A 57,100-nucleotide genomic window follows, 5' to 3' on the forward strand; every position below is an offset into this window, starting at 1 on the left:
ATAGCGTCCTGCAGCCGAGCAAAGCTGCGGTTAAAAGCGTAGAAATAATCCTGAAAGCGGATGGCCTCCCAAAACCCTTCCTTTGTCACCGCCACATGGTCGTGGTCGGCGGAGGCGTAGTCGAGGATCACCATACGTGTAAAGACTGATTAGTGATGAATCAAATCAGGATGGTTTTTTACCGTATTTCCACTTAAGCACGACATTGCACAGCCCGTCATCCGCGAAATGGCTTGCTTGCAACAAAAGGAGTTTTCTCGCCCTTGCTGCTCATGGGATCCCGCCCAATTCCTGTTGCAGCTTGGCCATGGCTGCTTCTCCGATGTGAGGGGAAGCACAGACCAGGTTGGGCGTGCGGATCAGGTCGGATCGGGCTTGGCGCACCAGAGCGCGCAGGGTAGAGTAGCTGGCCTCGTCGCAGATGAGGGTGTGGGCGCGGCGAATCAGGGATCCCACCCGTTCCGTATCGGAAATCACCGCTGTCAGCACCAGCAGGTCTGCTCGCAAGCTTTGGACGATCACCTCGGCAACTTCTAGTAGGGCAGTGCTGATGCTCACCAGCCCCAGACAAGCGTGGGAAGGCAATTGGCGGATCAGGGCAATTTCGCGGGCGTAATCCGACACCTCCACCGGGAGCACACGGGCCCCCCGCGGCTGGGCAATGGCCTCGACAGCGCTGAGAAAATAGTGCAGCGTCACCACAGTGCCGGAATGGATCTGATCCAGCACGGCGGCCAGGTCTTCCAACAGCACCAACTGGACCCGGATGCCCAAAGTCTGTTGGATTTGTTGAGCCATGAGTTGTCCTGTGCCCAAGTCTCGGCGGGGCACGCACACCAGCACCTGAGCACTGCAGCGCAGCCGCCAGTCGATCTCGGCCAGCAGCAGATCCCGCACCTGCTCCAGAGAAAAGCCTTGCTGCTGAAGCTGATCGATGCCCTGACGCACCTGCTCCAGCGCCTGTTTGGATCGATCCAGGTTCTTGCTGAGACCGCGAGAACGGTTAACCGCCTGGCGAGCAGTGCCGCTCACGTAAATGCCGGAGGCGGCGCGAGTTTCCACCAGGCCCATGGCCTCCAGTTGGTGGTAAACCTTGTGGATGGTGTTGCGATGCAGGCCCGTCTGCATGGCCAACTGACGGGTGCTGGGCAGGCGACAGCCGGGAGGAAATTGCCCGCAGGCAATGCCAAAACAGAGCAAGTTGAAGAGCTGGACTGAGCCAGGGATCCCGCTCTCCGGCTGAATAGAAATGCGCATCATGGCCTGCTTTTCTCCGTGACGTACTCCCGCACCCATGCTGACGCATAGAGTGCAGGCTTCCCAGTGACTCCTGCCCGATAGCAGGACATTTCCTGAGCTTGAAGAACGGGACGCCCCACCGCTCTGGATTTGATGACCCTCGCCGAGTTGTGATCCCTGCCAATACTCAGCCCACAGTGCGGACAATCGTGCCACCGCTCATGCAGCTTTTTGGGCACATCTCGACCACACCCCGAGCGCTCTTGACTCGTGCCATTTGGATCCCCTGCAATCGTCAACAGCCCAGCTCTTTCAGCCTTGGCTGCCAAGATTTGCAGGAACTCACCCCAACCGGCGTCATGGATAGATTTGGCCAACCTTGTCCTTGCCAGACCTTTGATGTTCAGCGCCTCATGGGCTATATGTCTTGCAAAAGCTGATGAGCAACTTTGTGGTGAAAATCCCGGCGCTGGTTGGCTACTTTCTGATGCGCCTTGCTCAACCTCTTGACCGCTTTCTGGTAGCGGTTTGACCCCTTCTGCTTGCGCGATACAGACCGTTGCAGCCGCTTGAGGGGCTTTTGCGCTTTACGGTAATACTGAGGAACCTCGATAACCTCACCCTCATCGGTGACCAAGAAAGAGCTTAGCCCCAGGTTATCCCCATCGTGTTTTCCCACGTTGGCGGGTCAGGGCTCCATTCCGGGACAGACGGATCCTGCAGGCTCAAGGTGACGTACCACCCATCCACCTTGCGGGTGATGGTGGCCGTTTTAATCACGAAGCCGTCCGGCAAAGGACGGTGTTGGATGAGCTTGACCGGCCCAATCTTGGGCAGATGGATAAACTTTCCCCGGATACAGTCCTGCTTCATCTGAGGGAAAGCGATTTTGCTCCCACCCGTTGAACCGTTCTGCCAAGCGATAGTTGTACTGCTTACGCAGCAGCTCCAGCCACTCACCCATCAGGGCGACTTGGCTAGCAGTAGGCCGCAAGCGGTACTGGTAAGCGGTTCTCATGATGAATGCATTGTACCTGTTGAACGCTCCCGCCTCTCATCCCGACTCTGACCGGCCCGCCCCCTATATCCCCCCGCCCCCCTATATCCCCCCGTATACGGGGGGACTGGGGGGCTGGGATATAGGGGGGTACAGAGCGGGGCTTCCAGGACTACGTCCCGCTAGCGCGAACGGCGGATTAGCTAAAGACAGGGATCGTCTGCCAGAAGAATTGCGCCAACACTTCACAAGGATAGGCACTCGAGAACGGCTCGGGCGCATCTTGTCCAAGCGACGCTGCGGGGGCAGGGATCCCCTCTGTTGCTGCGCCCACCCCCAACCCAATGGCCGACGATCCGGCCTCCGAAGGACAGGGGATCCCGCCCTGGTCTTGTTACAGAAATTTAGAATCGTTACAATAGTTAGCATCTTTGCATTGCAGGTTGCATCTCATGGCACTCACTCAGCAGTTTCCCGTGCTGCTCGTCTCGGTTTTGCGTCACGACAGCGTTCCTCCGCGGTGGTCCCAGTTGGGGTGGACCGTCTTGCGGGTGGTGGCGGGGCTATTCATGATTCACAACGGCCTCGACAAGCTGGCCGATATCGAAGGGTTTGCGGCGGCCTATGTGGAAGTGATCGGCTTGCCGTTCCCCATCTTTTTCTCCTATGTAGCCGCCTACACTGAACTGATCGCAGCTCCCCTGGTGGCCCTGGGCCTGTTCACGCGGCCCGCCGCATTGAGCCTGGTGGCCACGATGGCGGTGGCCATGTTTCACCACATCAAGGTGGCCGGCTTCAGCATTCCTTACCTGGAGCTATCGGCCATCTACGCGGCCATCTTCTTGGCCTTTGCCGTCAATGGCGGCGGTTGGTTCTCTCTGGATCAGCTCTTGGTGAACGGCATTGAGGCGGGGCTGAACCGCTCCAGCCGACAAAAGTTGGAGAGCTTGCAGTCTTCGCTGCAGGCCACCGAGCAGGTGATCGCCCTGGGCGAGCAAGAGGCCGAAGCTGCCCAAACCCCTCGCTCCTAAGCCAACTTCCCAGAGGGAGAGGGGACCGGGGGTGAGGGCTAAAGGCGGCTGGCGGCCCGCTCCATCAGGCGTTGGTGGGTGGAGCGTACCGGCTCTCCCGGCTTGGGCTGTCGCTGTACGTAGGTGCCATCGGGACGCAATTCCCAAGCTTGCCGGTTATCCGTCAGACAGATCTCCAAGATCGCCTTCAGCTCTTGCTGCAACAGGGGATCCTCTACAGGGGTTACCACCTCGACGCGGCGATCCAGGTTGCGGGTCATGTAGTCGGCGCTGCCGATGAAGTACTCTTCCTGGCCGCCGTTGTAGAAGTAGAAGATGCGGGAGTGCTCCAAGAAGCGCCCGATGATGCTGATGACACGGATGCGCTCGCTCAGGCCCGGGATCCCTGGCTTCAGGCAGCACATGCCACGCACAATGAGGTCGATCTCCACCCCTGCCTGGCTGGCCTCGTAGAGCACTTGGATCATGCGCGGGTCGGTGAGGGAGTTGACCTTGACGATGATGCGTCCCCGCTGGCCGGCTTGGGCATGGCGCATCTCTCTCCGGATCAAGGCTTCCATCCCCTGGCGCAGGGTGCGAGGGGCCACCAGCAGCTTGCGGAAGTGCCGTTGCCGCGAATAGCCCGTCAGCAGGTTAAACAATTCTGTTACATCGTTACAGAGAGTCTCATCGCAGGTAAACAGGCCCAAGTCAGTGTAGATGCGGGCGGTCTTGGGGTTGTAGTTGCCGGTGCCGATGTGGACATAGCGGCGCAGGGATCCCCCCTCTTCCCGCACCACCAGCGCCAGTTTGCAGTGGATCTTCAGCCCCGGCAGGCCGTAGGCCACGTGCACCCCAGCTTTTTCCAGCTTCTTGGCCCAGAGGATGTTGTTTTCTTCGTCGAAACGGGCTTTGAGTTCCACCAGGGCGGCCACCTGCTTGCCGTTCTCGGCAGCCTGGATGAGGGATCCCACCACCGAGGAGTCGCCGGAGGTGCGGTAGAGGGTTTGCTTGATGGTGAGCACCTGGGGATCGTTGGCCGCCTCCTCCAAAAACCGTTCCACACTGGCAGCAAAGGAATCGTAGGGGTGGTGCACCAGCAGATCCCCTTCCCGGATGACGGAGAAGATATCCACCGGCTCATCGCTGACCGAGGCAGTACGCAAGCGGGGAGGGGTGACGGGCCCCCAAGGGGGATCTTTTAAATCAGGGCGGTTGAGGTTGAGAAACGCCATCAGCCCCCCCATGTTGAGGAGCCCATCCACCTCGTAAACGGAGTCGGCATCCAGATGCAGCTCTTCGCACAGCCGTTGGCGAATGGCAGAGGGCATCGACTTGGCGATCTCCATGCGCACCACCGAGCCAAAGCGCCGTTTGCGCAGCTCTTCTTGAATGGCTGCCAGCAGATCGTCGGCCTCGTCCTCTTGGATCTCCAGATCGGCGTCGCGAGTGATGCGGAAGGGGTAGTACTCCAGCACTTCCATGCCCACGAACAGGGCCTCCAGGTGATGGGCGATCACCTGATCCAGCGGCACGAAGCTCACCCCGTCCCGCAGCGGCACAAAGCGGGGCAGGGTGTTGGGCACCTTGACGCGGGCAAAGTGTTCCTTGCCGGTCTCCGGATCCCGCACCACCACCGCCAAGCTGAGGCTGAGGTTGGAGATATAGGGAAAAGGATGGCCCGGATCCACCGCCAAGGGGGTGAGCACGGGAAACAGGCGGCGGTCGAAATACTCCCGCAGCTCCTGCCGCTCCGGTTCGGCCAGCTCGGAAAAATCGCGGATGTGAATGCCCTGTTCCGCCAGCTTAGGCACCAGTTCCTGCCGAAAACACTCGTGTAACTTTTGAATCAGGGGGCGCAGGCGATTGGAGATCTGCCGCAACTGCTGCTGCGGTGTGAGGCCATCTGGAGTCAGCACCAACACACCCGTCTCCAACTGACGGCGAATCACCGCCACTCGCACCATGAAGAATTCGTCCAGGTTGCTCTCGAAGATGGCCAGAAACTTCAGCCGCTCCAACAGGGGAGTGCGCTCGTCCAGAGCCTCGTGCAACACTCGGGCGTTGAACTCGATCCAGCTCAGCTCGCGGTTGAAATACTGCTCCGGCAAGGCATAGCCCTCCTGGATGGGCGCAGTCGGGATCCCGGGCTGTCCGGCATCGGGATGGCAGCCTGTCGCGTCGGGGTTGTGGGGCGACAAGGGAGAGTCCGTTTCCTGGGGGCGCGGAGTCATGGTGGCAGAGGTCTGGGTTGTCTCAAACACGTCAACAACGGCTGCAGCCGACCCCATCCTATCCTGCTGGGTTCTGCTTAGACGAAACGGAAGTAGCCACAACAGGCTTGGGCGGACGTTCTGGCAACAGCCCTTGGGAGCGCGTGAGAAGAATCACCTGCAGCAAGATCCCGATCAACAAAATGCGCAAGGGGCCGGCCCGGGTGGCCCATTGGGGCGGCAGACGGTTGGTCAACCATTCGCTGCCCGACCACACGCCCCAAATCACCAGCGCCCCCAGCAGGGCGCCGCGGTTGTTGCCGCTGCCCCCGGCAATCAACATCACCCAGACGATGAAGGTGGCAAACTCCGGCTGGAAGGCTTCCGGGCTGATGAAGTTGACAAAATGGGCATAGAGCGCCCCCGCCAGCCCCATGAGCATGGATCCCAGGACAAATGCCTGCAAACGAAACTGGAGCACATCTTTGCCAGCGGCTAGGGCTGCCGGCTCGTCCTCGCGGATAGCCCGCAGCACCCGTCCCCAAGGAGAGCGATAGGCCCGCTCGCTCAGCCAGTAAACCACCGCCAAGACCAGCAGCACCAAGCCCAAGTACAGCAGCGTATCCTGTCCTGGGATCCAGCCGCGAAAGGGCCGCGGAATGCGGGTGATGCCACGCACGCCGTTGGTCAGCCAGCCCTCGTTTTTCAGGATTTGGCTGATGATCTCGGCAATGCCGATGGTGGCGATGGCCAAGTAGTCGGAGCGCAGCTTGAGGGTGATCAAGCCGATCAAGAAGGCGATCGCCCCGGCGGCGACCACCGCCATGGCAAAGCCCACCCAGAACGGCAGATCGAACCCGCCCAGGTGCTCAGGGGTGGGCGGCGTCGTGGCAATGGCGCTGGCGTAGGCCCCCACAGCAAAAAAGGCCCCCACCCCAATGTTGAACATGCCGGCGTAGCCCCACTGGATATTGAGGCCCAGCACCAGCACGCCGTAGATCCCCACCAAAACCAAAAAGAAAATGGCGTAGCTCAACATCAGGCCCGTCCTCCCAACAGCCCTGTGGGCCGCAAGATCAGCAACAGCACCAGAATGGCAAAGGCCACCCCCGTCTTGTAGGCTGGGCTGAGCACCAAAGTAGAAAACTCCTCCGCCAGGCCAATCACCAGCCCCCCGGCGATGGCCCCGTAAGGGCGACCAATGCCGCCGAGGATGGCTGCAGCGAAAACGGGCAACAGCAGCCGCCAGCCCATGGTGGGGTGCAGCCGCGTATCCAGGCCCAGGAAGATGCCCGCCACACAGGCCAAGGCGGCGCCAATGGCCCAAGTCCAGAGAATGATCCGCTCCGTATCGATGCCGGTCACCTTGGCCAAGTCAAAATTGTCGGCCATGGCCCGCATGGCTTTCCCCACCCGCGTGTGCTGCAAAAACAGGTGCAGCGCCACCACCAACAGCGCCGTTCCCACCAGAATCGCTACCCAATCCGGTTTGACGCGCAGCCCCCAAAACTGCCAGGGCAACTGGATGCCGCTGCGGTACACCTGGTTGTTGGGCCCCCAGAGAATCTGCACCAAGCTGCGCAAGATCAGGGCCGTGCCAAAAGAAGAGATCAGCAAAATCACCGGCGCTTCCCGGCGCAGGCGGCGATAGACCAGTTGGTCGATCCCCACCGCACACAGTGCTGTCGCCAAGGCCGCCGGGATCCAGCTCACCTCTAGCGGCCAACCCCAGCCGACAAACGTCAGGGCAAAGTAGGCCCCCAAGGTCATCAGATCCCCGTGGGCAAAGTTGGCAAAGCGCAAAATGCCAAACGTGAGAGACACCCCAATCGCCCCCAAAGCATAGATGCTGCCCAGGACGAGGCCGTAGATGAACAGTTGCAACAGTTGGGTCACACCTGCCCCCGCAATACCCTGCCCTGATGATGCCACAGCGGGATCCCATCCGGCCCAGCGGCAGGGTAAAGCTAGGGTAGGAGAAAGCGCGCAAGAGAGAGAGCCATGCAGCCCAGTTCTTCTCGGATCCTAGGTTGGCTAGTGGTTTTGGCCCTGCTGAGCGCTGCCTGTGGTGGGCCGGAGCCACCCCCGGCCAGGGATCCCGAGGCTCCTTCCGCACCCATCTCCACCCCCCAGTTGATCTACGAAGACATCACCCTCACCCAGGCCAAACCCGATGGTGGCCTGCTCTGGCGCCTCCAGGCTCGCCTGGCCGAATACGAGTCCCCCCCAGAAAATGGCACCACTCCCGTGCAGTTGGGATCCGCCCATTTGCAGTCTATCGAGGGAGAGTTTTTCGACGCAGAGGATCGCGCCATTCGCGTCCGGGCCGAGCGGGGATCCGCCTACCCCGGCGAGCGGCGGCTGGAACTGACGGGCCAGGTGGAGGTGGAATCGGAGCGGGACAACCTGCGCCTGCAGGCAGAGCGGCTGCAGTGGTTGCCGGAACAGCGCCTCCTCGAAGCCGAGGGCCAGGTGCAGGTGGAGCTGTTGGACGGCCGGGGATCTCTGGAGGGGGATCGCTTGCGCATCGACTTTGGCCAAGCCCAGATGCAACTGGAGAATCGGGATCCGAGCCAACCGGTGCGGGCCAAGTATCGGGATCCGGAGCTGGAGCTGGCCGCCCGCCGTTTCTTGTGGGAATTTGGCGCCGGCGAGGTGCAGGCGCTGGGAGCAGTCGAGGTGGATGCCCCCCAGCAAAGGGTGCGCCTCAGCGGCGAGCAGTTGCGGGCTCCGCTGCCCCTAACCGAGCTGCGCCTGCTGGGCAACGTGAAAGCCAAAGCCGTTCGCGTTGGCGGGACGGAGTCCCTGCAAACCGGCCAAGAGTTGCAGGCCCAAGAGATCCGCTGGCGCATCGGCTCCACCCAACTGCAGGCCCTGGGCAATGTGCGCTACCGCCAGCCCGGACAAGCCCTGACCGTGAGCGGCGACAGCGGCATCCTAGACTGGCAGGCCAACACCGCCCGGATCCAGGGCAACAGCCAAACCCAGCTCACTTTGCCCTAGGAGCCGGCGACAAAGGGCCGACAGGAGCATGTCAAGATAGTTTAAGAACCGTGTTGGGTGGGTTGTGGTGAGGAGTTCAGCAATGGCAGAGGCCGCCTTGGGGGAACGCCCCAACATTCTGTTGATCGTGCTCGATACCCAACGGGCGGATCGCCTTTCCTGCTACTGGTCAGAGGAAGAGCGGGCCCGCCAGGTGCCCACCAGCCCCAACCTGGATCGGCTGGCGGCAGAATCCACCCTCTTCGAGCGGGCCATCGCCCCCGCCCAGTGGACGATCCCCTCCCACGCCTCCCTGTTTACGGGGGAATATCCCAGCACCCACCAGACTGTCCAGGCAGACCTGGAGCTGAGCCCCGCCCTGCCCACCCTGGCGGAGCTGTTGAAACTGGGCGGCTACACCACCGTGGGCTTTTGCAACAACCCCCTGGTCGGGATCCTGAAAAACGGACTGCGGCGCGGCTTTGACACCTTCTACAACTACGGCGGGGCCCTGCCCACCCGCCCCCCCGAAGGCAATCCCTTGCCCACCCCCCTCAACCGCTGGCTGGCCGCCTACACCCAGTTTTGGCGCCGCCTCTCCTACCCGGTGCAAAACGCCTTTGCCCGCTCTGATACTCTCTTCCAACTGGCGCTGCACCCCTGGTTTGCCTCCCTCTGGACCCGGCTGATGAACTTCAAGGGCAACACGGCTGCCTCCATTGCTGACCTCAACGGTTACTTGCAGCAGATAGCCCGCCGCCAGTTGGATGGGCAAGCGCCGCCCTTCTTTTGCTTTGTCAACCTGATGGAGCCCCACCTGCCCTACTGGCCGCCGGAGCCCTTTGTGCAGAAATATGCTCCCTACTTCAAGACCAACCGCGAGGCGCGCGACTTTTTGCGGGAGTATAACGCCCAGCCCTACCGCTGGATGGCGCCCCTGCCCCAGCCGCTTTCCCCGCTGCAGGCCCAGGTGCTCAGGGACATCTACGATGCCGAGGTGGCCTACCAGGATCACCTGCTGGGATCCGTCTTCGAGACCCTGCGCCACACCGGCCTAGAGCAGAACACCCTGGTGGCCATCGTCGCCGATCACGGCGAAGGCTTAGGGGAACACGACTTTGTCGGCCACGCCTTTGTGGTTTACGAAGAGCTGATCCGCGTCCCCCTGATCCTGCACTACCCCGGCTACTTTCCAGCAGGAAAGCGCGTGGCCACCCCCGTTTCCACCCGCCGCCTCTTCCATACTCTCTTGGAAGCAGCCGGCTTCCGCCCCAGCCTTTCTCTAGCCAACGGCGCCCCCCGCGTCAGCCTCCAGCTTCGCCGCGAGATCGCCCGCCTCAGCCTGAGCCGCACCCTGGCCGGCGAGGATCCGGAGCAGGGAGTGGTGCTCAGCGAAGCCTTCCCGCCCCAGATTCTCCTGCGCGCCATGGAAAACCGCAACGACAACCTGCTGCAGGCGCGCGCCTGTTACGACACCCGCCGCGCTCTCTACGAAGGGGTGACCAAGCTGATCCAAACCGGAGATCGCCCCAGCCTCTACAACCTGGAGCAGGATCCGGCGGAACTGCAGGACTTGCTGGCGGCCGGGATCCCTTCTGAGCCGGGATCCCTTTCCCCCCAGGCTTGGCTAGACCGCCTGCGGCAAGGGCTGAGGCAGTGGTTGGAGTGGGCAGAATCGCGCCGGCCCAGCACCGCTCCTCGCCGAGTTGACATGGAAAGCAACACAGACTTGGTGCGGCGGATGCAAGAGCTGGGCTACCTGGAGTAGGAGCTATTCCAGCTCTCCCTCTTCCCCCCAATGATCCCGCAGGTAGCCGTTGAGATCATCATAGACATCGGTCTCCTCGGGATCCGGTGTTGGCCAGTCCTCGTTCTGCCCGCCGATGATGACGCGGCTGAGGTTAATGTACTCGAGGCTGAGGGTGCGCAGGGCGTTGATCAGCACATCCAGCGCCAAGGCATCGGCCGTGCCCAGGTCAAACCAGCAGCGGGCCCAGTTGCCCTTTTCTTCCAAGGATCCCATGTTGTGCATCAGGGAGGTCAAGGGAGCTGAGTCGCTGGGGTACTCCAAATAGCTCAGATCCACCTCCGCCTCTTGGGCCACCAGGCGCTCGGCGTTGAATCCCCCCAGCTTGCCCAGCACATACCAGGATTCCAGCACCTCCTTGAGGTACTCCAGCTCCGCTGGAACCGGCGGCTCCGCAAACTCAAACCAGATCCAGAGATTTCCCGGATCGCACTCGCGAAACTCCACTTGCATGGACGGTTCCTCGGCTAGGCCTAGCCATCGATCTTAATCTGGCCCAGCTTACTGGTTTCTCCCCAGAGGGCAAGGATCCTCCTGGCGTCAGCGCTTAGGGAACACCGTTCCGCTTGCGCGAGCAGCGACAGCACCTACCGTTGGGGCCTGCGGCCCGCTGACGCGAGGGGGTCTCCCCAGCCAGTTGCTCAAACGCTCCGCGCTGCTGATGCGACCAGCCGCGGCCCCTCTCCCAAGAGGAGCTAGCCCTCACCCCCAGCCCCTCTCCCAAGAGGAGAGGGGAGTTTGGGATCGAGGCGACAGGCGGTCTCATCGCTGTTGGAACGGCCATAGGGGGGAGTCTCCCCGCCCCAGACAAGGCCAAAGCATCCTATACTGTTGCGGCGGTAGAAATAAGCGGGAAGCTGCTGCCTATGTCTGAACTTCTCCCCTTGCCCTCGCTCCATAACCAGGTGGCGGTGGTCACCGGAGCCAGCCGGGGCATTGGCCGGGCCATTGCCCTTCACTTGGGGGCGATTGGCGCCAAGGTGGTCGTCAACTACGCTCGCTCCGCCGCCGAGGCCGAGTCGCTGCTGCAGGAGATCGCCGCCCTGGGGGGCGAAGGGATGGCTGTGGCCGCCGATGTCTCCCAGCCGCAGGCGGTGGAACAACTCTTCGAGCAGGTGATGGGGCGCTGGGGCCGGGTGGACGTGCTGGTGAACAATGCCGGCATGGCCCGCGACACCTTGCTGCTGCGCATGAAGCCGGAAGACTGGCAGGCGGTGCTGGATCTCAATCTCACCGGCGTCTTTCTGTGTCTGAAGGCGGCCGCCAAGATCATGGTCAAGCAGCGGCAGGGGCGCATCATCAACATCACCTCGGTGGTGGGCCTGGTGGGCAATCCCGGCCAGGCCAACTACAGCGCCGCCAAAGCAGGGGTGGTGGGCCTGACCAAGACGGCAGCCCGCGAGCTGGCCAGCCGCAACATCACCGTCAACGCCGTGGCACCGGGGTTCATCACCACCCAAATGACCGAAAAACTGGATCCTGGCCCGATTTTGGCGCAGATCCCCCTGGGGCGACTGGGATCCCCGGCAGAAGTGGCGGGGCTGGTGCGTTTTTTGGCGGCAGATCCGGCGGCGGCCTACATCACGGGACAGGTTTTTGCCATCGATGGTGGCATGGTGATGAGCTAGGCACTCTACCACGCCAGGGCTAGGCCATCGGCACGGGGTTCGGAAGCCGCAATGAAGTGATCCCCATCCCGCAAGAGGATCTGTCCCCGGCCAAAAAGACCGCAATCCTCTTCTGCGTCCACCACCTGCACTGCATGGCCGCGGGCGGAGAGTTCGCGCACCACCTGGGGCGGCACCGTGCTCTCCAGCGCCACCTGCGGGATCCCCTGATCCCACAGCACTCGCCAGCGGGGCGCATCCAGAGCCGCCTGGGGGTTCAGGCCGTAATCCACCAAATTCACCACCACCTGCACATGGCCTTGGGGCTGCATTGCCCCCCCCATGACACCAAAAGGGCCGAGGGGGATCCCTTCTCTGGATAGAAAAGCGGGGATGATCGTGTGGTAGGGGCGCTTGCGGGGGCCCACCTGGTTGGGATGGCCGGGCTCCAGGGTGAAACCCGTGCCGCGGTTGTGGAGAGCAATGCCCGTGCCCGGAACCAGCAGACCACTGCCGAAGCCATCGAAATTCGACTGAATCAAAGACACCATCAACTCACCATCAGCTGCAGCCAGGTAAACCGTTCCCCCCTCCGGCAGCCCTGGCTGGGCCAGGGGGATCGCCTCCCTCCCGATCAACTGCCGCCGCCGCTGTGCATAAGCCTTATCCAGCATCTGGGCAGGACTGACCCGCACATACTCCGGATCCGCCACCTGTCGTCTCACATCGGCAAAGGCCAGCTTCATTGCCTCAATCTGCAGGTGATAGCGCTCGCCGGCATCGTAGGAGATCCGACCCAGCTCAAAACCCTCCAAAAGGTTGAGCGCCATCAAAGCGGCAATGCCCTGCCCGTTGGGGGGGATCTCCCAGACGGTGTAGCCGCGGTAATCTGTATGGATGGGTTCCACCCAATCGGCCTGGTGCTGGGCCAAGTCAGCGGGGGACAGGAAGCCGCCCGTGGCCTCCGAGAAAGCCAGCAACTTCTCCGCCAGCTCCCCCCGGTAAAAACTCTCCCCACCGCTACGGGCAATCTCTTCTAGGGTTTGAGCATGTAGGGGGCTGCTCCAGCGCTCCCCAGCCCGTGGGGCACGCCCTTGGGGAAAGAAAACGGCCTTGAAGGCGTCGTGGCGGGGATCTGGCAGGGGCAAATAGATGGACTCCGCCGCCTGCCACAGTTGGGCCACCCGGGGAGAGACCGGAAATCCCTCTTGCGCCAGACGAAGGGCAGGCACAAACAGACGCTCGAACGGCAGCTTTCCCCAGCGCCGGTGCAGGGCCTGCCAAGCGGAAACTGCCCCCGGCACCGTCACCGCTAACCAATCGTAGGGGGGGATCCGCCCATGGTCCCGGTACCGCTCCGGCGTCAGGGCGGCTGGGCTGCGACCGGAAGCATTCAACCCGTACAGCTGACCCTCCTCCCACACCAGAGCAAAGGCATCGCCGCCAATGCCATTGGAGGTTGGCTCCACCACCGTCAAAGCCACCGCCATTGCCACGGCTGCATCCACAGCATTGCCGCCCGCCCAGAACATCTCCATGCCCGCCATTGCCGCCAAAGGTTGGCTGGTGGCCACGGATCCCTGTCTGCCCATCACCACCCGTCGCCGCGAAGCAAACGGATAGCGATCCAGGGCCTGCCGCAAAAAAGTGGGTGCTGGAGTGGGTGCTGGCATATCGCTACGCGACGCTCTCGCGAATGGGCTGGGCTCCCTACACAGGCAGGTTATCGCTACGCGACGCTCTCGCGAACAGGAGTGCGGCCAACTCCGCAAAGCTGTCCACCACCACATCTGCCCCGGCGTGGCGCAGTTCCTCGGCGGTGAAAGCCGTGGTGAGGCCCACCGCAAAACAGCCAGCCCCCTTAGCGGCGCGGATCCCATGGGTAGAATCTTCAATCACCCAACACAACGCCGGATCCAACCCCACAGCGGCAGCCGTTTTCAGGTAAGGCTCTGGGTCGGGCTTGGCCCGCTGAATGTCTTCGGCGGTAATCACCGCGTCAAACCAGCGGTGCAGGTCGAAGCGCTGGAAAATCTGCGCTTGATCCCGGCGGATGGCCGAAGTGGTGACGGCCAGGGCAGAAAAGCGCTGGCGGCTGGCCGCCAAAAACTCCAGCACCCCCGGCACCAGGGGTACCTCTGCCAGCAGCTCGCCAAAAGCCTTGGCCTTTTCCTCGATCAAGCGCTGCACCAGCAGGGGCTGTTCCGCAGGCGGGGTGTCTGTCTGGTGTTGGACGAGGTACTCGAACATATCGCGGTCGGTGCGCCCTTTGAACTGCAGGGAGATGGGGGCCAAATCCAGGGATAGGTGGCAGCGTTGCAGGGCAATGGCTCCGGCGCGGGCATGGATTGGTTCCGAATCCACAATCACCCCGTCCATATCGAAGAGCAAGCCGGCAGTCACGTCAGCCTTCCCCTGTTGTAGGCACAGCACTTTGGATTGCATAGACATTATCGCTACGCGACGCTTTCGCGAATGGGCAAGCACGGGACAGGGATCCTCTTAACAACCATACTGCCCCGTCTCCATCCCCCACCCGCAGAAGCGGCTGGTGATCTGCCAGATGGGATCCAACACATCCGTCAGGGCGTGGTCACTCTCCACCGCCACCAGTTGGGCCCAGGGGCGACGGGCCACATAGTCTCGGCTGGCTTGAATGGGGATGGTGTCGTCTTGGATCCCATGCACAATCAGGGTGGGCACAGGCCGGCGCAACGCCCCATCCGGGTAGCGTTGGGCATCGGCAACAAAGCCGTACTCCAAAGGGAGAGGGCGGCCTTCTCCGTAGTGAAACACCATGAGTTGTCCGGTTCGCTGCCAAGTCTCCACCGCCTCTGCCCCCAGCCGCGGCAGCCAATGGCCCAGAAAGCCAAAGGCCGGTGCCAAGAGCACCAGACGCTGCACGCAGGGTTGCTGCTCGGCCACCCAGGCGGCCACCAGTCCCCCCAAGCTCGAACCAATAAGGGTAACGGGAGGATGGCCCATTTGCGCCAACTGCTCAGAAACCTGCCGGATCTGGCGGGTCAAGGTAAGCTGGGCAAAGTTGCCCTGGTTGAGATCGGGCACCTGCAGAGGGATCCCAAGCTGCTGCAGCCGCTGCCGGAAAAAAGTAGCCTTAGCCGATTGAGGCCCAGAGCCGAATCCGTGCAAGTAGATGACCGCCACGATGACAGGGATCCCTAGGGGCCTGTGGCTGCCGAGAGCCAGCCTGCCCCCAACACCACGCTGATGGAGAGGAAGAGGGTGGCCACCGTCCAGGTGATGCGGTTGAGGTTCTGCTCGGCACTTTTGGAGCTGGAGAACAATTGGGCCTGGCCGCCAATGCCCGCCAGCCCATCCCCTTTGGGGCTATGCAACAACACCAGTATCACCAGCAAAACGGCCGAGGCAGACCAAAGGAACTCGAAGAAGGCTTCCATCGCAGAGGATCCCACTAGGGCACGTTGCTGAAGCTATTATCGCCTGTATCTCCACCCTGGCACACCCTGCGCTCCCCTTCCAAAATCCATTAGATTGGAGTTTCAGCGTGGGATCTCTCACTGCCAACTTTTCCCTCTCTGGGGGACGTTATACAGCCGAGCCTGACCCCGTCTTGACACTTCCCCGACTAAGGGGGGGGATTCTTACGCAGTTCAAAAACGAACTTGTAAAGGCGTTGCCAAACCGCCTCTAGACAGTTCTTTCAGTCAAAGCCCCAAGGTTCTGCTTACTTGTCTGATCGCGTCAGCGGGACGGAGTCCTTGCAGGTTGGCCGAGAGGTTGGCATCTCGCAGACGCTTGCCACCGGTCGGGTTTTTCACCGTGATTAGAGGCTCGCCTGGGAACGGTACGCCTCGTCTACACTATTGGCAAGCAACTAAAGCTGCTTACGGGCTTTTCCGCTCCGCACTAAAGTACGGGGCTAGCAAGCTATCCTTCTGTATTGCTGGTGTCCTGTATGAGCTCTCTTCCGCCTCCTCTGAGCGGGGCCATCGCGTGGCTATTGCTACTCTTGCCGTTGTGGACGGTGGCCAGAGCAGTCGCGGACTTCTTGCATCAAGCTCAACAGATGCACCGCATCCCCTGCCACAAGTGCAGGTTTTACAGCGGCGATCCCCACCTCAAGTGCGCTGTCCATCCTCAGCAAGCTCTGACAGAGGCGGCAATCGGCTGCCCCGACTGGCTTCCAATTTCTGGAGATCCTCGCCAGGGGAGCGCAGTAACCAACAACTGAGCTGCCAGAAGGTGATACTTGCGAGTTTCCCAGGGGATCCCCTAAGTGGGGGGAAACAGTCTCTGATGAACATCGCCGACAAAGGCTTCCACCGCTTCTCGGATCACCTCTCGCAGGTTGGCGTAGGCTTTGGCGAAGGGCGGGATCCGCTCGCTGAGGCCGAGCAGGTCGTGGGTGACGAGAATTTGGCCGTCGCAGGCCGGGCCAGCCCCAATCCCCAGAGTCGGGATCCCGACTTGCTGGGTGATCTGGGCAGCCAATTCCGCCGGCATGTGTTCCAAAACCAGGGCAAAGGCTCCTGCTCGCTCTAGGCTCAGGGCTTCCTGGCGCAGCCGCTCCGCCTCCGAGGGGGTTTTCCCCTGCTGGCGATACCCCCCCAGTTGATGTTTGGCCTGTGGGGTGAGGCCGATGTGGCCCAAGACCGGGATCCCTCGCTGGACCAGAAAGGCCACTGTTTCCACCATGTCTGGGTAGCCCCCCTCCAGCTTCACCCCATTCACCCCTGCCTCCTTCATCAGACGTCCTGCCGAGAGGAGGGCCTGCTCTTTGCAGACTTGGTAGCTCAAGAAAGGCAAGTCGGCCACCAAAAAGGCTCGTTCTACGCCGCGGCGCACTGCCTGGGCGTGGTGGATCATCTGTTCCAGAGTCAGGGGCAAGGTGCTGCTGTGCCCCAAGCTGGTCATGGCCAGGCTGTCGCCTACTAAGATCAAGTCGATCCCGGCCCGATCCAAGATCTGCGCTGTGGCGTAGTCAGCAGCCGTGAGGGCCACCAACGGTTGACCCGCCTGTTTGGCCTGGCGAAAGTGGTGAATGGAAAGGGCAGCCATACCTCTATGATCTCATTTGCCCCGCCATTTCCGGCTGGTCGGGCCGTACCCCCCAAGGGCTTTGGCCCTGGGGTGCTTGGCCAGCTTGCATCTGCCCCATTCCACGAGAGGGGATCCGGGCAGGATAGCCCGTTTGCCGCTAAGATGGTAAAGCCCTATGCAGACTGGAAGGGTGACAGAGTGGTTGATTGTGACGCTCTCGAAAAGCGTTGTGGCCGCAAGGTCACCGTGGGTTCGAATCCCACCCCTTCCGTCCTCGATCAATCCAATGGCGCTCAACGCTGCCAACGCCCGCTAGGGTCAGCATCCGGCCCTCTCCACCTCCGCCAAAGCCCCCGGCAGCCCTGGACTGGCTGGGATCCCTCGCTTTATTAAGTCCCACCTCAGCTTCCTGAAACCTGGATCTCAGGAGGGCACCTTTGCGGATTGGCCCGGCAGGGCTTTCGAGGACTTGTCGCTTAACCGGTCTTCTTGGCTCCCATGTTCACCGCCCCTGCTCTGCAAGCGCAACTGCATCCCCTCATCCAGCGCCTTTCGGAGGCGATTCTGAGCATTTGGGGATCCCACCTCAGCCTGGCTCCCTATGCCCTGCCGGCGGAGCTGGGCTATGTGGAGGGCCGCCTGGAAGGCGAGAAACTGCAGATCGAAAACCGCTGCTACCAAGGGGATCCCTTTCGCAAGCTGCACCTGGAGCTGGCCCAGGCCGGGCAAAGCCTGGATATCCTCCACTGCGTCATGTTTCCGCAGCCGCAGTACCCGCTGCCGCTGTTTGGCTGTGACATTGTGGCCGGCCGCGGCCAGGTGAGCGCCGCCATCGTCGATCTCTCGCCGGTCACCCCCACTTTGCCGGATCCCTACATTCAAGAGCTGGAAGCCTTGGGAGCTCATCTCGCCCCTTTCCAAAACCGGCGCCAGTTGCCGCCGTGGGGGACGATTTTTTCTCCCTACTGCCTGTTCATCCGGCCCGGCGATGAGGCGGAAGCCGACCGCTTTTTGTATTTTGCCTGCCGTTACCTGGAAATCCACTGCCGGCTGGCGCAACAGATCCCCCCGCAGACAGATCCTGTCCAGATCCTGGCCCACTACCAAGGGCAGCAGCGCTACTGCAGCCAACAACAGCAAAACGACCGCACCCGCCGCGTTTTGGAAAAAGCTTTTGGCCCCGCCTGGGCCGAGCGCTACCTGAGCACCGTCCTTTTCGATTTGCCCCCCAGTCCTTAGACGGGATCCCCTTGCAGCCGCTGCTGGATGCTCAACGCCAATTTTTGCCCTAGGAACTCCGGCAGGGTTGGAGTTGCATCCGGCCCCAGCAAGTAGAAAATGAAGCGCGTCTGCTTGCGGCGGAGCATCAGATTGAGGTGAACAACGGTCAACTCCTCCTGCGCCAGAGCGGTCATCACCCGGTAAAACACGCCCGGCTGGTTGTCCACATCCACCAACAGCGTGGGCAGATGAAACACCGGGTCAAAATAAAAAGAAACCTGGGTGTCTTTCAAGCCGGCCTTGAGATCAAACTCCAGCGCCAAGGTTTCGTGAACGGGAAACACCCCCGCCAAGCACTCGTGAATAGCCCGTTCTAGGTTGAGCTTGGTCTGGGCAGAAAGGCTGTGGCCATCGCGCGAGACGGTGACGCGGATAAACACCAAGTGCGGTGAGTAGATCTGCCCGTAAAGGTGGATGCCGTGCACCGAGAGATTGAAAGCGGTGAGCACCCCAAACAGGTCGCTGAGCAGAGAAGGGCGGTTGCGATAGGCCAGACAAACCACCGTCTTGCTGCGCTCGTCCCGCATCTGTACCACGGCCTTGCGGGTTTGGTAGAGGGCATAGGCCAAGCGCAGATTTTGAGCCTGCACCTCGCTGCTGACGAACTGGCTATAAAAAGGCGGAAAGCTGCGGTTAAAGCGCTGCATGAGAGCCGTTCGCGCCAGCGGGACGGAGTGCTTGCGAGTGCTGACTGCGAGCGGCTGGGGATCCTCGTGGCCAGCCCTTTCCCCTCTGGCAAGAGGAGCCACCTTCGGCTGCTGCGCTGACTGCTCGGTTGACATCGACTTTGCCGCCTGCATTGCTTCCTCTCCATCGTTACTCAGCATGCCCCGGCCAAACCTCATCTATCAGTAAAATCACTGAGGCTGGAAAGCACGTCAACGCTGTACCCAATTCTTGTTCAATGCTTTTGGATTTAATCTATCTCACAAGGCCGAGCTGGGCATCCAAGGAACCGCTGAGGGCCATCCCCCAATTGGGGGGAAGTCCATCCCTGCGTCGCTGCCAAGCCGACGGGTGTGCGCCTTCAAATCCCAGACCAACCAGGAACAGTGGGGCAGGCTCTTAAAGCCTAAACTATGAATTGAGGGGAGAACTGCAATTTTTGATATAGAGTGCTGGATTAAGTGCTAGCCTGCTGGCAACTTGGAGCGCTATTCTGTTAGCCAAAACTTCGGTTTTCCTTAGGTTTGTTGAAGGGATCCCCGTGAGCACAACCGTTGCCGACCCCAGCCTGCTCTCGCCTGCCCAAGCGCCGGATCCCGGTGGGGCCTGGTGGGCTCTCAACATCATCGCTTCCCCTGCCCAGGAGGATCAGATCTTTTGGCGGCTGGAGAGCTTTGGCTGTCAGGGCATGGCCAGCCAGGCTCATGGCGAAGATCGAATCAGCATTCACGCCTATTTGCCCTGGTTCCGCGCCACCCTTTTGGATTTGGCCGCTCTGGCGCTGCGCCTGCGGCAAGACGCCCTTGTGGCTGGCCAGCCCATCCCCAAACTGCGCTGGGAACGCATAGAAGCGGAGGATTGGAGCAACAGTTGGAAGCAGCACTGGCAGCCCGAGCCAGTTGGGGACAAGCTGCTCATCTGTCCGGCCTGGCTGGATCCCCCCCCCCATCCCGGTCGTCTCCTGTTGCGGCTGGATCCGGGCATGGCCTTTGGCACGGGCACGCACCCCACCACCCAGCTCTGCCTGGAGGCTTTGGAGATGCGCCTGGGGGCGGGCACAGAGGGGGTAACAGTGGCCGATGTGGGCTGTGGATCGGGCATTTTGTCGGTGGCGGCGGCTCTTTTGGGGGCAAAGCGGGTGTTTGCGGTGGACATCGACCCGCTGGCGGTGCAGGCCACGCTCCACAACCGCGACCTCAACGGCCTCACCGATCGCATTGTGGTGGCCCAGGGGAGCCTCGAGCACATTCCCGAGATGGTGGACGGGCTGGTGTGCAACATTCTGACGGACGTGATCCTGGATATGATCCCAGAGTTTGGCCTGGTGGTGAAAAAGGGGGGGTGGCTGATCCTCAGCGGTATCCTCCTCGAGCAGGCCAAGTTGGTGGCGGAGATGTTGGAGGCCAACGAATGGGCGGTGGCAGCCCTCTGGCGACGGGGAGAATGGTGCTGTCTGAACGCACGCATGACCTGAGTTCTCTGCCCCGCCTGGCCATCGACCCGGCTCAACGGGATGCCGGCGGTGTTCTCCGTTTAACCGGCCCGCAAGAGCACTACTTGCAGCGGGTGCGCCGCCTCAAGCCGGGGGATCCGTTCTTGGTTTTGGATGGCTCCGGCAAGCTGTGGCTGGCCCATTGGCAGCCGCAGGGATCCCAGGTTATGGGCGAGGTGGAGGCGCTGCCGCGGGAGCTGCCCGTTTATTTGCATCTGGGCTTGGCAGTGGTCAAGGGGCCGGGGTTTGACGAGGTGTTTCGCCAGGTCACCGAGCTGGGAGCGGCGCGCATTACCCCTCTGCTGACGGAGCGCACCGTGGTGGAGCCGGGATGGGGCCGGCGGGAACGCTGGCAGAAAATTGTGCAGGAGGCCGCCGAACAATGTGAGCGGCTGCGCTGGCCCCAGGTTGATCCCCCTACCCCTTGGACAAGTTGGCTGGCCGAGCTCAAAGCCGATTGGTGGGGCATTGCTGTGGCGCGGGAGAACGCTCCCCTCCTGCTGCAAGCCCTGCCGAAGCTGAGGCTCTCGGAGAGGGATCCCGTCTTGGCGGTGGCCATCGGCCCAGAAGGCGGCTGGACGGAGGCCGAGCGCCGTCAGGCGGAAGCCCATGGCGGAGTGCCGGTTTCCCTGGGCACCACCATTTTGCGCTCCACCACCGCCGCTGTGGCTGCCAGCAGCCAAGTGGCCGCCACCTACTCCTGTTGGGGTTTAGCTCAGGCTCAGCTTGCCCCGTCGGCAATGGGGAACGCGGCTGCCGATAGCCGATAATCGATAATTGAGTTGATAGGAAAAAACTGACGCCGACCATTGGCGCAGCAAGCCGTGGTTCTGGGCGGGGGAGAACAGGCATGGAGATGATCCAGGCGGTGCGCGGCACCCGAGATATCCTGCCGCAGGAGGTACGGCTTTGGCAGCAGGTGGAGGCCAGCGCCCGCGAGATCTTGGGGCGAGCCAACTACCAGGAGATCCGCACCCCGATTCTGGAGCTGACAGAACTCTTTGCCCGCAGCATTGGCAGCGCCACCGACGTGGTGGGCAAGGAGATGTACTCCTTTAGCACCCGCGGCGAGCAGGAGGTGAGCCTGCGCCCCGAGAACACCGCCGGCGTGGTGCGGGCCTACATCCAGCATGGGTTGCAGGTGGCCGGCGATGTGCAGCGCCTCTGGTACTGTGGGCCGATGTTTCGCTATGAGCGTCCCCAAGCGGGGCGGCAACGCCAATTCCACCAGTTGGGGGTGGAGCTGCTGGGCAGCCGCGATCCCCGCGCCGATGCCGAGGTCATCGCCTTGGCCTGGGATCTGCTGCGGGCAGTGGGGGCGGAAAACCTCACCTTGCGGCTCAACTCCCTCGGGGATCCGCAGGATCGGCGGGCCTATCGCCAAGCCCTGGTGGACTACCTTACCCCTTTGAAGGAAGAGCTGGATCTGGACTCCCAGGAGCGCCTTGTCCGCAACCCGTTGCGCATCCTCGACAGCAAGGATCCCCATACCCGCACCATTGCTGAACAAGGGCCCAAGCTGCCCGATTACCTCAGTGCTGACTCGCGGGCCTTCTTCGAGCAAGTGCAGGCCCATCTCCAAGCCCTAGACATTCCCTATGAGCTGGATCCCTACCTGGTGCGCGGCCTGGACTACTACACCCACACCGCCTTTGAGATCGTCTCGCCGGAGCTGGGATCCCAGAGCACCGTCTGTGGGGGTGGCCGCTACGACGGTCTGGTGGAGGAGCTGGGCGGGCCTCCCACCCCGGCGGTGGGCTGGGCCATCGGCCTGGAGCGGCTGGTTTTGCTGCTGCAGAAGAAACAACAGGAGATTCCGCCAACATCGGTCGAGGTTTACGTGATCTCCCGCGGCGCCAAAGCGGAGGCCCAATCCCTTCAGATTGCCCAAGCTCTGCGCCAAGCCGGCTTCTGCACCGAGCTGGATCTCAGCGGCAGCGCTTTCAGCAAGCAGTTCAAGCGGGCCAGCCGCAGCGGTGCGACCTGGGCTGTCGCGCTGGGGGATGCGGAAGCTGCGGCCGGGGAGGTGCAGCTCAAGCACTTGCCCACGGGGCAGCAGCAAACCCTCTTGCAAGCTGACCTGGTGAAGTATTTGGTGTCCCAGAGGTGAGGGAGCGATGTTGAGTTTTTGGGTGCGGCGCAACGGCCGAGAAGACTGGCAGCCGGTACCAGCCGAGGGAGCCATTCTGGAAGAGGACACCTACACCATCGTTGCCCGTTCTCCCCAGCCCCACTTCACCATCACAGTGGAAGTCCGCCAGCGCCCTCTGCCGACCGAAAATAGCGGATCCCCAGCGGTAGCCAACCCCAAGACAGCCGCCTCGCTCATGCAAACCCGTTCTGTTCGCACCAACGAGGAGGGGATCGGCGTCATCCTGCCGGCCACCCACCTCGCCCCTGGTTTTTGGGAGTTGCACTGCCGAGATGCCGATTTGATCGCCGAGTTATTTGGCGAGGCGGAGCTGAACAATTGCCTGCGCTTCCAGGTTGTGCCCGCCCCGGTGCAGCGGAAACAGGCACTATCCCCGGCGGCCCAAGAAGTCGCGTCTGAACCTCCTGAGCTGGCTCAGAAAAAAGAGGTTGCCATCCCGCCAGAGCTGTTTTCCCTGATGCACAGCGAATTGGAGGGATCTCCGGGGGAAGTGCTGGTGGTGACGGGGCGGATTGGCTGTAGTGGCGAGCTGCGGGTACGAGTTTGGCAAGAAGATGAAGGGGAGCAGAGCCCGGTTTTCGAGGGGCAACGGCTGATTCAATTTCCGACTGAAGCCCGGACGGCAGTGTTCAGCATTCCCATCACCCTGCCGAGCCATACCTGGAGCCGTCCGCTGCGGGGGGAACTGCGCCTCACTCCCTCTTCCTGGTCGGATCCAGAGCCGCTGCGGATCTCCTTTTCCGTTCGCTGTCGCGGCCAGGGGGAAGTCCTCCCACCCTCCCCAGGGATCCCTGCCGGTCAGCAGCGGCAAGAAGAAACGCCAGCCGCAGCCGGCAGTTCTTCCCCGCCCTCACCCTTGCTGTCCCCCGAACGCACCCTGCAGAAGTTGTTGCGCATCTCGCAGCGCAGCGCCCCTGCGGAAAAAGAGGAGGCTGGAGAAGTTTTGGGCCCGCTTCAGCCAGAAGAGCTCCCAGCCTCCCTAGCAGACACCGCGCCCGAACCTGCCGCCCAACCTGAGGTTGGGCCAGTGCCCATCTCATCCTCTTCTCCACCACCCCAACCTGAGCCACCTCGCGAGGAGGCGGTTCCGCCGCCACCGCTCGCCGCCGCCAGTCCGGGAACCTCGCCTCTTTCCCCGCAGGTGCCGGGAGCTTGCCCGGCGCCGCAACTGGTGGTGCCTGAGCAACTGCGGGCAGGTGACAACTTCGATGTAGTGCTGCGTTTGCCGGCTTCCGTCAATTCTGCCAGTAGCTCCACCGCTCAGCCTCCTTTGTGGATTAAGTTTTGGGTCAAGCACGGTCACACCCGCTCTTTGGTGGATGGCCCCCGGTGGTTGTTGGACTTCTCCCGCGACGAGCAGGGGCGGTGGCAAGCCCTCACCCGCATGACCATCCCCCCTGGCGTCCCTGAGCTCATCTTCGAGGCTTGGGCCGTCAGCCCGGATCGCCAGCAGCAAAGCGACCGCGTGACGGAGCGCCGTTCTATCCTGCCTTAGGGAGTGACCAGTCTCTAGTCTTGAGCAGAGCGCACCATCAGCACGGGGCAGCCGATGTGCACCCGCACATAGTCGGAGATGGAGCGCCCCAGCAGGCGATCCAAATCGGGGATGCTGCGGGCAATGCTGGGCCGGCGATCTGGGGATCCCATCACCAGCAGGTCGGCTTTGCTTTCTTCTGCCAATCGGACAATCTCGGTGCCCGGATCCCCGACCGCCGTGAACACCCGATGGCTGATTTGGCGGCTTTTGAGAGTGGCAATGGCTTTATCCAGAACCTCGTCCCGCGCTTGGGCATCGGCATCCAGTTGCACAGAGGCTAGGAAAATCTGGGCTCCCGGGATGCCGGCCACTAGATCCAGGGCCGTGGCAAAGGCGGCCTGGGCGGCGGGGGAGTTGTTGAGGGCCACCATGACGTGGCTGGGGTATTTGACGTAGGCGTCGTCTTTGACCAGCAGCATGGGGCAGGAGGCAAGCTGGAACACGTATTGGCTTACCGAGTTCTGCAAAATGGCCATGATGCGGTTGCGCCCCCGCGATCCCATGACAATCAGTGGATTGGGTAGAGATTCAGCCACCTGCAGCACCACCACCTTGGGATCCCCTTCCACCAGTTGGGTGCTGATCTTCAGCCCAGGTCGCGGGGGAAAGGTCTGCAGCGTCTGGGCCAATAGCTCCTGCCCCTTTTGCCAGGCAGCCCGCATCTCCTCGGCAGAGGTCTGGGAAGGCACCGCATGCAGCAGCGTCACATGGCACTGGGCAAAGGCCGGCAAGGACAGGAGAGTATGCACCATCTGCTCGGTGGGGCCAGTGCCGTCGATGGCGGCAATGATGTTTTCAAAGCGAGGCATGGGATCCGTTCTCCTGGCCAACAGCTGCCAAGACTCATCCTAGATCTGGCGCTGCGGATCCCTGTTACCGAGGCGGATATCCCGCAACATTTTGTTGGGTTTTAGTAACTCAGCCACACATAGCCGGTGAAGCCGCCGCCGGCATTGGTGTTGCGACCAGTCAAGAATTGAAACCCTCCTAGGCCCAGCGTTAACCCTCCCTCTAGTCGCCAGTTGAGCTGGCCGGAGAGCTTGAGGCTGTCGTAGTTGGGATCCTGAACGGCCAAATCCCCGAACAACAAAGGCGCACCGTTGCCCAGGGTGAAATCTCCATCCAAAGCCAGGATGGCCTGCAGCTCAGGAGTCAAATCAGCCCCAAGGGTTAAGTTGGCCTTGAGGCGATCGCCGGGATAGCCCAGGTAGTCCCGGAACGTGAGGCAGGAGTCGAAAAAGGCAGGCAGGGATCCCAGCTCGACATTGGCTGCCGCTCCTAAGCTGAAGTCGTAGCCAAAGACTCCGTACCCCAAGGGCAGGGGGGTATTTTCGGTGGCGTATCCAGGCGGGATGAGGGCCGTCAACTGAGCTGAGAAAAAGGGATCCCCGTTCCCCCAAGTATGGCGCAGGCCCAGTTCCAGATCCCGCAGGCCCTGGTTGCGCTGGGTAACGGTGTCAGCCCCGCTGGCAAAGCGATTTTCGATGAAAACGTAGCTGGTGTTGAGGTTGAGAGTGAGCTGATCGCTAAGGCCAGTCTCGGCGAAAAGGTTGAGGCGGGTTTCTCCGTACTCGGAAAGGGCCTGCTGCAGGCGTCCCTTCTGGTCAAAGCGGGTGCGGGGTTGGTAGACCTCGGGCTGCAGCGAGAAAAACGTCTTCCCTTCTCCGCGAGGAAAGCCACAGCCTGCCCAGGCTGGCAGCTCTAGACCCAAGACAAGGCTTAGGCCCAGCAGCCAGCTTCTTGCTATGGCAAAAGGCTTCATCTGGGGATCCTCAACAACAGCGCCGCCAAGGGGGATTGTATCTGCCAAAGGCCGTTTTGGGTCCTCGTCTCCACGGCTACACCCTCCTGGCAACAGCCGGTAGGCCCACCCGGGCCCGGAATTGCCGCGCTGCCGTCAGCGCCCCATAGGGATCCCCCTTGTAGAGGCCGTAGTGCATGAGAGACATGCGCCGCAGCCCCAGTTGCGACACCTCCTGCAGCCACTCCCGCCAGCTCATGATGGCAAAGTCCACCTGGACCGTGTCGGCCCGACCGCCGTTGGGGTGCTTGTCCTTAATCGAGGGCTCGTAGTGGGCCAACATCAAGTTGCGGTGGATGGGGGCAAAGAGATGGCAACAGAGGCGGATCTGCTCCGGGTTACCGGGATCCGGCCCGTTCAGCTCTGGGTTAAACTCCCCTGGCCGCCGCTGGCGCATGGACTGGAAGGCGATCCCGTCCATCTGGCTCATCGTCTCGGCAAAGGGCTCCACCATGCTGCGCCCCGACCCGCGCTGGGGATCGTCGAAGGTGGCAATCCACCCGCCCCAACAGAGGGCCACTTCGGCCTCTGGCAAACGCTCCTTGATGGCCTGGCGAGCTCCTAGGACGCTGCGCATGAGAGCCTGGTAGTAGGGGGCAGTGTCGGCGTTGTAGGTATCGGCAGGGATGCGCCAGTAGGAGAACTCGGTGGCCAGGCTCCAATAGGTGGGGCGGCCTTGGGGGTTGGCTTGGGCAATATACCCCGCCAGCTCGGCTACGTCTTGGATAAACTGCTGGGAGATGTGGTAGTCGCCGCAGGGGCGGTGGGTGTCGTCTTCCCAGGTGATGATGTGGAGGGTATAGCCCCGCTCAAACCACTGCCGCAAAAGCCCGGCCTGGTGCCAGTTGCGCCAAAAGGAGAGATCCCCCTGGCGGTGGTCAAAGCTGTTCAGCCAGCCGCTCAGGAAATGGGGATCCCACCCCTGCGCCACCGCCGCCACCTGAGGATCCGACTCAATCTCCCAGAGAAAGCGACCGGGATCTGCCCCGATGCCCACTTCCCAGCGGGCCAGCAGCTCTGACAAGTTCATGCTTCCCGTCTCGGCATTTTCCGGGCTGCGACTCCCCTGCTGACTCAAAAACTCCTGGCCACAGCCGGCAACCCCATAGGCAGCCAGCAGCGCTCCGCCCGCTTGCAGCACCTGTCGCCTCGGCCATCGTCGTCTCCAGCTCATTCCGTCTCCTCCTCAAGCTTTACCTGGCGGGCCCACAGCCGCACTTGGGGGGAGCTATAAACCTCCCTGAAGCCCGGCAGCCCCTCAAAATTGAGCTCAGGCCAAAATTGCAGGATGCGATCGGCGCTCCGCAAGGGATCCGCTGGCCCCGCCACCAGCAAGTAGTCCACCCGCTCCTGGGGGTGCTGCAAAGCCAGGGCAAACTCGTACTGGTGAGGGGTGAGAAACAGGCGCGGGTCTCTTGCCCAAAAGATAGCCTCAAAGTGGATGTCGTCGTCCACCAGCACTTTTTGTCCGGGCAATAGGTGGCGACGGAGATATTGCCCCACCTGGCGCTTTTCCTGGCGCTGTCTTCGCCATGTTTCTAGAGCTTGCCCGCTAGGAGTTACTTCGTACAGGTCTTGGGCAGCTTCCAACTGGGGGCTTATGGGTGCTACCTCTGCCACCAGTCGCTCCCAGAGATCCCGCTCTTCGGCTACCAAGGGCGCCCAAAAACCCGACTCTTGGCTTAGCCCATAGCCGGCGGTCAAGCAGTTCAGCCCCAAGAGAGCGGTGATCAACAGGCACTTAGCCCAACGGGAACCAGCTCCACGAGCGAGGTAGGCGCTCATCCCAAGAGGCAAGGGTACCCAGAAAACAGCAAAACGGCATAGCTCTGGCAGAAACAGCCCTTGCCCTAGGGAAGCCAAGAGGAGCCCTAGCGGCATCCCCCAGATCAAGGCCCAGACGCGACGGCCCAAACCGTGACCCAACAGGGATCCCATCCCCAACAGCAAATAGGCAGGAGCCAGCAGCGCCAGCCACTTCCCCGCTTCAAGCAGCCCCCGCCAGCCACCCGCCTGCTGCAAGTCTTCCCGCAACTGGGGTAGCCGCAGGCCACTCCCTGCCTGGTAGGTAAAGGCCCAGGGATCCCCTACCCCCAGCCAGTTGACATACAACCAGCTCAGGATCAAGGCCAGACTGACAAAGCCTGCCACCAAAAGCGAAGCCCAGCGAAACCCCCAGGATTCGCGGCGAAAAGCCAATAGCAGCGCTATCGCCAGCCAGGGCAGCAGCCATCCGCTTTCCCAGCGCAGCACCATCAGGGGCCCCAAGGTCAGGCCAATGAGCAGCAGCCGCAGCGTAACAGTCAGCTCGTCCTTCTCCGCCGCTCGTCTCTCCTCGGCCAGAGGGAACAACAAAGCCATGTTTACCCCCAGCAAAAGCGAGGTGGCCGTCCAGGCGGGGCTACGCAGCAGCATCAGGATCAAAGCTGGCTGCAGCAGCAGCAACAAGCCCCACAGCCAGCGCCACCCCAGGCCGGCGGGCAGACGGCGCAACTGCTGCCCCACCCAGCCCAACAACAGGGCTCCCAAAATGGCCTGCAGCAACAGCGGCGATCGCCCCAAAATGGCCGTGGCCAGCACCAGGGAGGGGGGGAAAGTGGTGCCGACAATGGGCAGGCGGGGATCCGGCCCCAGGGCGGCTACGGATCCCTTGTAGACAAGAAACTGCATCTCCAGGCTCACCCAGCCCCAGCCTTCCTTCAGCCCCCACAAGAGACCAGCCAGGAGCAGCAAGGGGATCCCTACCGGCGCAACGAGCCTCCAGAAGGCTTTAAGCTGAGTTGCAAACATAGATGCTTCACGAACAAACTTAGCTAAACTTCACAATTAGTTCTAGGAGACTTGAACACCTCATCGAATCCCAAGGAGTGACTTAATGCCAACAAGTTTCAGAAAAACTATTTGGGATCGATGGACGTGTTTTGGGATCCCTACAAAGCTAGACTAGTTTTCCCTTTTTTGAGGCGTTTCTTCTACGCATTTTGGCGTATTGGGTTCAGCAAGATGGTCGATGAACAGTGGCCGGGCTGCAGGTGAAGATAGGAAGGTCTTTGGACGGGAACAGGGTGTGACCTCAATGCCACAGTCTGCGCGGGACAGGGACAACGCGGCAATTCCAACGCTGGAGCTTTTGCCCTCCCAGGCAGAAATCCGACCCTGGGGAGCCTTCTGGGTTTTGGATGAAGGGCCGATGTATAAGATCAAGCGCATCGAAGTCAAGCCCGGCCATCGGCTCAGCCTGCAGATGCACTACCACCGCAGCGAGCACTGGATTGTGGTGCGGGGTACGGCGCGGGTCACGCGGGGCGAAGAGGTGATGCTACTCAACTCCAACGAATCCACCTACATTCCCCCCTGCACCAAGCACCGCCTGGAAAACCCTGGCACTACCCCTTTGGTCGTCATCGAGGTGCAAAACGGGGAATATTTGGGAGAGGACGATATTGTACGCTTCGAGGACGACTACGCTCGCTCATAGGGTAGGCCCAAGACAAGAAAGCTCTCTTGTGACCGGCTAATAACTTCTGAAGCCTGGACGGCTGCTCCCACCTTAGCGCTAGGCTTTGTCTGTGCATGTCTAGGGATCCAAAACAAAAAGGTGAGCCAGAAGAGAAAACAATGGGCGCTGCTCGTTGCCAGTTTGCTGTGCTGCGTGCCGGTAGAGGCAGGACAAGCAGAGCCTCTTTCGTTCCAAAGGCTAGGCTACGAGCGGTCGGTGCTGCTGCAAGGAGCTAACCCGCGCCTGGATGTTACCGTCCCTGCCCCCCTCAACGGCCTTGACCCCGAGGCCAGCTTTGTGCAGTTGCGGCTGGAGCCCTCACCGGTGCTGAAGCCGACTTCCACCGTGCGGGTGCTCATTAACGACGAGCTGGCCGGGATCTTTCTGGTGCGAGATTTGCGGCAAGAGCCAGTGGTGCGGGTGCCGATCCCAGCTCTGCCCCCTGGTGAGCGCTTTATTACTGTCTCCGTCCAGCCTTTTTTGAGCATCAGCGATGACATCTGCGCCGATCTCAACACCGGCAATCTGTTGCTGACGGTGGGGCGGGACAGTTTCTTTGAGTTGGTGCCCCGCGTTCCGGATACCACGGTGGCTGGCTTTCTGCGCCTGGTATACCCTCAGCTTACTCTGGTGGTGCCAGCCAACCTCACTCCTGAAGCCGCAGAAGCGGCCCTTTGGCTCTATAGCTTGCTTTCCCACCTCTTTCCCCAGACCCCTATTCTCTGGAGCAACCGCCCGGTTGCAGGAGCTCAGGTTACCCTAGAACCGGCCAACTTCACCCCCCACCTGCAGCATGAAATTACCCCCGAGGGATCCCGCCTACGGGTAGCCGCCCGCCGCGAGTCCATTCTTGCCCTCTACGAGGAGTGGAAGCGGGCAGGTCTGGTGAGCCGAGGGATCCAGGTGGCAGCAGTAGCCGATTTGGAGAGGGCTCTCAGGGCCAACCGCCTCAGCTTCCGTGAGCTGGGGATTGTGGATCCCCTGCTGCGGGGGTTTGGCAGCCAGTCGCTGGTGTTCAACTTCAACCTATCTCAACTGGGGGGGCGCCCACGGGATCTGGCAGCGCAACTGGATGTGATCATGAACCCGGTGGATGGCCGAGCCGGGGATCGCCTGACGGGCTACGTGTTCTTGAATGGCGTTCTGCTGCGCACCTACAACCTAACCGGGCGCACCCAGCTCAACGAAACTGTGACCCTGCCCACCCGCCTGTTGCGCCGCTTCAACCAACTGGAGCTCCGCTTTGACTATGGCGCCAGCCTCGGTAATTGCCAGGGATCCCTGACCCCGCTGACCTTGCAAGTGCGTTCCGATAGCTCTGGCCTTCTCTGGAGTGGCTACCAAGCCCCCAACGGCGAGCTGCAGGAGATCCCGGCGGTGCTGCAGGGATCTGGACGGGTTGGGCTGGGGGATCCCCAACTGCTGCCGGCTGCCGCCTACCTGGTCGGTGCCCTCAGCCGGCTGGCCGCCCGACCCCTGCTGCCCACCCTTGAGGTTTTGCCCAAAGAGGAAGCCAACCTGGAGACGGGGAACTTTGCCTGGCAGGTGATCGTGGCTGGGCCAGATCAGGTGGAGCTGAATAGCCCCATCCGGTTGGGATCCCAGTTTGAAATCATCAATCCCCTGAACCAGCAGGTTGCCCTGGCAGCTCAGCCCCAGGAGAATCTCGGCCTTTTGCAATACTTTCTCCTCCAAGGCAAGCCCACCCTTTGGCTTTCCTGGTGGGGATCTGACCCGGCTTTGGCAGAACGCCTCAGCCGCGGCCTTGCCGATCCGCGCACCCGCCTGGCCAACCAGCTACAGGGAAACGTGCTCACCGCCTATGCCGCTGCCCCCAATCTCACCCAAGTACAGAGTTGGGATCTCACACCCCAAGGCTATCGGGTGCGCTACCCAGGCCGCTTCAGTTGGCAGCTCCTGTTGTGGCAGTACCGCTACTGGCTGGTGCTAGTGCTGGCTCTCCTGCTGGCAGTAGGGGCCTGGAATGTCTACCAACGCTTGGCCGGCCGCCCCGAATCCCCAATCCCCTCGTAGGGGGCTAGTCACGGACTTGCGCTTAAGCCAGACTGAAGCCGAACCCCAACCTAGAGGCCATGCTGCAGTCGATCAAGTCCTGGCTGGTGCAGACAGGCTACCTCACCCGGCAGCAACTGGCGGAAGCCGAGGAGTACCGCGAAGCAGTGGGCTGCTCTTTGGCCAGGGCTCTTTGGAGCTTGCGGGCCATGCACCCCTCCAAGTTTGCTCATCTCTGCTGCCAGATTCTGGATCGGCCCAAGCTAAGAGACTGGCTGCTCAAGCACTCCCTGGATCCAGAGCTGCCTTGGCTGATCGAGCCTATCGATCTGGTGCCGGTGCGCTTTTTGCCCTGTGGCTGGCTCAACCCGCAAACCGTTGTCGTGGCCACTGAAGAGCCGGGCTACCCCGGCGTTTGGCAGGCTGTGAAACGCCTGTGCCCAGGAGTGGAAAAAATCTGGGAGATCCCGGCCACAGAAAAGCAGATCCTGACAGTTATCCTCGAACGCAAGCTTTCTGCCGAACTGCTGGGCAGTCGTCTCACTCTGGAGCAGTGGCAGCAGGCTTTGGACATCCGCCGCCGCACTGGATCCAACCTGGGGCAAGTGCTGACCCGTCTGAGCTATCTCTCGACTCCCGAGTATCTCAGCATCCTGGCCCATCTGCTGGGCTATCCTTCCGTCTCGGAGCTGATGGGGACAGGGCTGCTTTACCGCGACGAGAGCTTGAGCCGCCAGTTCGAGCCCGAGCTGATGATGCGCCACCTCTTCTACCCCTTGAACTGGACGGATGAGAACACCCTCACCGTGATGGTCAATGACCCCCTGGACTGGGCGGTGGATGAGCTGCTCTACAGTTGGCGGCCAGGGTTGCGAATTGAAAAGGTGCTGGGCAGCGAGCAGGATATCACGCAACTGCTCAGCCAAGACCAAGGATCCCGCTTTAGCCAAGAGGCAGTCTACAAGCTGCTGACCCGTCTGCCGGAGGAATCGGCCTCGCGGGTGTTTACCCCCTCCCAAATTGCGGTAGGCTACGGCCTGCTGGTGCTGCTGCTGTGGGGGTTGGCCAGTGCTCCTTGGACAACCCTGACGATTTTGGTGTTGTTGGTCAATCTCTTCTATGTAGCCTCGATCTTCTTTAAGTTCGTGCTCAGCCTGGTGGGATCCGCCGATCGCTTCCACCAGATTACCGATGAGGAAGTGGCTGCCCTCGATGACCACACCTTGCCCATCTACACCATCCTGGTGCCGGTTTACAAAGAGCCAGAAGTGATGCCAATTCTCATCAACTCCCTCTCCAAGCTGGACTACCCCCACGAGCGCTTGGATGTGATTATCTTACTGGAGGAAAACGACCAGGCCACCATCGAAGCCGCTCGGGCCGCCAAGCCTCCCCGCTACGTGCGCCTACTCATCGTGCCAGATAGCAAGCCCAAGACCAAGCCCAAAGCCTGCAACTACGGCCTGGCCTTTGCCCGCGGCGAATACCTCACCATCTACGACGCTGAGGATATCCCCGACCCCGACCAACTCAAAAAAGCAGTCATCGCCTTCAAAAAAGGGGATCCCAGCTTGGTCTGCGTCCAGGCGGCCCTCAACTATTTCAACCGCAACGAGAACTTCCTCACCCGCATGTTTACCCTGGAGTATTCCTATTGGTTTGATTACCTGCTGCCCGGCCTGGAAACCCTGAAAATGCCCATTCCTCTGGGGGGCACTAGCAACCACTTTCGCACCGACCGCTTGCGGGAATTGCAGGGATGGGATCCCTTTAACGTCACCGAAGATGCCGATCTAGGCATCCGCGCCAGCCAGCACGGCTACACAGTGGGGGTGATCAACTCCACCACCTACGAAGAGGCCAATTGCGCCCTCAAAAACTGGATCCGGCAGCGCTCTCGCTGGATTAAGGGCTACATGCAGACTTGGCTAGTCCACAACCGCCACCCCCTGCGCTCGTTGCGCAAACTGGGCCTCAAAAACTGGCTGGCCTACCAATTTTTCATCGGGGGCAGCTTCTTCACCTTCCTCACCAGCCCCATTATGTGGCTGCTCTTTTTCTACTGGCTGCTCACCCGTGCTCATTGGCTGCAAAACATTTTCCCGAGTTGGCTGGTTTATCTGGGCTTGTTTAACCTCCTGGTGGGCAATGCCATTGGGATTTACCTCAACTTGGTGGCTGTCTTCCGACGCGGCTACTACGATCTGGCCTTCTATGCCCTGCTCAACCCCATCTACTGGCAGCTCCACTCCATCGCAGCCTATATGGCCCTGTGGCAGCTTTTTACCAAGCCCTTCTACTGGGAAAAAACCATCCACGGCATAAGCAAGTTTACCCACGCCAAAGTCCAGGAAGCCACCCAAAAAGCAGGCTAGGCTGCTGACTTGGCTTTCCAAGCCGTGGGGGCGAAGTTAAGGACAGCCGGCGCCCCTTTAGAAGCTGTAGTCCGAATCTACAATCACAGCGCAACCACGCGGGTTGAGACAGCTAGCCATAATCACCTTGACGGAAAAGTTGCCCTCGTAGGGCGCCTGCACGATGGGGAAATCGTCCAAGAGTTCGTCTGCAGCCACCACCCGACCACTGGCATCGTAAAGCACCAGATCCACATCGAAGCAATCCCGATCGCACTGCGCCCAGATGTTTTCACCTTGGTAGAAGTAGCCTGTAACTACGGTCGATTGTCCATTAAGAAGCCATAAACTACGGCTCTGAGCCCAGGCGGCAGCACCCCCGACAACCGCGGCTGCCCCTATCAGGCTTGCCATCAACCAGCCCCGCACCGAAGCCATAGGAATGCCCTCCCTACTGAAGAACGGAGAAAGAATGGATTTGGCTACAGGGATCCACCTCAACACCCACACTCTAGCAGCCAACTCTGTTTCTTCCAAATGATCCAGATCACGTTAAGGATCCCATGTTGAAAATCGCAAAAAAGAGTTACAAAAAAGGGATCCCGACCAGAGCGGGGATCCCTTGATCAGAGTAGGGTGGATAAAATCTGCCTAAAGCCCTCTATTTTTCTAGGCCGGAGCTGTCTAGCTCCTCACTGGGGCAGAATCAGTTCTCCGCGGCGTCCCAGGGGATCGGTCAGAACACTGCCGGTGGGGCCTTTGATTTGAATGGTGCAGCGGCTGCCGGACACTTCGATGACGTTGTAGTTAGGCACTGCCAGCTCCAAGAAGCGCAGGTTGCCCGTTGTTACGCCAGGGATCCCGCTCACCTCTGGATTGGCAGGGTTCACAGGGGCCAGAAAGCCATTCACAATCCGGTAGTAGAGGCGGCTGGCGTTGGGGATCCCTAGGCGATTCCCTTCTTCATCGATGCTTAAAGCGGTAACACTCCGTCCCGTGGGGCCAGTCCATACTTCCCAAATGGGGTTGCTGCTGCCGGGGTTGACCTGGCCGATAAAGCCGGCGTGGTTGTTGCCCGTCAAGAACACCACGTTGCGGATGTTGTTGCTCTCGATAAAGTCAATGACTTCCTGCCGCTCCAGCCAGTAGCCTTCCCAAACATCGTTGGAGCGGAAATAGGTCACCGTGATGGGAAACTCGCTGACGATGAACTTGTAGGTGGCGGTGGAGTTGCGCAGGCCGTTGAACAGCCACTGCTTCTGCGGCTCTCCCAAGAGGGTGCGCGGCGTGCGGCGCAGCAGGTTAAACAGCGCCTGTTCGGATCCCGGCGGGCCGAAGAAAAGGGTCTCCTGCTCGGGCGTGAGGCGGATGCCGGCCAGCTCCAAAAAGCGCTGACGAGTCAGGCCGGGGGGCAAGATGGGCAGGATGGGGGTCACGGCAGCCAAGTCGCGGTACTGGCGCAGGTCGAGAATGAAGACTTCGGCATTGGCCCCGTAGCGGAAGCTGCGAAACAGCCGATCCCGGCTATCCACCCCCGGCACATCCGTCAAATTCGGGTTCATGGGGCTGTATTCAAAAAAGGCTTGGTAGCCTAACACTCGAAGATCTTCCACATCGCGGGTTTGCCCGGTGGTGTCGTTCAGCTGAGTGGCCCGGCCACCGCGGGCCTTCTGGCCACTGTAGTTGTCAATCACCTCGTGATCGTCCCAGTTGACAACAAAAGCAGTCCGGCCAAACAGTTGCACGAACTCTCGTCCGGCATAGTTGGGATCCCGCTGATCCCGATAGAGGCTGCGGTAAAACTCCAGGTTGCCGATGGGATCCAGCCCCAGCCAAAAGCGATCCGCGTAAACGGTGTCGCCGTTGAAGGAGATGAAATCGATATCGCCGCGGTTAACCTCGGCCAATAGGGCTGCCCCAATGGGAAAAGGAGGCTCATTGGCGCAGCTAATGTGCAAGAAGCGGATGGGCCGCCCATCGCCCGCAGCCGGCAGGGTGCGGAACTGGCCCACAGGGCTGGTAAGCCCCTCGCTGACAAAACGGTAGAAATAGCGCTGCGCCGGCCTCAGGCCGGTAACGACGGCCCGGGCAATGTAGTCGCCCGGCTCGGTGCGGTAGTTGCGACCGGCCACGCGGCAGGCAGTCAGCGAAACCTGCTGCAGAATGGGGCTGAACTCGGCATTTTCCGCCACCTGCAGCGTCACAGGCACCGTATCCACGCTGCTGGCCGGCACCACCCGCGTGGAAAGCACCGCCCCCTCAGCGGTGGGATCCCCGGCAAACACCCCTTGGGGAAATCCGGGCTCTCCCAGCGGCGGGATGGAAGAACTGGAGTTGCCCCCACAGGCGGCCAGGGCAGCTGCCCCACCGCCAAACATCAGCAACTGCAGGAAAAAGCGACGGGAACGCAGGGAACTCATACAGCTAACCTCGGCGACGCAGGCAAATGTAAAGGGATCCGCAACAACGGCCAACCGCCCTCAGTCAAGCATTTTTGCGCCCAAACTGAGGTTGTGGGCCGGTGAAAACTGGGTTAGCTTCTGTTTAAGAACGCCGACCTCCGTGCGCCGGCTTTTCACAACCCTTGCTGAGAAGGCTAAAATTCCATTAAGGTTTTTTGCTTTTTGGCTCTGTTTTCCGGTTTTGCGTTCTAGAACCTCTTGTTGACCCAAGGAGGGATCGTCGTGGCTACGGAGACTCTGGTTAAGCCTTCTGTAACCCCGAAGCACATGCCCATGTACCGGGTGTTGCTGCACAACGACGATGTCAACACCATGGAGTACGTGGTGCAGGTGCTGGTGAAGGTGATCCCATCGATGCTGCCGCCGCAAGCCACCGAAATCATGCTGGAAGCCCACAACAACGGCGTTGCTGTGGTCATCGTGGTGCCGCGGGAGCATGCGGAGTTTTACTGCGAGCAGTTGCGCCAGCACGGCCTCACCAGCTCGATCGAGCCGGAACGCTAACTAGGAGCGGGTTGGGTGGGCCTGCAGATTGCCAGACTAAAAGCTTTTCCATTTCCGCTGCGCCTGTTGCTGTTTTTGGGGATCCCCCTTTTGGCCTGGCTGCCGTGGGTCGGCCTAGGGGGGTTTTTCTTTGGGCGAGAGTACCTCTGGCTGCCGCTGTATGCCCTGCTGCTCCTTTGGCTGTGGCTGTGGGGATCCGGGTTTGCCGCCTATGGCTTAGACAAGAGTTGGGCCTGCCGGGCTGGGATCCTCTGGGGCCTGGGGATGGGTGTTGGCGGGCTTTTTCTGCTCTTTGGCCTAGAGGGTGCCCTGGGCTGGCTGAGCTGGCAGCCGGTGGCAGGGGGATCCCTGCTCGGCTATGGCTTGCTGGGGTTAGGGGTGGGCCTGGCGGTGGCGCTGGCGGAAGAGCTGTTGTTCCGCGGTTGGCTGCTGCAGGAGATGGCCTTGGACTACGGCTGGACAAGCGCTCTGTGGGGATCCAGCCTTCTCTTTGCTTTGGCCCATTTCTTAAAGCCGCTGGCGGAGATTCTCGCCACCTGGCCCCAGTTTCCGGGGCTATGGCTGATGGGCTTGCTGCTGGCCCAGGCCAAGGTGTGGAACCAAAACAAGCTAGGACTCAGCCTGGGGCTGCACGCCGGCTGGGTGTGGGGCATCACCTGGGTCAACAACTTGGCTTGGATCGAATACACCGGCAAAGCGCCAGAGTGGCTCACCGGCATCGGCGGCAACCCGCTGGCCGGCTTGATGGGCCTGTTCTTCCTAGTCGGCACCTTCCTTGTTCTCAAGAGGTTGGCTGCCGGCAGAAGCTGAGCAGCGCCGCAGCATCTCCCCTCTCCCTGAGGGAGAGGGGCTGGGGGTGAGGGCCGCCATCTAGGTCGAGACAACTGAAGATTCCGGGATCCCTTCCTCCGCCCAAGGGCCGTTCTCATAGTAGGCGGCCACCCTCTCCCGGTCGGGCTGGGTTAGCAGGCTGACCACCACCAGCACGGCTGTGCCGGCGACCACCGCCGGGATGACCGGCAGCCAGCCGCCCGTCCAGCCTTTGGGCAACAGGCCCGACAGCCAGCCCAAGGTGAGGCCGCTGGAGACCAAAGCTCCGGCCACGGCCCCGGCGCGAGTCGCCCGCTTCCAGTACAGGCCGGCGATCAAGACGGGAAAGAGCATGGCGTTGCCCTGGAAGCTCCAGGTGGCAATCTGGGCAATCAGCCCCGGCGGCCTGACGGCAATGGCAAAGGAGACCAGCCCAATCCCCAGCACCACCCAGCGGCCCAACAGCTCCTCCTGGTGCGGGGAAAGCGGGCGCTTGAGGAAGGTGACCACCAGATCCCGCGTCACTAGGGAGCTGGCCGTGAGCAGTTGCGAGTCCGCCGTGGACATCAAAGCCGCCAGCGCGGCTGTAATCACCACTGCCGCCACGCCGCTGGGCAAGCTCTGCAACATCAGCGGCATGATCTGGTCCGGCTGCTGCAGGTTAGGAAAAGCCAACCGGCCCCAGACGCCAATGAGGGCTGCCGGGAAAAACACCAGCAGAATGAGCAGCGGCCAGACCACCATCAGAGTCTGGAAGGGACGGGCACTTTTGGCCATGTAGAAGCGCTGGAAAAATTGGGGAAAAAGGGGCGTGGCCATGAAAAACAGCAGTTGGTTGCCCAGCAGGGTCTGCCAGCTCCAGCGCCCCTGCGGGCCGGGCAAGCTCAGCCAGGGATCCAGTTCGCTACCCGCTTCTCTCCCTAGGGAGAAAGCCACTGCAACAAAGGCCACCCCCATCCCCAAAATCAAGATGATCCCCTGCACCACGTCCGTCCAGACCACCGCCTGGGATCCGCCAAAGAGCACATACCCCAAGATCACCAGCGCCACCACCACCGCCAGGGGCCAATAGGGGATCCCCTCCCCCCACACCGCCGCCAGGGTGCGGGCTCCGCCAATGATCTGAATGCTGATGTAGGGGGCGGTAAACATCAGGGCGCTAAGGCAGTAGAGTAGAGCCAAAAGAGGGCTGTTGAAGCGGTGGCCGAAAAACTCGGAAGGGGTGATGAAGCCAAAGTGTTGGGCTGCTAGCCATACCCGGTAGCCCACCCACAAAAACAGCCCCGAAATGAAGGCGGTGGTCACTCCCACCCCCAGGAAGATCCCTAGGCCGTGGGTATAGGCATCCGCTGGCACCCCAATGAAGGTAAAGGCACTGAGCAGCGTCGCCAGCGTCGTCAAGGTTAGAGCCAGGGATCCCAGACCCCGCCCCGCCAAAAAGTAGCTCACCGGATCCCGACCGCTGTGGCGGTAGCTCCACCAGCCAATGGCCGCCAACAGCAGCAGGTACACCCCAACCACACCCAAACTCAAAACCGTGTCACCCATCTCTAGGCCAGCAAACGCGCACAATGTAGAGGTTCAAGGGCACCAGCAGCAACATGGCCAACCCCGCCCCCCAGTACCAAGCCGGGATCCCCAATAGCTGCGGCTGGGCGGAGCGCACGCCCACCCAGGTCAATAGCCACAGCAGGGGATAGATCCCCCACACCCAAGCTTGCCGCAGCCGCCCAAAGCGCAAAAGGCCAGCGGCGGGATCCTGTTCGAGCATCCTCCGACCTCCTGCTGTGCAGGTGCATCTTCAGCGGGACTTCATTTTAAAGCAGGATGGCTCGATTAACCTGGTATTAGCCCCGCGGCAGGGTCGAGGCAGCCAGCCGCCGAGATTCCCCTTTTCGATGATCCAGAGACTTGAGATTGCTTTTTCCTTCCTCCCCCGCTGACAACGCCGGCAGGCCGGGATCCTGCCGCGGCGAACAAGAGCGGCCCTACTGGCTGGCTTGGGCGCAGATTAAGGGCATCGGCCCGCACCGGCTCAAACGGCTGGCGGAGTTTTTTGGATCCCTGAAGCAGGCCTGGCAGGCGGACGCCCTGGACCTGCAGCAGGTAGAAGGCATCGGCCCTACCTTGGCCCAGGCAATTGTCTCTGCCCGGCCTGGCCTCGATCCTGAGGAGATCCTGGAGCAGACCCAAAAGCCTGGGATCCCTTTCCTAACCCCGGCGGATCCCGGCTATCCGCCGCTGCTGTGGGAGCTGCCGGATCCGCCGCCCCTTCTCTATGTCTTAGGGGAATGCCCCGATTGGCAGCAGCCGGCCATTGCTGTTGTCGGCACCCGCGCCCCCACCTCCTACGGTCGGCTCTGGACTCAGAAAGTTAGTGCCGCCCTGGCAGAAGCCGGCTGTGTGGTGGTCTCGGGGCTGGCCACCGGGATCGACGGCATTGCCCACCAGGCCTGCCTAGAGGCAGGCGGCAAGACAGTGGCCGTGGTGGGAACGGGGGTGGATCAGGTTTACCCCGCCCACCATCGCTCCCTCTACCGGCGCATCTTGGAGCAAGGAGCCGTCCTCAGCGAATATCCTCCCGGCACGCCGCCGGCCAAGGAGCACTTTCCCCAGCGCAACCGCATCATCGCCGGCCTCTGCCGCGCCACCTTGGTGATGGAGGCCCCAGAGCGCTCGGGGGCGCTGATTACCGCCCACCTGGCCAACCACTACGGTCGGGAAGTGTACGCCCTACCGGGGAATATCGACACAGCGGCGGCCCGCGGCTGTCTGCAGCTCATCCGCAACGGCGCCGGCATGATCCTGGGGATTGAGGAGCTGCTCCAAGAGCTGGATTTGGTTCAGGGATCCCCTCCCCCAGAACAGCCCCCCTCCTTCGGCCCCAGCGATCCCCAGCAGCAGCTTCTCTGGCAGCTCCTGGGCAACGAAATCCTCAGCCTCGACGCCCTGGTCCAGGCCACCCAGATGGACATTGCCACCCTCTCCAGCACCCTGCTGCTTATGGAACTGGAAGGCTGGCTGGTGCAACTGCCGGGGATGCGCTACCAGCGGGCTCGCTGAGGTTGGATCCCTGCCCAGCTTCTCCGATGGGAGCACGACACGTGGGATCCTCGTGGCGCGGGTTGTTCACATGGGTGCTGACGGGGTAGGCGGCCATGGCCTCTGCCGGGTAGGGGCGGAGCAGGGGCAACAGCAGCTTGGGATCCCGCACCTGTGGATCCAGCCAGAGGTCGTAGTCGTTTTCCGTCAAAATGGCCGGCATCCGCTCGTGGAAAGGCTCCATCATGGCCGGCGTGTTGAGGATGGCGCAAGTTTCTATCTCCACCCCTTGTGGGCTGCGCCAGCGCTCCCAAATACCGGCAAAGGCAAACACAAGAGGATAGCTTGCTAGCCCCGCACTTGAGTGCGCGCCGGAAAAGCGCGCTAGCCACTTTAGTCGCTTACCCATGATGGGGGTCGTTGATATAGTTTCATAGCTCAAACAACCTCTTCCTGACTTCTCCTACCAACACCTTTTTCCTTCTCTTTGGCCAAAAAATAAGATAAACAACCGCTAGCCCCACACCATGGTTGTAGTGATTGTACCGTTGACTTCCCTCTCGCGCTATCGCTTACTTAGGTTGGAACAAAGAACAAAAACAAGAATGCGGTTTTAACCAAAACTTTGTTTTCATTCCAACAGGTCGGTTCAAGGAGCGTATTGCGCAATTATGTCGGCATTATGGCATGGAGTTTATTGAGGTAGAGGAGGCGTACAGCTCGCAGGCAAGCTTCCTAGATGGGGATGAGCTACCTAATTATGGTGAAAAACCCGACGGGTGGAGACCCGCTGGAAAGCGTGTCAAGCGGGGCCTGTACCAAACGGCAAAGGGGTGGTTGGTCAACGCTGAGGCAAATGCTGCCGCCAACCTGCTTAAGAAAGTCAGCAGAACCTTGGGGCTTTGCCTTCAGGAACTGTCTAGAGGCGCTTTGACAACGCCGTTGCGGGTTCTTTTGTGGACTGCGTAAGCATCCCCCGCCTTTAGGCGGTGGGAGTGTCAATACTCAGGCGATACTGGAAAAGCTCTTCTCCAGGGATCCCATCATGCCTCACGCCAGTGCCTTTCTCGAGGTGATCCCCGCCATCGACCTTTTACAAGGCCGCGCCGTGCGTCTTTACCAAGGCGATTACGCCCAAGCCGAGCAGGTGGCCGCCGACCCCGTCCAGCAGGCAGAAATCTGGGCCACCCAAGGGGCGCCTCGCCTGCATGTGGTGGATCTGGACGGGGCCAAAAGCGGGGATCCGGTTAACCTGCCCATCATTGCAGACATTGTCCGCAAACTGGCCATCCCGGTACAGGTGGGGGGTGGGATCCGATCCCTGGAGCGGGCGCGGCAGTTGCTGGACTTGGGGGTGGAGCGGGTGATCGTCGGCACGGTGGCTGTAGAGGATCCCGCCCTGCTGGAGGCCATGACCCAGGCTTTGCCGGGACGCATCTGGGTGGGGATCGACGCCCGCCAAGGTCAGGTAGCCACCCGCGGCTGGCTGAGCACCACTCCCCTAGCCGCCACCGAGCTGGTGCAACGGGTCCAAGCCCAAGGGGCTGCCGGGATCATCTACACCGACATTGGCCGGGACGGCACCCTGGCCGGCCCCAACCTAGAGCAGTTGCGCCAGATCCTGGCTGTCTCCCGCCTGCCGGTTATCGCTTCCGGGGGGATTGGCTCGCTCACCGATTTGCTTGCCCTGCTGAGCTTGCCGGGTTTGGCCGGAGCCATTCTGGGCAAGGCCCTCTACTCAGGAGCTATCTCCCTGCCAGAGGCGTTGCGCGCCGTGGGGCCGGGCCGCTGGCAAGATCTGCCGCCAGAAACTGGATCCCGGTGGGCCTAGGGAGAAACAGCCCTGGCAAAACTTTTGCCATACTGGACGGAATCGACATGTAACTGATACATTTACGCTGAACACTGCTGAACATCACTGTTCAACTATGCAGCGATAGCATTCTGTTTGTTTCCAAACAGAATGGCGGTATCCCGCAAAGCTTTGAGTAGAATACCCAAAGCGCAGTTTCCGTGTCGTCTTACTACCAATTTTCTGCTTTGCTTTGGCTACCATGTTGGCAGACTCGAAAGTAAACAGAAAGATCAACTGGTAGTAATCCGTACTGAACATATTATACATTATTTTCAGTATAGTTGAGCTTATTATTGACTAGAGTCATGCTCTAAACAGCTTCTAGGAAACCAACCGGGAAGGAAGATCTTCCCCAGGCTGACTCTTGTCTAAGCGTTTTTTAGGATAGCCATGGAAGTTCCCGCCCTTCGCCCTGCCGTTCAAGCCTTACAGCCGGAGTTGGTGACCTGGCGCCGCCACCTGCACAAGTATCCAGAGCTGGGTTTCCAGGAGAAGCAAACCGCCGCCTACATCAGCCACCGCCTGAGAAGTTGGGGGATCCCGCACCAGACCGGCATCGCCCACACCGGCATTGTGGCCACCATCGCGGGAGAAGAGCCAGGGCCGGTTTTGGCGCTGCGGGCCGACATGGATGCCCTACCCATTCACGAGGCCAACGAGGTCGAATACCGTTCCGCCATCCCCAACGTTATGCACGCCTGCGGCCATGATGGCCACACGGCCATTGCCCTGGGCACCGCCAAGCTGCTGCAGCAGCACCGCCAAAGCCTCAGAGGCACCGTCAAAGTTATTTTCCAGCCTGCTGAAGAAGGCCCCGGCGGAGCCAAGCCAATGGTGGAAGCGGGGGTGCTGAAGAACCCAGATGTAGAAGCCATCCTCGGCTTACACCTGTGGAACAACCGACCTCTGGGCACCATTGGCGTCAAAAGCGGCCCCTCGATGGCCTTTGCCGATCGCTTTCAAATCGAGGTCATTGGGCGCGGTGGCCATGCCGCTCTTCCTCAGCAGACGGTGGACGCCATTGTGGTGGGATCCCACATTGTGAGCGCTTTGCAGACCATCGTCTCCCGCAACGTGGATCCGCTGCAGCCGGCGGTGGTGACGGTGGGCCGCTTCCGGGCCGGCGACACCTTCAATGTCATTGCTCCCCGGGCAGAAATTTGGGGCACCGTGCGCAGCTTTCAGCCGGAAGTGCGGGATTTGCTTGCAAGACGTATAGAAGAAATCGTGGCCGGCATTTGCCAAGCCTATGGGGCCACCTACGAGTTCCAGTACGAGCGGGGCTATCCGGCGGTTCACAATGACCCGGCCATGGCAGCCCTGGTAGAACAAGCCGCCCGCCAGCTGTTCGGTTCAGAAGCGGCGATTATTCCAGAGATGACCATGGGCGGCGAGGACGTCTCGTTTTTCCTCAACGAGGTGCCCGGCTGCTACTTTTTCCTGGGATCCGCCAACCCTGCCAAAGGGCTAGATTATCCCCATCACCATCCCCGCTTTGACTTTGACGAAGCTGCCCTCGGCATTGGGGTAGAGCTGTTCTTGCGCTGCATTGAAAACTACACTGGAAAGACTTTGGATTAAAGGGGGCACTTCCCAAAAAAGCTGTGACCATTTGAATAAGCCGTTCGCTACGTCAAATCCTAGCTCCCCTCTCCCTCAGGGAGAGGGGCTGGGGGTGAGGGATACCCTCTGGGAGAGGGGCCGGGGGTGAGGGGAGACTCCCTCTAGGGCCGAAGTAGGTCGGCGGATCCAGCGCCGGGAATCGGCAAGCGTTCCAGCGGTTTTGGGGTGGCAGGAGCGGGGACAGGATTCAAGTCGGCGGGAATGTACAGGGGCTTGGGATCGGGATCCCCGCCGAAGGCGAGCACAAGCTCCCGCAGCAGGGCCTGTCGCTGTTGCCGGCTCAGGGCTTGCACGGCTGCCTTGTCTTGGGCATAGGGGTTGACCGTCAGCCGCTCGGCACCGGGGTAGCGCTGGGCAACTATCGGCTCGTTGGCGTCCAGATAGTCTGCTAGCGTCAGTTGCCAGTCAAAGCGGTCGGTAGGAGAGCGACCGACCACCTGCAAGTGATAGACCATCATCCGCCGCACCAAGGTATCTTCCTCAGGCGCGGGGCCGCCGTCATTGGGGTTCACGGGGGTATAGGTGTTTTCCAGAGGCAGATCTGGCAAGGCCTCGTAGACCTGCCGCGCCGCCTCAGGGATCAGCCGCAACTGGGCATAGGCAGGGCCGGATCCCAGCAGGGCCACAGCGGCAATGCCCACCCAGCCTCGCCAAAGAGCTTGCTTTTTCACCACGACTTTCTTCTCCACCGGTAGCAAACCATCGCTCAAATTTTTGAGCGGCAACTCTTATCTCTCCTGATTGGAAAGAGCTTGGGATCCCAGAGCAGTTGGGAAGCGTTGCAATCTAGACATGGACATGAACCATTCTAAGCTGCATAGATTTTTTTGGCTCAGCGTTTATAGACAGGATAGCCGGCTGCCAATTGACCCCAGCTTTTAACGATCTCTAGTCAATGCTCAATCCCTCGACCACCTGAGGCTGAGAACGTGGCCTGAGAGGGGCAGATTGGGCTACGCGATCCTGTCGTCGGTGGGGCTGAAAGTGATTTTGCCACAAGCCGAGGATATCAAGTGTTTCGCCACCATGCTGGGTGTAGCGCTGCCGTACTTTACACAGAACAGGGGTATTGACACACACGCCGGAGACAATCACCTGACCCTTGCTCAAAGCCGGCAATTCCTGTAACAAATCCCGTCCGGCAGCCTCAACACTGTGGCGCAGATTTTCTTGATCGGAAGGGTTGACAATTCGCATCAAAAATTGGCTCATGCATTGCGATAGAATGTCCGAGTCCAGCTTGCCGGGGCGTTGCGTGATTAGACCTACTCCTAAGCCAAACTTCCGCCCTTCGCTGAGAATGGTGCGCAACACCTGCTTGCAGCGGGAGGGCTCGTGGGCAGGGGCAAAGCGATGGGCCTCTTCCAACAAGATAAAAACAGGATAGGGCAGGTAATTTTCATCCCCCGGTTGGATCTTGCCTTTATGGGTGTTAATGCGGGCGTAATTGGCCTGGCGCAGGATGGCGGCGGCAATGACTTGCTGCTCTTCCTGGCTAATCTCGTGCATCTGCAAAATGGTTACCTGCCCTGGCTCAAACAAATCCTTGGGGGCCAGGTGTTCCACATTGCTAAAGTAGGGAGAGCGATCGATCTGCTCTAGCTTCCACTCCAAAGCAGCGGCTGAGGATCCCCGGGATCCGTCCTCTGCCGAATCTTCTTCGTTGACGGTGTCGATCAGATCCCGAATTGTCCAACGTAGTGGATTGAACTGGGTAACCTTGCGGAAAGCTTTCTCTAGGAAAGATTTCTGCCGGTCGGTGGTCTCTGGCAAGAGGGTAAGGATATCGAAAAAGTTGAGAGAAGACACGCGGATCTTGATTTCCTGTGGGGAGAGAACCTTAACCTTAGGGCGGTAGCCGTCTTCGCCCAAAAACTTGGGGTGGGACTGCATCTCTGCCAGTGTATGGTATTCCCCATGGGGATCAAAAATGAGAACAGCAGCCCGGTTTTTGGGCAACATCAGCTCTTCAATCAAGACCCCCGCCGTGTAGGATTTTCCGGATCCCGTCCCCGCCAAAATAGCCAGATGGGTGCTAACCATTTCCTTGACATCCAGCACCACGGGCACCGCTCCCTCGTCGCGCAACAACAGGCTGCCCAAGTGAGCGCCCCCAACGGCTGTTTCATCTCGTTTGTTCAAAATCGATTTCAGCAGACGATTGGAGGCCAAAAAGACTTTGGCACCGGGATCCGGAGGGCGACGGGGGTTAATAAAGCCCATGGCGCGGTGAAAATAGCCGATGACCTCGACGGTAACTGCGTAGATTTCCGGGTTGGGGTGGGTAAAGCCCACCAAAGCCACAATGGTGCTGGGATCGATCTCGGTGTCGGCAAAGATGCGATCGGGAATGTGATCCAAGAGCTGGACTTGCCTGATCTTGCCGAGAATTTTCAGGGTTTGGGACTGGGTATCCTGAACCTCATAGTAGACAAAATCGCCTACTCTTACAGCTTGGGTATTGGAGGTGATAAAAACATACTGGTTGGAGGTTTCACCGGGGCCCTTGACAGTGCCGATTACTTCTGGGGCCTCTTCATCGGAGGAGAAGACAGCTTTTGGATAGTGTCCATTGTCAAGAGACTGGGCGATCCCTACAGTTTTTTTGGTCATCAGCGCATCGCTCCTACGGTCATTTTCCAGGCCAGTTCTTTGCTTAGAATTTGCAGGGCCCGCCGTTGAGCCGGATCGGAAAACATGGGTATGATATCATTCAAGACTTGATAAACAAGGTGGTCGGCAAAGTTGCCGCCGCTGCTCAAGAGCAATCCATAATACGAAAATTGGGTTTGACCTTGGGGATCTTGGTGAAAACGTAGGATTTCTTCTTGGCTCATGCGAAAAACGGGCGTGTTCACAGGCACCACCACGCGCGGGATCCCTTGCCGGCCACAGCCCCGCTCTTCGTCCAAAGCTCCGATGAGAACCACCGAAAGCAGCGTGCGCACCTCGTTTTGTAAATCGGGGGAAAAATAGGGATCCGGCTGGCTGGAGAGGCGCGGGCCGGAGTTGAGAAAGAGCGGGTTTACAATTTGGGTGTTATAGACCAGACCTACAGCCCAGTGCCGTTGATCATTCTCCAGCTTAACAAAGCTGCCAAAGCCATAGTCATCAGGAGAGGGAGGATTTTTGACTTCTAGGGCGTCATCCACCTGCACTACGTAGTCGCAGTGATTGTTGGAGCGAACCACCTTGCCCAATCTCATCGGACTCGCCTCCGCTGCAGTTTACTCACCGTTTTCCGAGATAACCTGAGGTTGAGCTTCTCGCGGCTTGCCCAATCTTGCATCAGGCGCAGGAAAAGGTTGCGATCCTCATTGCGAATAACGGCTATTTGATCGGCTGTCTCTAACACATAGGGATAGCCTCTACCAATGATGACCTCGCAGCGCACCAGATCCACGACCCAGTCCAAAAGTCCTGCCTCGTAAACCCAAACCGGTATCTCCAGCCGGGCCGGAAAGTTGTCGTTGGTGCGCAAATAAACAAATCCCACTCGCTCTCGCATTTCTTGGTAAGAGTTGAGGATCCCATCTTGAGGGTTAAGGCTGCCGCCGCGAGCACAGATAAAAAAAGGGGTGCGCTCCCCCCACTCCAGCCACGGGCTGAGGAGTTGGGCATCGTGAAGCTGAGGAGCTTCAGGAAGATCGAAGCAATGCCGCAGCAATGTCACCAGATCTGAGGTATAGGTAGTGTCGATGTAGGCCACAACAGGGATCTGGTTTTGCTCGCTGGCCCGCAGCACCTGGAGTAAACATTGTACGTAGAAATCTCGGCTTTCTGGCTCAAGGGCTTCCGCAAAGGTAGCCACCAGAGCCCCATCTAAAAAGGCCAACTTTCGGGATCCAGGCTGAGCTCCCCGGATATATTCCACCAGCTTTTCTGTTTCCATTTGGAAGCGACGCATGTTGACGACGCGCTCTTTGGGCTCGCCGCTGCTATCGGATCCCAAATCCTTTGGAGTCAGTACATCGACTTGAATATCTTTTTCGTACAGGCCTTGGGCACAGTGATGATTCTCATACCAGCCGATCTGCACCAAGGCCACCGGAATTGACAGATCCTTGCTGGGATAGATTTGGGATCCATCTACTGCAAAGGTGGAAATATTTTTAATAATCGACCTTGCCCATTCATCGCTTTCCTCATGGCTAGTCCATGCCTGTTCAAAAGGAACTGACCAACTGGAGTAAAGATCCCACTCTTGAGTAGGTAGAGCACCCGGAAAGTCCAAGGGCGCTATTTTTTCGGCAATCTCTGCGCTCGACCACTGGCACAATCTTTCCATGGCCTGCCGATATCCCTCTCTGCGCTCCGATAGCCCTTGATCAAAAGTGACGAAAGCCTCCCGCTTTTGCTGCAATACTGCCAGAACCCGGTCAGCTCTAAATACCATAGGTGGGATCCCTCCTCATCTGGCCAGAGCCAGCGTGCCTCTCCACCCGAATGATGTTCTCCGTTACTTGCTCAAAGGTATCGTCGTGGCTGATCACAAATAGCTGCTCAAAAGAGCGCAAATTGGTAATGGACTCGGCCAATCGCTGTCGGCGCTGGGCGTCCATGTTGGTGGTGGGCTCGTCGAAGAAGGCAATATCCAACTGTCCTAACACCTTGAGCAAGGCTAGGCGAACTGCCAGAGCTGCCGACATCTGCTCTCCTCCAGAAAGGCTGGCAAAACGTCGTTTGGGGCCGCCTCCCTCTTGAACGCGGATCTCGTAGTCGGCCTCCCAGGTGAGGGCAACATTGGGGCGGTTGAGGATTTCCCGGAAGAGGTGATCGGCAATGTTGTTGATCTGCTGTAGATAGTATTGGGTAATTTGAGGGCCAGCCTTTTTGTAGGTATCTCGGCTAAACTTAATGAAGCGATGCAGACGCTCTTTCTCGATTCGTTGCGTCTCGACTTGTTTTAAGGTTTCTCTCACCCGCTCCAGTTGCTGTAACCTTTCCTGGATTTTCTGTAGTTGAGGGGCAAGGCTTTCCAGGCGAGCTTGAGCCTCGGCCTTTTGAATTTCGGTGGCCTGCAAAAGGGAGCGCAGACGTTGGTGCTCCTGAGGCTGATAGAGGGAAGCCAAAGGATCCCGCTGTGCCCGCAATTGGGACAGTTGGGTTTGCAATGCTTGCTGTTGCGCCTTCAGTTCACTGAGCTTCCGTTCTCGTTGGGGGAGCAGTTTGGCAATAGGCTCCAGACCTAGATATTGCTCGTGATCCGCTCGGTAGTGTTCGCGCTGTTCTTGCAGGGATCCCAGCTCTCGATCCAGGTGTTCGGTTTGCAGCAGCGCTTCCTCGAGGGGGCGGAGTGCTGCCTCCAAATCCTGGATTTGCTGTAGGCAACCTGCCTGCGTTTGCAGGTACTGTCTTTCCAGCTTGAGCTCCGCTTTCAGCCACTCAGCCCGGCTTCTCGGATCCCCCAGGGACTTCAAGGTTTCGGCGGCTTTTACAATTTGGGCTTGCAGGTAATCTTTGGATCCCTCTATTTTCTCCCAGCGATCAATTTGGGCTTGTTTTTCCTGCTTAGCTTGCTGGATCTGTTCTAGAGCCAACTGAGCTGTTTGCAGTTCATCTTTTCGTTGTGGCAAACTTTGGACAAGTGGTTGCATACGGATAACGGTTTCATAGCTGTTGCGATGGCAACTCTGCTCCTCCCGTAAAGCGGCAATTCTCTCGTCTAGATCGGCAAGGGGCTGAAGCTGCTGCTCTAGGGCTTGTATCTGTTGTTGAAGTTGCTGGATGCTGGCTACAACTTGCTGGTACTCTTGCTCAACTCTCGGCTTATTGTTGAGCTCCTTTTCCAGGCGCTGGATTTGCCCCCTGGGATCCCCCAGTGCCTGCAGCGCTTGGCCAATTTCCTGTTGTTGCCGAAGAAAGTCTGGCTCTGCCTCGAGGCTCCACTGAAGATCCTCAATTTTGCTCTGGCGTTCGTTTTGCCATTGCAGCAACTGTTGAATTTGAGCTTCTAACTCGGGAATCTGCGCCGTTAAGCCCAGCAGGGGCTGCAAAGTCTTGAGTTGCTCCTGGATATCAGCCAGTTGCTGGCGTAGCTGAGGCTCGCAAGTTTGGGGGGAAAGATCCTGTAGGATTTGTTGGATGGATTGCAGTAACTGTTGGCTGAGGGCTGAAGACTGGGCCAGAACTTGCGGGATCCGCTGCCATAGAGGTTGGAGTTGCGGATAACTCTGTTGGCAAGCGGCCAGCTCCTCCACAAGAGTTTGAATGCTGCGGTTGTGCTGGGCCAGTTGGTGAGAGCCCTGCTCGAAAAGGGCTTGGAGTTCCCGCTGAAATTGCCGCGCCGCGGCTAGGCGGCTGAGCTGAGTTTGCAGTCGCTCTTGTTGAGCCTCCAGGAGGGGAATCTTGGCTACGTGCTCTCGATCGGCCTGTCGCTGTCGAAGCTGCAGCCGCAACTGTTCCAACTGGGCCCGGCCCTGTTCCTGTTCTGTTTCTCTCTGTCTTAGCTCTAGGCGCAGGGCCTGAAAAGAGGCCAACTTCTGGCCAATTTGAGAGTACCGTTGTTCCAGGACGGTTTGCTTTTCGCAGAGCGTTTGCAGGTGTAGCTTTTCCTCCTCGATTTTCTGGAAGAGTTGGAGCTGCTGTCGATACTCAGATTCTCGCAGTTGGAGTTGGTGGAGCTGCTGCCGTAAAGTTTCCCGCTGAGCTGTCAAGGTCTGCCGTGTTCGTCGCAACGCCTCTTGCTCTGCCACCCAAGCCTCCAACTCCAGATAACGCCTGTAGGCCGATTCGTGCTGTTGACAGATGGCCTGCGCCTGTTCAGCCTCTTGGACGCGGCTTTGCAGCAGTTGACAGCGCCCGGCGTGGGCTGACCATTCTCCCTGAAGCTGCTCCCATTCGCGGTGCAGTTGGAGCAAGGTGTCGAGCTGCTGAGCCCAATGGCTTTGCCGGCGCTCTAGCTCCTCTTGGGCTTGAATTTGGGGAGCCAGCTCCTCTAGCTCCTGCTTGCAGCGCTGTTGTTGGCTGAGTTTTTCCTGCAGCCTCGCCAGTTGGTTTTCGAGGTTCTGCTTTTGCGAGAGCAGGGCCTCCCGCCGCTTCAGCCACTCCAGGCGCTGCTGCCGTTGCTTTTCCAGCTCCCGCAACCGATCTTCTATGGCCAAAAAGCGCTGAGATCCCTCTTGGTGGTGCTGTTGTTGTGCCTGCGCTCGCTGGGCCTCTGCCCACAGCTTTTCGGCTTGCTCAAGGGCTACTGCCAGCAGGGATCCCTCTTGCTCCAGTTGAGCAATTTGCCGGTCGAGCGTTTGGATTTGCTCAAGCAGCTTCTCCAGCCGCTCCAGCTCCAGCTTCACCTCGGCCAAGGTATGGGTATGGTGGCTTAAGCGCTCCTGCCAGTGGCTCAGTTCTTGCTCGATTCTCTGCTGCTCTACTTGCAGCGGATCCCAGTCTTGCATCTGTTGATGGAGCAGCTCAATTTGATGCTTGACGGCCAGAACTTGCGCCTCGCTGTATTTTTCAACTGCCAGCAGATCCTTTGCAACTTGCTGGTACTCTTCTACCTTCAAGATGCGGTCGAAAACTTCTTTCCGCTCCCGACTGGTTTTGAGAAAATCTGCTGTGAAAGTGCCCTGGGGCACCCCAATCGTTGTAGCAAAGAGCCGCGCCAAATCAGTACCGGCGGGCACACCCAAATGTTGCCTCAGCCACGCTAGCACATCTGCCTTGCGCTCGTAATCTAGGCGCTGCTTCAATTGCGGATCGAAGAGGCGATATCCCTGCCTGACACTGCGGCGAACGTCGTAGGTGCGCTGATCCCACTGGGAGATAAACTGGACAGTAGCCACCGCATCGCTGGCCCCTGTGCGGATGAGTTCTTCTTGGTTGTAGGGGCAGTAGTCAAACAAAACCCAGGCGATGGCCTCTAGAATGCTGGTTTTGCCTGCTCCATTTTCTCCACAAATGGCGTTGATACCGGGCTCAAACTCGAAGAAGGCGTCCTCATGAGACTTGAAGTTCTGCAGAGCCAAAGAGAGGATCCGCATGGTCAGTCTTCTTCCCCCAGAAAGGCGCCGCTCAGGTGAGCGTACACTTCCGCTTCGCCTTGCTCATCTAAGATTTTCTCTTTGAGATCTAAGAGTAACCGTGCCAGCTCTTCGCTGCGCTTGCGGTAGTGGGCATGGCTGCTCAGCAGATCCCTGTAGATTTTCTCTTCAATTTGCAGCCTGCGCCCTTCTTCTTCGAGGGAAAGAGCAGCCGACCCGATCTCCAAAGTAGTGGCTTCGAAGCGGAAGAGAACCAGCAGGGCACCGGTAAGCTGCTGAATCTGCTGCTGCAGGGCGCGGCTATCCAACTCGTGCTTGGCAAAGCCCACCTGCCCCGCCAGCCGAAACTCCACCATTGGCGCTGGCCCACCTTCGGGAAGGTCGGATCCCTTGGCCAAGGCAATTGCGGCTGCAGCAATCTCTTCGGGCGTTTCCCGGCCCTTGGCCTCAAGAGAGATCCGTCGGTGAGGCCGCCGGTAGTAGTCCTGCACCAGCTCAGCCTGAGGCGGGCCCTCTCCCCAGCGGACGCGGTAGGCTCCCCGCGGAAAGTCCCACTCGGCAGTACTGTTAGCCTCCAGGGATCCCGGATTGAAGATCCAGCCTTCTTCTGTATAGCTTTTGTGGATATGTCCCAAGGCTAAATAGCCCACCCCTGCCTCCCGCAAAGGCAGCAGATCCCGGTAGCGCAAGGCGCCCTGGTAGCGAGCAATTTGGCCTTCCAGGCCGTGGTGGAACATGAGCACCACCCGCTCAGGGCCAGGGGGCAACCGGCGAATGGCCGCCGCCAACTGCTCAATCGACTTGGGGGCCGCCGACCCATACCACTGGGATCCGATCACCCGCACCCCACAGGGCAGATCCAGATAGCCCCCCCGCCCACCTGACCAGGGGCGCAGCTCTAAACCCTCCTCGCCTGCTTCCGGCTCCAGCAGGATCAGGTCGCCGTGATCGGCCAGGTAGCGCAGCCAACTGGTCTTGACACCGTAGGGGCGGCTGTCGTGGTTGCCCTCAATGGCCAAGACGGGGATCCCGGCCTGCTTCAGCTCCCGCAAGACAATCTGGGCTTGGTTGAGGACACCGGGCTGAATTTGCCGGTGCTCAAACAGATCCCCGGCAATGAGGACAAAATCCACCGGGTTCTGGATGGCATGGCGGCGCACCACATCCCGAAAGGCCAAAAAGAAATCTTTGCTCCGCTCCGGGCTGTTGTAGCGGTCGTAGCCCAGATGCACATCGGCCAGGTGCAAAAAGGTGCAGGTGGAAGTGGCCATCGCCCGAACCTGCCAGCAAATTGCCCACAGTTTAGCAGACAAACCTCAGTGCTCAACTAGATATAGGGATCCCTTCCCGGCCATTTGCGGCTTTGCTCGGGTTGCCACCCCTAGAGCTAGGCGCCGCCCCGCCGCGCTGCCTGTTGCCCAGTTCCAACCTTTCATGGGCACAGCTTGGGTTGGTGAAAGTTCGTTACATATATTTACATCTTTATTGGAGAAACGATTGCCAAGCAACCCTAACTCCGATAGGGCAAGGGATCCCTGGTTTAATTATTGTGAAGCGACGGGGGGGTTACAAAGGCTGACCTATAATGCCAGGTAAATCCCGCCTTGGGAGAGATCCCCGAGCTTCACGGCTGCAGACAGGCGGGAGCGCTTCGTTCCTTGTCGCAAGAGAGGAGTTCTTGATGACAACTACGCCAAAGGAGCGAGAGCCAAAGGTCAAGGTTTCGGTGGATATCGATCCGGTCCCCACCTCATTTGAGAAGTGGGCCAAGCCGGGGCACTTCGATCGCAGCCTGGCGCGTGGGCCCAAGACCACGACCTGGATCTGGAACCTCCATGCTCTTGCTCATGACTTCGACAGTCACACCAGCGACTTAGAAGACGTCTCTCGGAAGATCTTCTCCGCTCACTTCGGCCACCTGGCGGTGGTCTTTGTCTGGCTGAGCGGCATGTACTACCACGGAGCTCAGTTCTCCAACTATTCTGCTTGGCTGGCGGATCCGATTAACATCAAGCCCAGCGCCCAAGTGGTCTGGCCCATCTTCGGCCAGGAGATCCTCAACGGCGATGTGGGCGGCGGCTTTGAAGGGATCCGCATCACGTCGGGTCTATTCCACCTCTGGCGAGCTGCCGGCATCACCAATGAGTTTCAACTCCTCTGCACCGCTATCGGCGGTCTGGTGATGGCTGGCCTCTGCCTGTTCGCCGGCTGGTTCCACTACCACAAGCGGGCTCCCAAGCTGGAGTGGTTCCAAAACGTGGAGTCGATGCTCAACCACCACCTGGCGGGCCTGCTGGGGCTGGGCTCGCTGGCCTGGGCCGGTCACCAAATCCACGTGGCCATCCCCATCAACAAGATGTTGGATGCGGGCGTGCCGGCGGCTCAGATCCCTCTGCCCCACGAGTTCATCCTCAAGCCGGCCCTGATGAAGGAGATGTTCCCCAGCGTGGATTGGGGCCTCTTCAGCGGGGTGGTGCCTTTCTTTACGTTGGACTGGGGCAAGTACGCGGAGTTCCTCACCTTCAAGGGTGGCCTGGATCCGCAAACGGGCGCCCTCTGGCTGACGGATCAGGCCCACCACCACCTGGCCATTGCCGTGCTCTTTATCGTGGCCGGCCACATGTACCGCACTAACTGGGGCATCGGCCACTCCATCAAAGAGATCCTGGAAGCCCACAAGGGCCCCTTCACCGGCGAGGGCCACAAGGGTCTCTACGAAGTGCTGACCAGCTCCTGGCACGCCCAACTGGCCATTAACTTGGCCATGGTGGGATCCCTGAGCATCATCGTGGCGCAGCACATGTACGCCATGAACCCCTACCCCTACATGGGCATCGACTACGCCACCCAGATCTCCCTCTTTACCCACCACATGTGGATAGGCGGCATCTTCATCGTTGGCGGCGCTGCCCACGGGGCCATCTACATGGTTCGCGACTATGACCCGGCGGTGAACCGCAACAACGTCTTGGATCGGGTGATCCGCCACCGCGACGCCATCATCAGCCACCTGAACTGGGTGTGCCTGTTCCTGGGCTTCCACGCCTTCGGCTTCTACGTCCACAACGACACGATGCAGGCGCTGGGCCGTCCGCAGGACATGTTCTCGGACACCGGCATCCAACTGCAGCCCATCTTTGCCCAGTGGATTCAATCCCTGCACACTAAGGCCATCGCCAGCACCGCTCCCTATGTGGGCGCTTCGGTCAGCCCCATCTTCGGCGGCGACGTGGTGGCTGTGGGCGGCAAGGTGTCGATGATGCCGATGGTGTTGGGCACGGCGGACTTCATGGTGCACCACATCCACGCCATGACCATCCACATCACCGTGCTGATCCTGCTCAAGGGAGTGCTGTTTGCCCGCTCTTCCCGCCTGATCCCCGATAAGGCCAAGCTGGGCTTCCGCTTCCCCTGCGATGGCCCGGGCCGCGGCGGCACCTGCCAGGTCTCCGGCTGGGATCACGTGTTCCTGGGGCTGTTCTGGATGTACAACGCCATCTCGATTGTGATCTTCCACTTCAGCTGGAAGATGCAGAGCGACATCTGGGGCACCGTCAACCCCGATGGCACGATCGAGCACATCACGGGCGGCAACTTCGCAACCAGCGCCATCAACATCAACGGCTGGCTGCGGGACTTCCTGTGGGCGCAATCGGTGCAGGTGATCAACTCCTACGGCTCGGAGCTGTCGGCCTATGGGTTGCTCTTCCTGGGTGCCCACTTCGTCTGGGCCTTCAGCTTGATGTTCCTGTTCAGCGGCCGTGGCTACTGGCAGGAGCTCATTGAGTCCATCGTCTGGGCCCATAACAAACTGAAAGTCGCTCCGGCCATCCAACCCCGCGCCCTGAGCATCATCCAGGGTCGGGCGGTCGGTGTGGCCCACTACCTGCTGGGCGGGATCGTCACCACGTGGGCGTTCTTCCTGGCACGGTTTGCCGCACTCGGCTAAGGCAAGGAGGAAGAGAAAACCATGGCAACTACTGCAACTCGTTTTCCCCAATTCAGCCAAGACCTGGCCAGCGATCCCACCACTCGGCGTCTGTGGTACGGCATTGCCACCGCCCACGACTTCGAGACCCACGATGGCATGACGGAGGAGCGGCTTTACCAAAAGCTGTTTGCCACCCACTTCGGCCATCTGGCGATCATCTTCCTGTGGGCTTCTGGCAACGTCTTTCACATCGCCTGGCAAGGCAACTATGAACAATGGGTGGCCAACCCCACGGGGGTCACCCCCATCGCCCACGCCATCTGGGATCCCCAGTTCGGCAAGGCGGCGGTGGAGGCCTTTACCCAACCTGGAGGCGGCGGCCCTGTCAACGCGGCTTACTCCGGCCTCTACTACTGGTTCAACACCATCGGCCTGCGCACCAACGGCGATCTCTACGCCGGCGCCATCGGCCTGTTGTTGTTGGCGGCGGTGTTCTTGTTTGCCGGCTGGCTGCACCTGCAGCCCCGCTTCCGCCCCAGCCTGAGCTGGTTTAAGAACGCCGAGGCCCGCCTCAACCACCACCTGGCCGGCCTGTTTGGTGTCAGCTCCTTGGCCTGGGCAGGCCACCTGGTGCACGTGGCCATCCCCGAGTCGCGCGGACAGCACGTGGGCTGGGACAACTTCCTCACCACGCTGCCCCATCCGGCGGGCCTAAAGCCCTTCTTTACCCTAAACTGGGGGGTCTATGCCCAGAACCCGGATACGGCCAACCACGTCTGGGGCACGGCAGAAGGGGCGGGCACGGCCATCCTCACCTTCTTGGGCGGCTTCAACCCCAACACCCAGTCCCTGTGGCTGACGGACATGGCCCACCACCACCTGGCCATTGCCGTGATCTTCATCGTGGCTGGGCACATGTACCGCACCAACTGGGGCATCGGCCACAGCATCCGCGAGATCCTGGGCGCCCACAACCCGCCGAAGGGCACCCCCTTCGGGGGCCTGCTGGGCGAAGGGCACAGGGGCCTCTACGACACGGTCAACAACTCCCTGCACTTCCAGTTGGCGTTGGCGCTGGCCTGCTTGGGAGTGGTGACCTCGCTGGTGGCGCAGCACATGTACGCCCTCAACCCCTACGTGTTCATGTCGATGGATCACACCACGGAGGCGGCTCTCTACACCCATCACCAGTACATCGCTGGCTTCTTGATGGTGGGGG

At 60.3% G+C, this 57,100-nt stretch carries 52 protein-coding genes, 1 tRNA gene and 1 pseudogene (2 of these 54 only partly in view); 20 read left to right on the forward strand and 34 right to left on the reverse strand.

The features are described 5' to 3' along the window. From CYA_RS11615 to CYA_RS15760, 6 genes are all read right to left on the reverse strand, one after another. On the reverse strand, positions 1–134 hold the 5' end (the start) of the coding sequence (locus tag CYA_RS11615; protein WP_011431268.1) for a hypothetical protein. Its footprint begins 292 nt before the window's first position; the window shows 134 of its 426 coding nt (coding positions 1–134); it begins with the start codon at positions 132–134; its stop codon lies off the left edge, out of view. Between the two features lie 136 nt (positions 135–270). Next, positions 271–1,260, reverse strand: coding sequence for a GntR family transcriptional regulator (locus tag CYA_RS11620; RefSeq protein WP_041438581.1), 990 nt, complete (start codon positions 1,258–1,260; stop codon positions 271–273). Further along, positions 1,257–1,616, reverse strand: coding sequence for a transposase (locus CYA_RS15410; protein WP_228375323.1), 360 nt, complete (start codon positions 1,614–1,616; stop codon positions 1,257–1,259). The genes CYA_RS11620 and CYA_RS15410 overlap by 4 nt, the downstream gene beginning before the upstream one ends. 41 nt (positions 1,617–1,657) lie before the next feature. Then, positions 1,658–1,876: a transposase gene (locus tag CYA_RS15415; RefSeq protein WP_240527330.1), complete on the reverse strand. Its 219-nt coding sequence runs from the start codon at positions 1,874–1,876 to the stop codon at positions 1,658–1,660. An 8-nt stretch (positions 1,877–1,884) separates the two neighbouring features. After that, on the reverse strand, positions 1,885–2,112 hold the full coding sequence (locus CYA_RS15420) for a hypothetical protein (protein WP_228375534.1): 228 nt from the start codon (positions 2,110–2,112) through the stop codon (positions 1,885–1,887). Continuing rightward, a complete protein-coding gene (locus CYA_RS15760) occupies positions 2,012–2,257 on the reverse strand; it encodes a helix-turn-helix domain-containing protein (protein ID WP_228375326.1) in 246 nt (81 codons plus the stop codon). The genes CYA_RS15420 and CYA_RS15760 overlap by 101 nt, the downstream gene beginning before the upstream one ends. A gap of 431 nt (positions 2,258–2,688) precedes the next feature. Between CYA_RS15760 and CYA_RS11630 the strand changes: the two genes are divergently transcribed. Then, entirely contained in the window at positions 2,689–3,267 is a 579-nt protein-coding gene (locus CYA_RS11630) for a DoxX family protein (RefSeq protein WP_041438584.1), read from the forward strand. A gap of 38 nt (positions 3,268–3,305) precedes the next feature. Here the strand turns inward: CYA_RS11630 and CYA_RS11635 are convergent, their stop codons facing one another. Genes CYA_RS11635 through CYA_RS11645 form a run of 3 tightly spaced genes read right to left on the reverse strand, consistent with a single transcriptional unit; the run spans position 3,306 to position 7,355 of the window. Continuing rightward, positions 3,306–5,480, reverse strand: a complete 2,175-nt coding sequence (locus CYA_RS11635) for an RNA degradosome polyphosphate kinase (protein ID WP_083759194.1) — start codon at positions 5,478–5,480, stop codon at positions 3,306–3,308. Positions 5,481–5,538: 58 nt separating this feature from the next. Then, entirely contained in the window at positions 5,539–6,498 is a 960-nt protein-coding gene (locus CYA_RS11640) for a branched-chain amino acid ABC transporter permease (RefSeq protein WP_011431272.1), read from the reverse strand. Continuing rightward, positions 6,498–7,355, reverse strand: coding sequence for a branched-chain amino acid ABC transporter permease (locus CYA_RS11645; RefSeq protein WP_011431273.1), 858 nt, complete (start codon positions 7,353–7,355; stop codon positions 6,498–6,500). The genes CYA_RS11640 and CYA_RS11645 overlap by 1 nt, the downstream gene beginning before the upstream one ends. 105 nt (positions 7,356–7,460) lie before the next feature. Here CYA_RS11645 and lptC point away from each other — a divergent pair, with 105 nt between their 5' ends. Both lptC and CYA_RS11655 read left to right on the forward strand, forming a co-directional pair. Further along, a complete protein-coding gene (gene lptC / locus CYA_RS11650) occupies positions 7,461–8,462 on the forward strand; it encodes an LPS export ABC transporter periplasmic protein LptC (RefSeq protein ID WP_011431274.1) in 1,002 nt (333 codons plus the stop codon). Positions 8,463–8,544: 82 nt separating this feature from the next. Beyond that, positions 8,545–10,209: a sulfatase gene (locus CYA_RS11655; protein WP_011431275.1), complete on the forward strand. Its 1,665-nt coding sequence runs from the start codon at positions 8,545–8,547 to the stop codon at positions 10,207–10,209. 3 nt (positions 10,210–10,212) lie between these two features. On the opposite strand, the gene CYA_RS11660 is transcribed toward CYA_RS11655, so the two are convergent. Next, complete coding sequence (locus tag CYA_RS11660; protein ID WP_011431276.1) at positions 10,213–10,701, reverse strand: DUF3531 family protein; 489 nt, start codon at positions 10,699–10,701, stop codon at positions 10,213–10,215. A gap of 431 nt (positions 10,702–11,132) precedes the next feature. Here CYA_RS11660 and fabG point away from each other — a divergent pair, with 431 nt between their 5' ends. Then, the gene (gene fabG, locus CYA_RS11665) at positions 11,133–11,876 is read left to right on the forward strand and encodes a 3-oxoacyl-[acyl-carrier-protein] reductase (protein WP_228375524.1); all 744 of its coding nucleotides are present in this window, start codon (positions 11,133–11,135) and stop codon (positions 11,874–11,876) included. A gap of 5 nt (positions 11,877–11,881) precedes the next feature. Here fabG and CYA_RS11670 read toward each other — a convergent pair whose 3' ends face one another. The 6 genes from CYA_RS11670 to panB all read right to left on the reverse strand — a co-directional run bounded on the left by CYA_RS11670 (position 11,882) and on the right by panB (position 16,895). After that, positions 11,882–13,528, reverse strand: coding sequence for a gamma-glutamyltransferase family protein (locus CYA_RS11670; RefSeq protein WP_011431278.1), 1,647 nt, complete (start codon positions 13,526–13,528; stop codon positions 11,882–11,884). A 37-nt stretch (positions 13,529–13,565) separates the two neighbouring features. Further along, entirely contained in the window at positions 13,566–14,258 is a 693-nt protein-coding gene (locus CYA_RS11675) for an HAD family hydrolase (protein ID WP_011431279.1), read from the reverse strand. 99 nt (positions 14,259–14,357) lie between these two features. After that, a complete protein-coding gene (locus tag CYA_RS11680) occupies positions 14,358–15,020 on the reverse strand; it encodes a YqiA/YcfP family alpha/beta fold hydrolase (protein WP_011431280.1) in 663 nt (220 codons plus the stop codon). Between the two features lie 14 nt (positions 15,021–15,034). Beyond that, positions 15,035–15,274: a preprotein translocase subunit SecG gene (gene secG / locus CYA_RS11685; RefSeq protein WP_011431281.1), complete on the reverse strand. Its 240-nt coding sequence runs from the start codon at positions 15,272–15,274 to the stop codon at positions 15,035–15,037. A gap of 566 nt (positions 15,275–15,840) precedes the next feature. After that, entirely contained in the window at positions 15,841–15,972 is a 132-nt protein-coding gene (locus CYA_RS15610; protein ID WP_255322492.1) for a hypothetical protein, read from the reverse strand. A 137-nt stretch (positions 15,973–16,109) separates the two neighbouring features. Next, positions 16,110–16,895, reverse strand: a complete 786-nt coding sequence (panB, locus tag CYA_RS11690; RefSeq protein ID WP_011431283.1) for a 3-methyl-2-oxobutanoate hydroxymethyltransferase — start codon at positions 16,893–16,895, stop codon at positions 16,110–16,112. 166 nt (positions 16,896–17,061) lie between these two features. Here panB and CYA_RS14845 point away from each other — a divergent pair. Together CYA_RS14845 and CYA_RS11695 are read left to right on the forward strand one after the other, a co-directional pair. Then, positions 17,062–17,148 (forward strand) — tRNA-Ser (locus CYA_RS14845). A gap of 227 nt (positions 17,149–17,375) precedes the next feature. Next, on the forward strand, positions 17,376–18,116 hold the full coding sequence (locus CYA_RS11695; protein WP_011431284.1) for a phycocyanobilin:ferredoxin oxidoreductase: 741 nt from the start codon (positions 17,376–17,378) through the stop codon (positions 18,114–18,116). Here CYA_RS11695 and CYA_RS11700 read toward each other — a convergent pair. Continuing rightward, positions 18,113–18,985, reverse strand: a complete 873-nt coding sequence (locus CYA_RS11700; protein WP_228375328.1) for a hypothetical protein — start codon at positions 18,983–18,985, stop codon at positions 18,113–18,115. The two genes, CYA_RS11695 and CYA_RS11700, sit on opposite strands and share 4 nt — an antisense overlap. 407 nt (positions 18,986–19,392) lie before the next feature. Here CYA_RS11700 and prmA point away from each other — a divergent pair, with 407 nt between their 5' ends. The 4 genes from prmA to CYA_RS11720 all read left to right on the forward strand — a co-directional run bounded on the left by prmA (position 19,393) and on the right by CYA_RS11720 (position 23,963). Next, positions 19,393–20,298 carry a 50S ribosomal protein L11 methyltransferase gene (gene prmA / locus CYA_RS11705; RefSeq protein ID WP_049749840.1) on the forward strand — a complete coding sequence of 302 codons (906 nt, stop codon included), beginning with the start codon at positions 19,393–19,395 and terminating at the stop codon, positions 20,296–20,298. After that, on the forward strand, positions 20,268–21,086 hold the full coding sequence (locus CYA_RS11710) for a 16S rRNA (uracil(1498)-N(3))-methyltransferase (RefSeq protein ID WP_011431287.1): 819 nt from the start codon (positions 20,268–20,270) through the stop codon (positions 21,084–21,086). Before prmA ends, CYA_RS11710 begins: the two co-directional genes overlap by 31 nt. Positions 21,087–21,166: 80 nt before the next feature. Next, entirely contained in the window at positions 21,167–22,426 is a 1,260-nt protein-coding gene (gene hisS, locus CYA_RS11715) for a histidine--tRNA ligase (RefSeq protein WP_011431288.1), read from the forward strand. A 7-nt stretch (positions 22,427–22,433) separates the two neighbouring features. Next, positions 22,434–23,963, forward strand: coding sequence for a hypothetical protein (locus CYA_RS11720; protein ID WP_011431289.1), 1,530 nt, complete (start codon positions 22,434–22,436; stop codon positions 23,961–23,963). A 14-nt stretch (positions 23,964–23,977) separates the two neighbouring features. Here the strand turns inward: CYA_RS11720 and CYA_RS11725 are convergent, their stop codons facing one another. The 4 genes from CYA_RS11725 to CYA_RS11740 form a co-directional block, all read right to left on the reverse strand. Continuing rightward, a complete protein-coding gene (locus CYA_RS11725) occupies positions 23,978–24,814 on the reverse strand; it encodes a universal stress protein (RefSeq protein ID WP_011431290.1) in 837 nt (278 codons plus the stop codon). A 101-nt stretch (positions 24,815–24,915) separates the two neighbouring features. After that, on the reverse strand, positions 24,916–25,767 hold the full coding sequence (locus CYA_RS11730) for a hypothetical protein (RefSeq protein WP_049749787.1): 852 nt from the start codon (positions 25,765–25,767) through the stop codon (positions 24,916–24,918). 76 nt (positions 25,768–25,843) lie between these two features. Then, positions 25,844–26,980, reverse strand: coding sequence for a hypothetical protein (locus CYA_RS11735; RefSeq protein WP_011431292.1), 1,137 nt, complete (start codon positions 26,978–26,980; stop codon positions 25,844–25,846). Further along, complete coding sequence (locus CYA_RS11740) at positions 26,977–28,539, reverse strand: hypothetical protein (RefSeq protein WP_228375330.1); 1,563 nt, start codon at positions 28,537–28,539, stop codon at positions 26,977–26,979. Before CYA_RS11740 ends, CYA_RS11735 begins: the two co-directional genes overlap by 4 nt. A 343-nt stretch (positions 28,540–28,882) precedes the next feature. On the opposite strand from CYA_RS11740, the gene CYA_RS11745 reads away from it, so the two are divergent. The 3 genes from CYA_RS11745 (at position 28,883) to CYA_RS11755 (ending at position 33,693) form a co-directional block, all read left to right on the forward strand. After that, on the forward strand, positions 28,883–29,284 hold the full coding sequence (locus tag CYA_RS11745; protein ID WP_011431294.1) for a cupin domain-containing protein: 402 nt from the start codon (positions 28,883–28,885) through the stop codon (positions 29,282–29,284). 120 nt (positions 29,285–29,404) lie between these two features. Beyond that, positions 29,405–31,339, forward strand: a complete 1,935-nt coding sequence (locus tag CYA_RS11750; RefSeq protein WP_099834771.1) for a cellulose biosynthesis cyclic di-GMP-binding regulatory protein BcsB — start codon at positions 29,405–29,407, stop codon at positions 31,337–31,339. 59 nt (positions 31,340–31,398) lie between these two features. Further along, a complete protein-coding gene (locus CYA_RS11755) occupies positions 31,399–33,693 on the forward strand; it encodes a glycosyltransferase (protein WP_049749788.1) in 2,295 nt (764 codons plus the stop codon). 57 nt (positions 33,694–33,750) lie between these two features. Here the strand turns inward: CYA_RS11755 and CYA_RS11760 are convergent, their stop codons facing one another. The 3 genes from CYA_RS11760 to CYA_RS15430 form a co-directional block, all read right to left on the reverse strand. Then, entirely contained in the window at positions 33,751–34,110 is a 360-nt protein-coding gene (locus tag CYA_RS11760; RefSeq protein WP_011431297.1) for a hypothetical protein, read from the reverse strand. Positions 34,111–34,364: 254 nt separating this feature from the next. Next, positions 34,365–36,092: an alkaline phosphatase D family protein gene (locus CYA_RS11765; protein ID WP_011431299.1), complete on the reverse strand. Its 1,728-nt coding sequence runs from the start codon at positions 36,090–36,092 to the stop codon at positions 34,365–34,367. Between the two features lie 60 nt (positions 36,093–36,152). Then, positions 36,153–36,344: a hypothetical protein gene (locus CYA_RS15430; RefSeq protein ID WP_228375332.1), complete on the reverse strand. Its 192-nt coding sequence runs from the start codon at positions 36,342–36,344 to the stop codon at positions 36,153–36,155. Between the two features lie 12 nt (positions 36,345–36,356). Here CYA_RS15430 and clpS point away from each other — a divergent pair, with 12 nt between their 5' ends. Next, the gene (gene clpS, locus CYA_RS11770; protein WP_011431300.1) at positions 36,357–36,638 is read left to right on the forward strand and encodes an ATP-dependent Clp protease adapter ClpS; all 282 of its coding nucleotides are present in this window, start codon (positions 36,357–36,359) and stop codon (positions 36,636–36,638) included. A gap of 15 nt (positions 36,639–36,653) precedes the next feature. Beyond that, positions 36,654–37,448: a CPBP family intramembrane glutamic endopeptidase gene (locus tag CYA_RS11775; protein WP_011431301.1), complete on the forward strand. Its 795-nt coding sequence runs from the start codon at positions 36,654–36,656 to the stop codon at positions 37,446–37,448. 60 nt (positions 37,449–37,508) lie between these two features. Here CYA_RS11775 and CYA_RS11780 read toward each other — a convergent pair whose 3' ends face one another. Both CYA_RS11780 and CYA_RS11785 read right to left on the reverse strand, forming a co-directional pair. Next, on the reverse strand, positions 37,509–38,996 hold the full coding sequence (locus CYA_RS11780; protein WP_011431303.1) for a sodium:solute symporter family protein: 1,488 nt from the start codon (positions 38,994–38,996) through the stop codon (positions 37,509–37,511). Then, entirely contained in the window at positions 38,989–39,219 is a 231-nt protein-coding gene (locus CYA_RS11785; protein WP_011431304.1) for a hypothetical protein, read from the reverse strand. The genes CYA_RS11780 and CYA_RS11785 overlap by 8 nt, the downstream gene beginning before the upstream one ends. Before the next feature lie 140 nt (positions 39,220–39,359). Here CYA_RS11785 and dprA point away from each other — a divergent pair, with 140 nt between their 5' ends. After that, positions 39,360–40,511, forward strand: coding sequence for a DNA-processing protein DprA (dprA, locus tag CYA_RS11790; protein WP_148203212.1), 1,152 nt, complete (start codon positions 39,360–39,362; stop codon positions 40,509–40,511). On the opposite strand, the gene CYA_RS11795 is transcribed toward dprA, so the two are convergent. Both CYA_RS11795 and CYA_RS14850 read right to left on the reverse strand, forming a co-directional pair. After that, entirely contained in the window at positions 40,450–40,824 is a 375-nt protein-coding gene (locus tag CYA_RS11795) for an SOS response-associated peptidase family protein (protein ID WP_228375334.1), read from the reverse strand. The two genes, dprA and CYA_RS11795, sit on opposite strands and share 62 nt — an antisense overlap. A gap of 100 nt (positions 40,825–40,924) precedes the next feature. Next, positions 40,925–41,059 (reverse strand): annotated as a pseudogene (locus CYA_RS14850) (IS200/IS605 family transposase); the annotation flags it as partial. 476 nt (positions 41,060–41,535) lie between these two features. Here CYA_RS14850 and hisA point away from each other — a divergent pair. Both hisA and CYA_RS11810 read left to right on the forward strand, forming a co-directional pair. Then, the gene (gene hisA / locus CYA_RS11805; protein ID WP_011431306.1) at positions 41,536–42,321 is read left to right on the forward strand and encodes a 1-(5-phosphoribosyl)-5-[(5-phosphoribosylamino)methylideneamino]imidazole-4-carboxamide isomerase; all 786 of its coding nucleotides are present in this window, start codon (positions 41,536–41,538) and stop codon (positions 42,319–42,321) included. A 414-nt stretch (positions 42,322–42,735) separates the two neighbouring features. Next, complete coding sequence (locus tag CYA_RS11810) at positions 42,736–43,926, forward strand: M20 metallopeptidase family protein (RefSeq protein ID WP_011431307.1); 1,191 nt, start codon at positions 42,736–42,738, stop codon at positions 43,924–43,926. Between the two features lie 143 nt (positions 43,927–44,069). On the opposite strand, the gene CYA_RS11815 is transcribed toward CYA_RS11810, so the two are convergent. From CYA_RS11815 to CYA_RS11840, 6 genes are all read right to left on the reverse strand, one after another. After that, positions 44,070–44,693: a hypothetical protein gene (locus tag CYA_RS11815; protein ID WP_228375336.1), complete on the reverse strand. Its 624-nt coding sequence runs from the start codon at positions 44,691–44,693 to the stop codon at positions 44,070–44,072. Between the two features lie 163 nt (positions 44,694–44,856). Continuing rightward, a complete protein-coding gene (locus CYA_RS11820) occupies positions 44,857–46,581 on the reverse strand; it encodes an ATP-binding protein (protein WP_011431309.1) in 1,725 nt (574 codons plus the stop codon). Next, a complete protein-coding gene (locus CYA_RS11825; RefSeq protein ID WP_011431310.1) occupies positions 46,581–47,174 on the reverse strand; it encodes a hypothetical protein in 594 nt (197 codons plus the stop codon). The genes CYA_RS11820 and CYA_RS11825 overlap by 1 nt, the downstream gene beginning before the upstream one ends. Beyond that, positions 47,171–48,364, reverse strand: a complete 1,194-nt coding sequence (locus tag CYA_RS11830) for a DNA double-strand break repair nuclease NurA (protein WP_011431311.1) — start codon at positions 48,362–48,364, stop codon at positions 47,171–47,173. The genes CYA_RS11825 and CYA_RS11830 overlap by 4 nt, the downstream gene beginning before the upstream one ends. After that, on the reverse strand, positions 48,354–51,950 hold the full coding sequence (locus tag CYA_RS11835) for an AAA family ATPase (protein ID WP_011431312.1): 3,597 nt from the start codon (positions 51,948–51,950) through the stop codon (positions 48,354–48,356). The genes CYA_RS11830 and CYA_RS11835 overlap by 11 nt, the downstream gene beginning before the upstream one ends. Before the next feature lie 2 nt (positions 51,951–51,952). Next, positions 51,953–53,221, reverse strand: a complete 1,269-nt coding sequence (locus CYA_RS11840; protein WP_011431313.1) for a metallophosphoesterase family protein — start codon at positions 53,219–53,221, stop codon at positions 51,953–51,955. A 410-nt stretch (positions 53,222–53,631) separates the two neighbouring features. Between CYA_RS11840 and psaA the strand changes: the two genes are divergently transcribed. Together psaA and psaB are read left to right on the forward strand one after the other, a co-directional pair. Next, on the forward strand, positions 53,632–55,899 hold the full coding sequence (gene psaA / locus CYA_RS11845) for a photosystem I core protein PsaA (RefSeq protein WP_011431314.1): 2,268 nt from the start codon (positions 53,632–53,634) through the stop codon (positions 55,897–55,899). Between the two features lie 21 nt (positions 55,900–55,920). Continuing rightward, a protein-coding gene (gene psaB, locus CYA_RS11850; protein ID WP_011431315.1) for a photosystem I core protein PsaB crosses the window boundary here: on the forward strand, positions 55,921–57,100 show its 5' portion. The gene runs 1,058 nt beyond the window's last position; only the first 1,180 of its 2,238 coding nucleotides appear in the window; its start codon is at positions 55,921–55,923; its stop codon lies beyond the right edge, outside the window.

The organism is Synechococcus sp. JA-3-3Ab (assembly GCF_000013205.1).
Classification (GTDB): domain Bacteria; phylum Cyanobacteriota; class Cyanobacteriia; order Thermostichales; family Thermostichaceae; genus Thermostichus.

Bases quoted from the DNA above. Each gene is read 5' to 3' on its own strand.
- CYA_RS11620 (WP_041438581.1), bottom strand. From the start codon at position 1,260: ATGATGCGCATTTCTATTCAGCCGGAGAGCGGGATCCCTGGCTCAGTC.
- CYA_RS15420 (WP_228375534.1), bottom strand. From the start codon at position 2,112: ATGAAGCAGGACTGTATCCGGGGAAAGTTTATCCATCTGCCCAAGATT.
- CYA_RS15760 (WP_228375326.1), bottom strand. From the start codon at position 2,257: ATGAGAACCGCTTACCAGTACCGCTTGCGGCCTACTGCTAGCCAAGTC.
- CYA_RS11630 (WP_041438584.1), top strand. From the start codon at position 2,689: ATGGCACTCACTCAGCAGTTTCCCGTGCTGCTCGTCTCGGTTTTGCGT.
- CYA_RS11635 (WP_083759194.1), bottom strand. From the start codon at position 5,480: ATGACTCCGCGCCCCCAGGAAACGGACTCTCCCTTGTCGCCCCACAAC.
- CYA_RS11640 (WP_011431272.1), bottom strand. From the start codon at position 6,498: ATGTTGAGCTACGCCATTTTCTTTTTGGTTTTGGTGGGGATCTACGGC.
- lptC (WP_011431274.1), top strand. From the start codon at position 7,461: ATGCAGCCCAGTTCTTCTCGGATCCTAGGTTGGCTAGTGGTTTTGGCC.
- CYA_RS11655 (WP_011431275.1), top strand. From the start codon at position 8,545: ATGGCAGAGGCCGCCTTGGGGGAACGCCCCAACATTCTGTTGATCGTG.
- CYA_RS11660 (WP_011431276.1), bottom strand. From the start codon at position 10,701: ATGCAAGTGGAGTTTCGCGAGTGCGATCCGGGAAATCTCTGGATCTGG.
- CYA_RS11670 (WP_011431278.1), bottom strand. From the start codon at position 13,528: ATGCCAGCACCCACTCCAGCACCCACTTTTTTGCGGCAGGCCCTGGAT.
- secG (WP_011431281.1), bottom strand. From the start codon at position 15,274: ATGGAAGCCTTCTTCGAGTTCCTTTGGTCTGCCTCGGCCGTTTTGCTG.
- CYA_RS15610 (WP_255322492.1), bottom strand. From the start codon at position 15,972: ATGGACAGCGCACTTGAGGTGGGGATCGCCGCTGTAAAACCTGCACTT.
- panB (WP_011431283.1), bottom strand. From the start codon at position 16,895: ATGGCTGCCCTTTCCATTCACCACTTTCGCCAGGCCAAACAGGCGGGT.
- CYA_RS11695 (WP_011431284.1), top strand. From the start codon at position 17,376: ATGTTCACCGCCCCTGCTCTGCAAGCGCAACTGCATCCCCTCATCCAG.
- CYA_RS11700 (WP_228375328.1), bottom strand. From the start codon at position 18,985: ATGCTGAGTAACGATGGAGAGGAAGCAATGCAGGCGGCAAAGTCGATG.
- CYA_RS11710 (WP_011431287.1), top strand. From the start codon at position 20,268: ATGGTGCTGTCTGAACGCACGCATGACCTGAGTTCTCTGCCCCGCCTG.
- hisS (WP_011431288.1), top strand. From the start codon at position 21,167: ATGGAGATGATCCAGGCGGTGCGCGGCACCCGAGATATCCTGCCGCAG.
- CYA_RS11720 (WP_011431289.1), top strand. From the start codon at position 22,434: ATGTTGAGTTTTTGGGTGCGGCGCAACGGCCGAGAAGACTGGCAGCCG.
- CYA_RS11725 (WP_011431290.1), bottom strand. From the start codon at position 24,814: ATGCCTCGCTTTGAAAACATCATTGCCGCCATCGACGGCACTGGCCCC.
- CYA_RS11730 (WP_049749787.1), bottom strand. From the start codon at position 25,767: ATGAAGCCTTTTGCCATAGCAAGAAGCTGGCTGCTGGGCCTAAGCCTT.
- CYA_RS11735 (WP_011431292.1), bottom strand. From the start codon at position 26,980: ATGAGCTGGAGACGACGATGGCCGAGGCGACAGGTGCTGCAAGCGGGC.
- CYA_RS11745 (WP_011431294.1), top strand. From the start codon at position 28,883: ATGCCACAGTCTGCGCGGGACAGGGACAACGCGGCAATTCCAACGCTG.
- CYA_RS11755 (WP_049749788.1), top strand. From the start codon at position 31,399: ATGCTGCAGTCGATCAAGTCCTGGCTGGTGCAGACAGGCTACCTCACC.
- CYA_RS11760 (WP_011431297.1), bottom strand. From the start codon at position 34,110: ATGGCTTCGGTGCGGGGCTGGTTGATGGCAAGCCTGATAGGGGCAGCC.
- CYA_RS11765 (WP_011431299.1), bottom strand. From the start codon at position 36,092: ATGAGTTCCCTGCGTTCCCGTCGCTTTTTCCTGCAGTTGCTGATGTTT.
- CYA_RS11780 (WP_011431303.1), bottom strand. From the start codon at position 38,996: ATGGGTGACACGGTTTTGAGTTTGGGTGTGGTTGGGGTGTACCTGCTG.
- CYA_RS11785 (WP_011431304.1), bottom strand. From the start codon at position 39,219: ATGCTCGAACAGGATCCCGCCGCTGGCCTTTTGCGCTTTGGGCGGCTG.
- hisA (WP_011431306.1), top strand. From the start codon at position 41,536: ATGCCTCACGCCAGTGCCTTTCTCGAGGTGATCCCCGCCATCGACCTT.
- CYA_RS11810 (WP_011431307.1), top strand. From the start codon at position 42,736: ATGGAAGTTCCCGCCCTTCGCCCTGCCGTTCAAGCCTTACAGCCGGAG.
- CYA_RS11820 (WP_011431309.1), bottom strand. From the start codon at position 46,581: ATGACCAAAAAAACTGTAGGGATCGCCCAGTCTCTTGACAATGGACAC.
- CYA_RS11825 (WP_011431310.1), bottom strand. From the start codon at position 47,174: ATGAGATTGGGCAAGGTGGTTCGCTCCAACAATCACTGCGACTACGTA.
- CYA_RS11830 (WP_011431311.1), bottom strand. From the start codon at position 48,364: ATGGTATTTAGAGCTGACCGGGTTCTGGCAGTATTGCAGCAAAAGCGG.
- CYA_RS11835 (WP_011431312.1), bottom strand. From the start codon at position 51,950: ATGCGGATCCTCTCTTTGGCTCTGCAGAACTTCAAGTCTCATGAGGAC.
- CYA_RS11840 (WP_011431313.1), bottom strand. From the start codon at position 53,221: ATGGCCACTTCCACCTGCACCTTTTTGCACCTGGCCGATGTGCATCTG.
- psaA (WP_011431314.1), top strand. From the start codon at position 53,632: ATGACAACTACGCCAAAGGAGCGAGAGCCAAAGGTCAAGGTTTCGGTG.